Origin of the sequence: Pantoea sp. YU22 (genome assembly GCF_003970755.1) — a bacterium.
Classification (GTDB): Bacteria; Pseudomonadota; Gammaproteobacteria; order Enterobacterales; family Enterobacteriaceae; genus Pantoea; species Pantoea piersonii.
This window is the reverse complement of the sequence record NZ_RYDU01000003.1, coordinates 1-55,701: the sequence shown is the minus strand read 5'-3', so window position 1 is coordinate 55,701 and position 55,701 is coordinate 1. Positions and strand designations below refer to the sequence as shown.

The 55,701-nt window shown below is 59.8% G+C and carries 54 protein-coding genes, 2 tRNA genes and 1 rRNA gene (1 of these 57 only partly in view); 19 read left to right on the top strand and 38 right to left on the bottom strand.

Translation table 11 applies throughout. The annotated features are described in order from the left end of the window. From ptrA to rppH, 10 genes are all read right to left on the bottom strand, one after another. On the bottom strand, positions 1–1,268 hold the beginning of the coding sequence (ptrA, locus tag EKL29_RS06945) for a pitrilysin (RefSeq protein ID WP_126689206.1). 1,624 nt of this gene lie to the left of the window's left edge; only the first 1,268 of its 2,892 coding nucleotides appear in the window; it begins with the start codon at positions 1,266–1,268; its stop codon lies off the left edge, out of view. Between the two features lie 118 nt (positions 1,269–1,386). Next, positions 1,387–4,764, bottom strand: a complete 3,378-nt coding sequence (recC, locus tag EKL29_RS06940; protein WP_126689205.1) for an exodeoxyribonuclease V subunit gamma — start codon at positions 4,762–4,764, stop codon at positions 1,387–1,389. Between the two features lie 102 nt (positions 4,765–4,866). Next, positions 4,867–5,091, bottom strand: coding sequence for a prepilin-type N-terminal cleavage/methylation domain-containing protein (locus EKL29_RS23225; RefSeq protein WP_311778980.1), 225 nt, complete (start codon positions 5,089–5,091; stop codon positions 4,867–4,869). A 58-nt stretch (positions 5,092–5,149) separates the two neighbouring features. After that, complete coding sequence (locus EKL29_RS06930) at positions 5,150–5,548, bottom strand: DUF2509 family protein (RefSeq protein ID WP_126689203.1); 399 nt, start codon at positions 5,546–5,548, stop codon at positions 5,150–5,152. Beyond that, a complete protein-coding gene (locus EKL29_RS06925; protein WP_126689202.1) occupies positions 5,545–6,078 on the bottom strand; it encodes a prepilin peptidase-dependent protein in 534 nt (177 codons plus the stop codon). Before EKL29_RS06925 ends, EKL29_RS06930 begins: the two co-directional genes overlap by 4 nt. After that, positions 6,069–6,539: a prepilin peptidase-dependent protein gene (locus tag EKL29_RS06920; protein WP_126689201.1), complete on the bottom strand. Its 471-nt coding sequence runs from the start codon at positions 6,537–6,539 to the stop codon at positions 6,069–6,071. The genes EKL29_RS06925 and EKL29_RS06920 overlap by 10 nt, the downstream gene beginning before the upstream one ends. A gap of 186 nt (positions 6,540–6,725) precedes the next feature. After that, positions 6,726–7,520: a thymidylate synthase gene (thyA, locus tag EKL29_RS06915; RefSeq protein ID WP_126689200.1), complete on the bottom strand. Its 795-nt coding sequence runs from the start codon at positions 7,518–7,520 to the stop codon at positions 6,726–6,728. After that, positions 7,517–8,398 carry a prolipoprotein diacylglyceryl transferase gene (gene lgt / locus EKL29_RS06910; RefSeq protein ID WP_120452814.1) on the bottom strand — a complete coding sequence of 294 codons (882 nt, stop codon included), beginning with the start codon at positions 8,396–8,398 and terminating at the stop codon, positions 7,517–7,519. The genes thyA and lgt overlap by 4 nt, the downstream gene beginning before the upstream one ends. Before the next feature lie 119 nt (positions 8,399–8,517). After that, the gene (gene ptsP, locus EKL29_RS06905) at positions 8,518–10,764 is read right to left on the bottom strand and encodes a phosphoenolpyruvate--protein phosphotransferase (RefSeq protein WP_126689199.1); all 2,247 of its coding nucleotides are present in this window, start codon (positions 10,762–10,764) and stop codon (positions 8,518–8,520) included. 11 nt (positions 10,765–10,775) lie between these two features. Beyond that, positions 10,776–11,306, bottom strand: a complete 531-nt coding sequence (gene rppH / locus EKL29_RS06900) for an RNA pyrophosphohydrolase (RefSeq protein ID WP_033752842.1) — start codon at positions 11,304–11,306, stop codon at positions 10,776–10,778. Positions 11,307–11,992: 686 nt separating this feature from the next. Between rppH and mutH the strand changes: the two genes are divergently transcribed. The 4 genes from mutH to EKL29_RS06880 all read left to right on the top strand — a co-directional run bounded on the left by mutH (position 11,993) and on the right by EKL29_RS06880 (position 15,011). Then, positions 11,993–12,670 carry a DNA mismatch repair endonuclease MutH gene (gene mutH, locus EKL29_RS06895; protein ID WP_126689198.1) on the top strand — a complete coding sequence of 226 codons (678 nt, stop codon included), beginning with the start codon at positions 11,993–11,995 and terminating at the stop codon, positions 12,668–12,670. 60 nt (positions 12,671–12,730) lie between these two features. Next, positions 12,731–13,441: a TerC family protein gene (locus EKL29_RS06890; protein WP_120451155.1), complete on the top strand. Its 711-nt coding sequence runs from the start codon at positions 12,731–12,733 to the stop codon at positions 13,439–13,441. Positions 13,442–13,612: 171 nt separating this feature from the next. Further along, positions 13,613–13,831: a YgdI/YgdR family lipoprotein gene (locus EKL29_RS06885; RefSeq protein WP_120451154.1), complete on the top strand. Its 219-nt coding sequence runs from the start codon at positions 13,613–13,615 to the stop codon at positions 13,829–13,831. 139 nt (positions 13,832–13,970) lie between these two features. Then, on the top strand, positions 13,971–15,011 hold the full coding sequence (locus tag EKL29_RS06880; protein ID WP_120451153.1) for an NADP(H)-dependent aldo-keto reductase: 1,041 nt from the start codon (positions 13,971–13,973) through the stop codon (positions 15,009–15,011). Positions 15,012–15,177: 166 nt separating this feature from the next. Here EKL29_RS06880 and dinB read toward each other — a convergent pair whose 3' ends face one another. Continuing rightward, positions 15,178–16,230: a DNA polymerase IV gene (dinB, locus tag EKL29_RS06875; protein WP_272867886.1), complete on the bottom strand. Its 1,053-nt coding sequence runs from the start codon at positions 16,228–16,230 to the stop codon at positions 15,178–15,180. A gap of 299 nt (positions 16,231–16,529) precedes the next feature. Here dinB and dpaA point away from each other — a divergent pair, with 299 nt between their 5' ends. Further along, positions 16,530–17,276, top strand: a complete 747-nt coding sequence (gene dpaA / locus EKL29_RS06870; RefSeq protein ID WP_126689197.1) for a peptidoglycan meso-diaminopimelic acid protein amidase — start codon at positions 16,530–16,532, stop codon at positions 17,274–17,276. On the opposite strand, the gene EKL29_RS06865 is transcribed toward dpaA, so the two are convergent. After that, positions 17,247–18,014: a class II glutamine amidotransferase gene (locus EKL29_RS06865; RefSeq protein WP_126689196.1), complete on the bottom strand. Its 768-nt coding sequence runs from the start codon at positions 18,012–18,014 to the stop codon at positions 17,247–17,249. The genes dpaA and EKL29_RS06865 overlap by 30 nt on opposite strands. Positions 18,015–18,068: 54 nt before the next feature. Then, positions 18,069–18,647, bottom strand: a complete 579-nt coding sequence (gene lpcA, locus EKL29_RS06860) for a D-sedoheptulose 7-phosphate isomerase (protein WP_033752849.1) — start codon at positions 18,645–18,647, stop codon at positions 18,069–18,071. Between the two features lie 224 nt (positions 18,648–18,871). Between lpcA and fadE the strand changes: the two genes are divergently transcribed. Further along, positions 18,872–21,319, top strand: a complete 2,448-nt coding sequence (gene fadE / locus EKL29_RS06855; RefSeq protein WP_126689195.1) for an acyl-CoA dehydrogenase FadE — start codon at positions 18,872–18,874, stop codon at positions 21,317–21,319. A 59-nt stretch (positions 21,320–21,378) separates the two neighbouring features. On the opposite strand, the gene mtnK is transcribed toward fadE, so the two are convergent. Next, entirely contained in the window at positions 21,379–22,578 is a 1,200-nt protein-coding gene (gene mtnK, locus EKL29_RS06850; RefSeq protein WP_126689194.1) for an S-methyl-5-thioribose kinase, read from the bottom strand. A gap of 136 nt (positions 22,579–22,714) precedes the next feature. Between mtnK and mtnA the strand changes: the two genes are divergently transcribed. After that, positions 22,715–23,734: an S-methyl-5-thioribose-1-phosphate isomerase gene (mtnA, locus tag EKL29_RS06845; protein WP_126689193.1), complete on the top strand. Its 1,020-nt coding sequence runs from the start codon at positions 22,715–22,717 to the stop codon at positions 23,732–23,734. Between the two features lie 33 nt (positions 23,735–23,767). On the opposite strand, the gene EKL29_RS06840 is transcribed toward mtnA, so the two are convergent. From EKL29_RS06840 to EKL29_RS06830, 3 genes are read right to left on the bottom strand one after another with little or no spacing between them, the layout of a single operon-like run. Further along, positions 23,768–24,310, bottom strand: a complete 543-nt coding sequence (locus EKL29_RS06840; RefSeq protein ID WP_120451147.1) for an acireductone dioxygenase — start codon at positions 24,308–24,310, stop codon at positions 23,768–23,770. Continuing rightward, positions 24,307–24,984, bottom strand: a complete 678-nt coding sequence (gene mtnC / locus EKL29_RS06835) for an acireductone synthase (protein WP_120451146.1) — start codon at positions 24,982–24,984, stop codon at positions 24,307–24,309. Before mtnC ends, EKL29_RS06840 begins: the two co-directional genes overlap by 4 nt. Then, positions 24,981–25,595 (bottom strand): methylthioribulose 1-phosphate dehydratase, encoded by a 615-nt coding sequence (locus tag EKL29_RS06830; protein WP_126689192.1) that lies wholly within the window; start codon positions 25,593–25,595, stop codon positions 24,981–24,983. The genes mtnC and EKL29_RS06830 overlap by 4 nt, the downstream gene beginning before the upstream one ends. 132 nt (positions 25,596–25,727) lie before the next feature. Between EKL29_RS06830 and EKL29_RS06825 the strand changes: the two genes are divergently transcribed. Together EKL29_RS06825 and EKL29_RS06820 are read left to right on the top strand one after the other, a co-directional pair. After that, positions 25,728–26,888, top strand: a complete 1,161-nt coding sequence (locus EKL29_RS06825; protein WP_126689191.1) for a pyridoxal phosphate-dependent aminotransferase — start codon at positions 25,728–25,730, stop codon at positions 26,886–26,888. After that, entirely contained in the window at positions 26,876–27,649 is a 774-nt protein-coding gene (locus tag EKL29_RS06820) for an amidohydrolase (RefSeq protein ID WP_126689190.1), read from the top strand. The genes EKL29_RS06825 and EKL29_RS06820 overlap by 13 nt, the downstream gene beginning before the upstream one ends. Before the next feature lie 160 nt (positions 27,650–27,809). Here EKL29_RS06820 and katG read toward each other — a convergent pair whose 3' ends face one another. From katG to hpxU, 10 genes are all read right to left on the bottom strand, one after another. Further along, a complete protein-coding gene (gene katG / locus EKL29_RS06815) occupies positions 27,810–30,074 on the bottom strand; it encodes a catalase/peroxidase HPI (RefSeq protein ID WP_126689189.1) in 2,265 nt (754 codons plus the stop codon). 103 nt (positions 30,075–30,177) lie between these two features. Further along, a complete protein-coding gene (uraH, locus tag EKL29_RS06810) occupies positions 30,178–30,513 on the bottom strand; it encodes a hydroxyisourate hydrolase (RefSeq protein ID WP_126689188.1) in 336 nt (111 codons plus the stop codon). Further along, a complete protein-coding gene (uraD, locus tag EKL29_RS06805) occupies positions 30,510–31,004 on the bottom strand; it encodes a 2-oxo-4-hydroxy-4-carboxy-5-ureidoimidazoline decarboxylase (protein WP_126689187.1) in 495 nt (164 codons plus the stop codon). The genes uraH and uraD overlap by 4 nt, the downstream gene beginning before the upstream one ends. Continuing rightward, a complete protein-coding gene (gene hpxK, locus EKL29_RS06800) occupies positions 31,004–32,260 on the bottom strand; it encodes an allantoate amidohydrolase (protein ID WP_126689186.1) in 1,257 nt (418 codons plus the stop codon). Before hpxK ends, uraD begins: the two co-directional genes overlap by 1 nt. Then, positions 32,257–33,489, bottom strand: coding sequence for an alanine--glyoxylate aminotransferase family protein (locus EKL29_RS06795; RefSeq protein ID WP_126689185.1), 1,233 nt, complete (start codon positions 33,487–33,489; stop codon positions 32,257–32,259). The genes hpxK and EKL29_RS06795 overlap by 4 nt, the downstream gene beginning before the upstream one ends. 18 nt (positions 33,490–33,507) lie before the next feature. Continuing rightward, positions 33,508–34,239 (bottom strand): amino acid ABC transporter ATP-binding protein, encoded by a 732-nt coding sequence (locus EKL29_RS06790; protein WP_126689184.1) that lies wholly within the window; start codon positions 34,237–34,239, stop codon positions 33,508–33,510. Continuing rightward, complete coding sequence (locus tag EKL29_RS06785; RefSeq protein WP_126689320.1) at positions 34,220–34,876, bottom strand: amino acid ABC transporter permease; 657 nt, start codon at positions 34,874–34,876, stop codon at positions 34,220–34,222. Before EKL29_RS06785 ends, EKL29_RS06790 begins: the two co-directional genes overlap by 20 nt. Next, positions 34,876–35,541, bottom strand: a complete 666-nt coding sequence (locus EKL29_RS06780; protein WP_126689321.1) for an amino acid ABC transporter permease — start codon at positions 35,539–35,541, stop codon at positions 34,876–34,878. The genes EKL29_RS06785 and EKL29_RS06780 overlap by 1 nt, the downstream gene beginning before the upstream one ends. A gap of 9 nt (positions 35,542–35,550) precedes the next feature. Then, positions 35,551–36,336 carry a transporter substrate-binding domain-containing protein gene (locus tag EKL29_RS06775; protein WP_126689183.1) on the bottom strand — a complete coding sequence of 262 codons (786 nt, stop codon included), beginning with the start codon at positions 36,334–36,336 and terminating at the stop codon, positions 35,551–35,553. A gap of 181 nt (positions 36,337–36,517) precedes the next feature. Continuing rightward, positions 36,518–37,357 carry a MurR/RpiR family transcriptional regulator HpxU gene (gene hpxU, locus EKL29_RS06770; protein WP_126689182.1) on the bottom strand — a complete coding sequence of 280 codons (840 nt, stop codon included), beginning with the start codon at positions 37,355–37,357 and terminating at the stop codon, positions 36,518–36,520. A gap of 134 nt (positions 37,358–37,491) precedes the next feature. On the opposite strand from hpxU, the gene EKL29_RS06765 reads away from it, so the two are divergent. From EKL29_RS06765 to hpxZ, 4 genes are read left to right on the top strand one after another with little or no spacing between them, the layout of a single operon-like run. After that, positions 37,492–39,078 carry a gamma-glutamyltransferase family protein gene (locus EKL29_RS06765; protein ID WP_126689181.1) on the top strand — a complete coding sequence of 529 codons (1,587 nt, stop codon included), beginning with the start codon at positions 37,492–37,494 and terminating at the stop codon, positions 39,076–39,078. A gap of 13 nt (positions 39,079–39,091) precedes the next feature. After that, positions 39,092–39,277, top strand: coding sequence for an oxalurate catabolism protein HpxX (gene hpxX / locus EKL29_RS06760; RefSeq protein ID WP_126689180.1), 186 nt, complete (start codon positions 39,092–39,094; stop codon positions 39,275–39,277). Beyond that, positions 39,274–40,671 carry an AtzE family amidohydrolase gene (locus tag EKL29_RS06755; protein ID WP_126689179.1) on the top strand — a complete coding sequence of 466 codons (1,398 nt, stop codon included), beginning with the start codon at positions 39,274–39,276 and terminating at the stop codon, positions 40,669–40,671. The genes hpxX and EKL29_RS06755 overlap by 4 nt, the downstream gene beginning before the upstream one ends. Next, positions 40,661–41,050 (top strand): oxalurate catabolism protein HpxZ, encoded by a 390-nt coding sequence (gene hpxZ / locus EKL29_RS06750; protein ID WP_120451131.1) that lies wholly within the window; start codon positions 40,661–40,663, stop codon positions 41,048–41,050. Before EKL29_RS06755 ends, hpxZ begins: the two co-directional genes overlap by 11 nt. Before the next feature lie 2 nt (positions 41,051–41,052). Here the strand turns inward: hpxZ and EKL29_RS06745 are convergent, their stop codons facing one another. The 5 genes from EKL29_RS06745 to EKL29_RS06725 all read right to left on the bottom strand — a co-directional run bounded on the left by EKL29_RS06745 (position 41,053) and on the right by EKL29_RS06725 (position 45,888). Beyond that, positions 41,053–41,781, bottom strand: coding sequence for an HPP family protein (locus EKL29_RS06745; protein WP_126689319.1), 729 nt, complete (start codon positions 41,779–41,781; stop codon positions 41,053–41,055). A 140-nt stretch (positions 41,782–41,921) separates the two neighbouring features. Then, on the bottom strand, positions 41,922–43,133 hold the full coding sequence (locus EKL29_RS06740) for an oxalate decarboxylase family bicupin (RefSeq protein WP_120451129.1): 1,212 nt from the start codon (positions 43,131–43,133) through the stop codon (positions 41,922–41,924). A gap of 313 nt (positions 43,134–43,446) precedes the next feature. Further along, complete coding sequence (gene puuE, locus EKL29_RS06735) at positions 43,447–44,403, bottom strand: allantoinase PuuE (RefSeq protein ID WP_126689178.1); 957 nt, start codon at positions 44,401–44,403, stop codon at positions 43,447–43,449. A gap of 34 nt (positions 44,404–44,437) precedes the next feature. Beyond that, on the bottom strand, positions 44,438–45,169 hold the full coding sequence (gene hpxA, locus EKL29_RS06730; RefSeq protein WP_126689177.1) for an allantoin racemase: 732 nt from the start codon (positions 45,167–45,169) through the stop codon (positions 44,438–44,440). After that, complete coding sequence (locus tag EKL29_RS06725; protein ID WP_126689176.1) at positions 45,166–45,888, bottom strand: GntR family transcriptional regulator; 723 nt, start codon at positions 45,886–45,888, stop codon at positions 45,166–45,168. The genes hpxA and EKL29_RS06725 overlap by 4 nt, the downstream gene beginning before the upstream one ends. A 144-nt stretch (positions 45,889–46,032) precedes the next feature. On the opposite strand from EKL29_RS06725, the gene EKL29_RS06720 reads away from it, so the two are divergent. Further along, complete coding sequence (locus EKL29_RS06720) at positions 46,033–47,529, top strand: NCS1 family nucleobase:cation symporter-1 (protein ID WP_126689175.1); 1,497 nt, start codon at positions 46,033–46,035, stop codon at positions 47,527–47,529. Positions 47,530–47,590: 61 nt separating this feature from the next. On the opposite strand, the gene EKL29_RS06715 is transcribed toward EKL29_RS06720, so the two are convergent. Together EKL29_RS06715 and dnaQ are read right to left on the bottom strand one after the other, a co-directional pair. After that, positions 47,591–47,667: transfer RNA gene (locus EKL29_RS06715), tRNA-Asp, on the bottom strand. A gap of 133 nt (positions 47,668–47,800) precedes the next feature. Next, a complete protein-coding gene (dnaQ, locus tag EKL29_RS06710) occupies positions 47,801–48,532 on the bottom strand; it encodes a DNA polymerase III subunit epsilon (RefSeq protein ID WP_126689174.1) in 732 nt (243 codons plus the stop codon). 54 nt (positions 48,533–48,586) lie between these two features. Between dnaQ and rnhA the strand changes: the two genes are divergently transcribed. Next, on the top strand, positions 48,587–49,054 hold the full coding sequence (gene rnhA, locus EKL29_RS06705) for a ribonuclease HI (RefSeq protein ID WP_120451123.1): 468 nt from the start codon (positions 48,587–48,589) through the stop codon (positions 49,052–49,054). Here rnhA and EKL29_RS06700 read toward each other — a convergent pair. After that, positions 49,036–49,773, bottom strand: coding sequence for a methyltransferase domain-containing protein (locus tag EKL29_RS06700; RefSeq protein WP_120451122.1), 738 nt, complete (start codon positions 49,771–49,773; stop codon positions 49,036–49,038). The two genes, rnhA and EKL29_RS06700, sit on opposite strands and share 19 nt — an antisense overlap. A 42-nt stretch (positions 49,774–49,815) precedes the next feature. On the opposite strand from EKL29_RS06700, the gene gloB reads away from it, so the two are divergent. The 4 genes from gloB to EKL29_RS06680 all read left to right on the top strand — a co-directional run bounded on the left by gloB (position 49,816) and on the right by EKL29_RS06680 (position 54,333). Next, on the top strand, positions 49,816–50,571 hold the full coding sequence (gloB, locus tag EKL29_RS06695; RefSeq protein WP_126689173.1) for a hydroxyacylglutathione hydrolase: 756 nt from the start codon (positions 49,816–49,818) through the stop codon (positions 50,569–50,571). A gap of 71 nt (positions 50,572–50,642) precedes the next feature. Next, on the top strand, positions 50,643–52,022 hold the full coding sequence (mltD, locus tag EKL29_RS06690) for a murein transglycosylase D (protein ID WP_120451120.1): 1,380 nt from the start codon (positions 50,643–50,645) through the stop codon (positions 52,020–52,022). A gap of 279 nt (positions 52,023–52,301) precedes the next feature. Next, on the top strand, positions 52,302–53,636 hold the full coding sequence (locus EKL29_RS06685) for an MFS transporter (protein WP_126689172.1): 1,335 nt from the start codon (positions 52,302–52,304) through the stop codon (positions 53,634–53,636). A 1-nt stretch (position 53,637) separates the two neighbouring features. Beyond that, positions 53,638–54,333, top strand: coding sequence for a cyclase family protein (locus EKL29_RS06680; RefSeq protein ID WP_126689171.1), 696 nt, complete (start codon positions 53,638–53,640; stop codon positions 54,331–54,333). Positions 54,334–54,335: 2 nt separating this feature from the next. Here the strand turns inward: EKL29_RS06680 and EKL29_RS06675 are convergent, their stop codons facing one another. The 3 genes from EKL29_RS06675 to rrf form a co-directional block, all read right to left on the bottom strand. Continuing rightward, positions 54,336–55,127, bottom strand: coding sequence for an endonuclease/exonuclease/phosphatase family protein (locus EKL29_RS06675; protein ID WP_120452808.1), 792 nt, complete (start codon positions 55,125–55,127; stop codon positions 54,336–54,338). A 167-nt stretch (positions 55,128–55,294) separates the two neighbouring features. After that, positions 55,295–55,371: transfer RNA gene (locus tag EKL29_RS06670), tRNA-Asp, on the bottom strand. A 74-nt stretch (positions 55,372–55,445) separates the two neighbouring features. Continuing rightward, a 5S ribosomal RNA gene (gene rrf / locus EKL29_RS06665) occupies positions 55,446–55,561 on the bottom strand. Positions 55,562–55,701 lie beyond the last annotated feature (140 nt).

The window sequence follows — 55,701 nt, the reverse complement described above, 5'->3', positions numbered from 1 at the left end:
ACGCGCAGCATGGTGTCCGCCAGCCACTCGATGTAATCCATATCGCGCGTCAGCGAGGGATAGCGAAAATCGAGCGCCAGCACGTGGGAGACTTCGTCAAAGTAGCGCTTGTCGATGCCCTGCTCACGCAGCATGGCGATATAGCTGAAGATCGCCGCCACCACTTCATCGCGCTGCGCCAGGCCTTTATCGGTGAGCGAGGCAGTAATGGCGAAGACGCCGCTGCTGCGTTCGCTCATCGGGTCGGCGCCAGCATTGACGCCGTCAGCCAGCCCCTGCTTTTGCAGCCAGTCGACCAGGGTATTTTTGCTGCGGTTGCCGATGAGATAGCCGATCAGCGTATCGGTTTTGCTGCGGAAGCGATCGCTGTTATTCGCAATGCGGAACTCAATTTTGAGCTGTTTGCGCGGCTGCGCCGGGACATAGTGGATCACGATGCCCTGCTGCGCCTCGGTAACCACAGGTGCGTCGATAGCCGGAACCGCCGCATCGTGATTCGCGATGCGGCCAAAGGTGTTGGCGGCGATCTGCGCCATCTCCGGCAAGGGTTTGTTGCTGTAGAGCACCGCTTTCATCAGGTTGGCGGAGTAATGGGTATGGTAGAACGCCGACAGCGCATCCAGCAGCTTGCTGTCCGGCTTATCTTTCAGCGTATCGAGATTGCCGCCCGAAAAGCGCGAGCCGGGATGCGCCGGATTCAGCGTCTCCGCGCCGACCTGCGCCATACGCAAGCCGTCGCGCGAGCGCGCCATCGTCAGCTCGGCGTTGACGGCGTTGCGTTCGCGATCGGCGTTAACCGGATCGAGCAACGGCGCAGCCAGCGCGTCCGCCATGCGGTCCACCGCCGGTTCCAGCGCATCGTTTTCCACCTCCAGGTAGAACGCGGTGCGGTAGGAGGCGGTGCTGGCGTTGTGACTGCCGCCATGCTTTTTCAGGAACTCCGCCAGGTTATCCGGCTGCGGATAGCGCTGCGAACCCATCAGCACCATATGCTCCAGAAAGTGCGCCAGGCCGAGCTGTTGATCCGGGTCGTCCAGCGAGCCGATCGGCAGCGTCAGCGCCGCCAGCGATTTTGGCGCCTGCGCGTCGGAGACCAGCAGTACGGTCAGGCCGTTGTCGAGCCGGATAGCCTGATACTGGCGCGGATCTTTTTCGCTTTTGCGAATGGCTTCATTAACCGGCGTCCAGCCCGTCGCGGCCTGTGCCAGCGAGGCGCAGGTCGCCAGGCTCAACATTAGCGCCGCTATCCAGCGAGCGTATCTACGCATGTAAACCCCTTCTGTTACCCTTGAAACTGCGCTGCCGGGCAGGCGCAGCCGAAAATGGTTCAAACTGACGTGACCTTTTTATCGGGCGTCGACGCGTCAGAGCTCGTCGCGCCACTTGCTATTCATCATCCAGGTGGGCCTGCAATACCGGCAGATACCAGCGTTGCGCGGCCTCGGTGATCTGCGCTATCTGCGCGTCGTTCAGGACGCGGCACAGTCGTTGCAGGTAGGGATCGCCGCCCTCGCCTTCCTGCTGATAACCGCCTATCCAGGCCTGCAGCAGCCGATTGCGCGCCTTGACCTGGGTGGCTTCATCCAGCAGCAGCTGCTGCGTTTTTTTGTCGTAGCTTGCCGTCAGCCAGGCACCACCGCTCTTGTTCAACAGCAGCAGCGGTTGCGACATGCCTTGCTTATAGCCCTGCATATAGCGCGTCAGCATCGCCTCGGCCTCTGGCTGCGCCACCGCCGCAAAGCGCCAGCGGCTGTTCTCTCTGCCCATCATGCGGCTTTCGCCGCTGCCGCCCAGCGCACAGTAGATCAGGTGCTCCAGCCAGAGCAGCAGGCCGTCGTTCATATTAAGCACGCCGGGACGCCAGCGCAGCAGACCGTCGTGCTGTACCTGCGTCAGCCAGCCGGTCAGCGTAACGCCGTCAAGCGGCAGATTCACCTCCCAGCTCTCGCCTTCGCTGCGCTGCTCAATGACCGCCGCCGCCACTTCCTGCATCTCCTCCTGCTGCGCCTGCCAGAAGAGCTCGCCGAACGCGCCGTAAGGCAGATTGCCCGCCGCGCGATGCAGGGCGTACAGCCGCTGCGTATCTTCGCCCTCCACCAGCGCGTTCAGCAGCTCGGCGTTGATCTGGTACCGCTCCAGACTGTCGAGCGCGAAAGGCTCATTGTCTGACAGCTCCGTCTCCTCCAGCCAGAAAGTGACGCCGAGCCGCTGATGAAACCAGGCGCGCACCGGATGACGCCAGAAGCGCAGGAACTGCTCGCAGGAGACGGACTCCATCTCCGACAGCGGCAGCGGCTGGACAAAGTCGGGCTGCGCCTCGCCTTTTCCCTGCGCGGCGGGCAGCCATTCGCGCGCAAAACTGTGGCATCGTGACTGCGGCTGAAAATTTTCCGCGGCGAACGGCATACGGCTGTGCAGATGCTGGATATGCTGCTGGACGCGCTGCGCGCTCTCATCCAGCTCTTTTGCCTCATCGCCGGGCAGACAGAAGCTCTGGCCAATGTAATCCAGCAGCTCTGTGACCAGCACAGAGGGATAGCGTTCCGTATTATCCTGAATTGCGCGACCGATATAGCTGATATAGAGCCGATCCTGCGCCGAAAGCAGCGCTTCAAGGAACAGATAGCGATCGTCGTCGCGCCGGCTGCGATCGCCTTTGCGCGTCTGTTGCTGCATCAGGTCAAAGCCCGGCGCCGGCAGCGTGCGGGGATAGACGCCGTCGTTCATGCCAAGCAGACAGACCACGCGGAAGGGGATCGAGCGCATCGGCATCAGCGTGCAGAAGTTAATCTGTCCGGCGAGGAAGCGCTGGCTGATGCGCTGCTGATCGAGGCGCGCGCGCAGATCGTCGCGCAGCAGCGTCACGGGAATAGCGGCCTGATAGCGCGCGGCCTGCCCATATTCGATCAGCTGCTTCCACTGCTCCTCCACCAGCAGCAGCGCCGCGTCCGCTTCGGCGTCGCCGTGAAAGAAGTCATTGATCATCTCCCGACAGAGCGGCAACCACCCTTCCAGCGGTCGGGATTCGCTGAGGCGCGCGCGCCAGTGGTTCAGGCGCATCAGCAGCTCCGCCAGATGACCGGCCAGCTCGCCGACTAAGCCGCTCGATTCGTCATAGGGCAAAATGCCCTGCCAGTCGCCGTGATGACTCTCCATCGCATAGCCCAGCAGCATACGCTCCAGGCCAAAGCGCCAGGTGTGCTGGCCCGTGACCGGCAGCGCCAGCGCTTCGGCACTGTCATCGTCCAGCCCCCAGCGCACGCCAGATTCATCGACCCAGCGGCGCAGCAGGCGCAGGCCGCTCTCATCCACGGAGAACCGGTTCGCCAGCGCCGGGACCTCCAGCAGCGCCAGCACATCTTCCGCCGCAAAGCGGCTGTCCGGCAGCGCCAGCAGGCTCAGAAAGGCAAAGATAGCCGGATGCGCCTGGCTGGCGCGGCGATCGGAGATAGAGAACGGCAGATAGCGATCGGCGGGCGCGTTGGCGAAGACCGCCTGGATAAAGGGCGCGTAGCTGTCGATATCGGCGACCATCACAATGATATCGCGCGGCTTAAGCGCGGGATCTGCTTCCATCATCGCCAGCAGGTGATCCTGCAGCACCTCCACTTCGCGCTGCGCGCTGTGGCAGATCTGCACGCTAATCGAGCGATCGTCGGGATCGAGCGGACGCTTGTTGCCGCTCCAGGCCAGCTCCTCCGCGTTCAGCCCCAGCACCGCGTTGTCCTGCAGATTCAGCAGATCGTGCTGCATGGCATGCAGCAGATTGTCCTCTTCCACCTCGACAAAGGCGTCGACGTCATCCGCCTCGTCCATCTGGCTGAGCAGGAACAGGTTGTCGCGGCCCAGCTTGCCCCAGGAGGCGAGCAGCGGATTGCTGAGCTGCTGTTCGCCTTCGGCGTTGAAACGCGCCGGCGCCTCAAGCGGATCGCTGAAGAGATCGCGCGACTCTTCGCTGTCGAGGCGACGGCGCTGGCGGCTCTGCAGCTTCGCGAGGAAGGCGTAATCCTGAATATCGCCCCAGTAGTCGCGGCAGGGATTGGTGAACAACAGATGAATATCGATATGGCGGCCCAGCGCCTGCAGCGCCTGTAAATAGACCGGCGGCAAGGCGGAAATGCCGCAGATAAACACGCGCTTTGGCAGGCCAGAGGGGGGCCGCTCCGCCCGTTCCAGCGTCTGGATAAAGCGCGCGTAGAGGTTGGCGCGATGCCATTTCGGCTGTCCCAGCGCCTCGGTGTAGGCCACCAGGTCACGCCAGAGCGCCGACTGCCACAGCTGCGCGTCGCCTAAACCGTCGACCAGCTCGCCCTGTTCCCAGCGGTTCAGCCAGTCGGCGCGGTAGACCAGATACTGGTCAAAGAGATCGGCAACGCGGGAGCAGAGCTGGAAGAGTTTGCGCTTATCGCTGTCGTCGTGCAGATAGTGGCGCAGCGAGACAAACGCCTCCTGCGTCAGCAGTTCAGGCAAGCGATGCATCAGTTTCCAGCTCATGCTGGCTTTGGTAAAAGCGCTCTCGGCAGGAATGTCCGGCAGCACGCGCACGAACATATCCCAGATAAAAGAGGCGGGCAGAGGAAATTCAATATTGGCGGCGATACCGAAGGTTTGCGCCAGTTCCATCTGCAGCCACTGCGCCATGCCGGGACTCTGCACCAGCACGGTTTCGGCGGAAAAAGGATCGCTGAGGGGGTCATGTTCTATCACCGCTGCCGCGAGAATCTTCAGAACATCGAGCTGGTTTGAGTGATAAACGTGAAACATGGAAACTCCTGTGGTGACACTGTCTGGCGCGGCAAAGCGGCAGACTGGTCACTCTACCGCGGATCGCCGGGGTTGCCCATAGCGTGCGGGCTCTTTTGCCTCTCAGCAACGTAAACGCGTCAATATGGCGTGCCCCTGATACGCTCCGCTGACCTCAGCGCGTTCCAGCGTACAGTTCGAAGCGCTGCTGCGCTCAAGCGACGTACGCCAGCCCGGCATCTCATGCCCCATCAGACGCTGCGCGGCGACGCGTACGGCGACGCGTTGCTGCCACTGCTGGCTGAAGCCCTGCGCCAGAGCGAGCTGATAGTGCAGCAGCGCGCTCACGCTCGTCGCCAGCAGCAACAGCGCGAACAGCGCTTCCGGCAGGCTAAAGCCACGCTGCTTACAGACAGCGTTTCGCCGTCGCCAGCGGGCAGTAATCGATCCAGCCGTGCGGCAACGGTCTGAGCCGGTAGCCCTCCTTTGCCACCCAGCGCCACAGCGCCAGTTCGCTTGCCGCCGCGCGGCCTTTAAGCAACGCCCGTTCATCGCTCACCTTCTGTAAACAACTTTCCCAGCCCTGCCGTCGCTCTTGCTGGCAGCCCTGCGCCTGCGGCCAGTTCAGCGTCAGCCCCCACTGCAGCGCCGACTGCGCCGCCCAGAAATCGTGATAGTGCTGCCGCTCGTCGGCGACCAGCGACATGCCCTGCTCCAGCCTTTCCCGGCTGGCGCGCAGCGTCAGGCTACCCATCAGCAAAATCATCAGCACCATGCCCAGCGCGCTGTTGCCTTTTTGATTCACAGGTTTTCTCCCTCGACCCAGCTCTCCAGCGTTTCCTGCTCGCTGCCGGCGCGCCCAGCCAGACGCAGCTTAATCAGCGCGCCCGCTTGCTCTACGCTGAACTGCTCAACCGCGAGAAAAGCGGGATCGGTGAGGCGTTCCCAGCCTGTTCCGCCGCATCCGTCCGCGCCGCGTCGGGTTTCCAGCTGCTTTTGCCGCAACCGAAAGCCGTAATAATCGCTTTCGCCGTACGCGACGCCTTCCCATTTTCCATTGCTGTTGTCGTCCCAGCGCAGCAGCAGGCAGTCGCCGGAGGCGCTAAACCCCGCCGCGCCGCAGTCGCCGTTACAGTAGCCCGCGCGGCGCACCGCTTTTTCCAGCGTCTGCATCACCTGCTGCAGATCTTCGCGCAGCTGAACGCGCTGTTGCAGGCGCAGGTTTTCCCCCATCAGCAGCGGTAAAAACCGGCCTGCGCTCAGCATCAGCACGGCGCTGATGGCCATCGCCACCAGCATCTCCAGCAAACTGAACCCGGCCATCTTCAGTCGCATCCCTGTTCCTCCGGCTGGCAGAGGCGAATGCGGGCGCGGGCGGAAATAATCAACCGCAGCCTGCCGCTTGCGTTGCCAAACTCCAGGCTGCCCGCCTTCGCCATATTGCGGCGGCCGTAAAAGCCCGGCTCGCCGCGCACGCCGGTCAGGCTAACGCCGGGATAAGGCGCGATAAACTGCAGTCGCCTTCCGCGCTCACAGCCAGCCTCGGGTTTCGGCCCGCTACCCAGACACCAGCGTTCGCCCGGTATCAGCCAGAGCGTGCGATCCTGGCTCTGCCAGTTGGCCTGCGCCCGCAGGCGCTGTAAAAAGCCCTGCAGCTGTTGCGCGGTCTCGCGCAGCTGCTGTCGCTGCTGCCAGCGCTGCCAGCCCTGAAGTGCGCCGAGGCTGAGGATGCCGACGATAACCAGTACGAACAGCAGCTCCGGCAGCGTAAAGCCATAGTGGGGTTCTTTTTTCATGGCGAAACTCTGCCGCTTTGCCAACATAGTCGCGAGCGGCGTTGTGCCGGACTGCGCGCCGCGTTCCAGCAAAGATGTCAGGGTTGCATCAGGCAGCAAAAGGGTGCGAGAGGGCGCGCTAAAAAGCAGAAAAAAAGCCCCGGCGAGCAAGGCTGCGCCAGGGCTTTATAACAGCAGGCAGAAGCGTTACACCGCTACCGGCGCCTTGATGGCCGGGTGAGGATCGTAGCCTTCGATCTCAAAATCTTCGAAGCGATAATCGAAGATCGAGTCGGGCTTGCGCTTAATCACCAGCTTCGGCAGCGGGCGCGGCTCGCGCGTCAGCTGCAGGCGCGCCTGCTCCAGATGGTTGCTGTAGAGGTGCGTGTCGCCGCCGGTCCAGACGAAATCACCCACCTGCAGATCGCACTGCTGCGCCACCATATGGACCAGCAGCGCGTAGCTGGCGATATTGAACGGCAGGCCGAGGAAAATATCGCAGGAGCGCTGATAGAGCTGACAGGAGAGCTTGCCGTCCGCCACGTAAAACTGGAAAAAAGCGTGACACGGCGCCAGCGCCATCTCGTCCAGTTCGCCGACGTTCCACGCCGAAACGATAATGCGGCGCGAGTCGGGATCGCGCTTCAGCTGTTCGATAACCTTCGCTATCTGGTCGATCTCTTCGCCGCGCGCGCTGCCCCAGCTGCGCCACTGTTTACCGTAGACCGGGCCGAGGTCGCCCTTTTCATCAGCCCACTCGTCCCAGATAGTGACGTTATTCTCTTTCAGGTAGCCGATATTGGTCTCGCCCTTCAGGAACCACAGCAGCTCGTGAATAATCGAGCGCAAATGCACTTTTTTGGTGGTCACCAGCGGAAAGCCATCTTGCAGGTTGAAACGCATCTGGTGACCGAAAATCGACAGCGTGCCAGTACCAGTACGGTCAGATTTCGGCGTGCCATGGTTCAGCACATGTTGCATCAGGTCCAGATACTGTTTCATTTTACCTCTCGAGTGTGTTGCTGCGGGCGACGACGATACGCCCAGACCATCATAATAACACCTGCCAGGATCATCGGAATGGAGAGGATTTGCCCCATACTGACGCCGCCTTCAAACAGGCCGAGCTGCGCATCCGGCTGGCGGAAGAATTCAACGATAATGCGAAACGCGCCATAGCCGATCAGGAACAGGCCGGAGACGCTGCCCATCGGACGCGGTTTGCGAATAAACAGGTTCAGAATAATAAACAGCACCACGCCTTCCAGCATCAGCTCATACAGCTGTGACGGATGACGCGGCAGCACGCCGTAGGTATTCAGCAGTTCCTGATAGCGCGGATTACTCGCCGCCAGCGCCACATCCTCGCTGCGCGAGCCTGGGAACAGCATGGCAAATTTGAAGTCAGGCGCGACGCGGCCCCACAGCTCGCCGTTGATAAAGTTGCCGAGACGACCGGCGCCAAGGCCGAACGGGATCAGCGGCGCGATAAAGTCAGAGACCTGGAAAAAGGTGCGTCTGGTGCGGCGCGCGAAAATCATCATCACCACGATCACGCCGATCAGGCCACCGTGGAACGACATGCCGCCATCCCATACTTTGAACAGATAGAGCGGATTTTCCAGAAACAGCGGCAGGTTATAGAAGAGCACGTAGCCGATGCGGCCACCAAGGAAAACGCCGAGGAACCCCGCGTAGAGCAGGTTTTCCACTTCCTCTTTTTTCCAGCCGCTGCCGGGTTGGTTAGCGCGGCGAACCGCCAGCCACATGGCAAAAATAAAGCCGACAAGATACATCAGTCCGTACCAGTGCAGCGAAACCGGTCCGATAGAGAAGATCACCGGATCGAACTGCGGAAATGCGATATAGCCGTTATTCATCATTCACCATTCAATTTTCAGCCCTGAAAAAGGGGCGCCAGGCGGATATGTTAAAGGCTGCGCATCATAGCACAGCCTGGTTTTTTACAGAGCAGCGTAAATGTAAACGAGGATAACGCTCAGCGCCCGCCGCGGATCAGACCGCCCAGCCCGCGCCGCTCCATAAAGGCGGCGACCAGGTGGCGAACCTCCGATGCGGTATGCGCGCTGAGGCCTTGCTCGCTTAGCTTCTGCGTCTCTTCTTTATCCAGATGGCGCAGCAGATACTTTACGCGCGGCACATTCTTGCCGTTCATGCTGAGATGGTGATAGCCAAGCCCCACCAGCAGCGCGACGCACATCGGATCGCCCGCCATTTCACCACAAAGACAGAGTTCAAGATTCGCCAGACGGGCTTCGGTGGCGATCGACCGCAGCGCGCGCAGCATGGCGGGATGCAGCGGATCGTAAAGATTGGCGACGCGCGTGTTGTTGCGATCGACCGCCATCAGGTACTGGGTCAGGTCGTTGGTGCCGACCGAGACGAAATCGACGCGCGTCTGCAGCTGCGGGATCATAAACAACATCGACGGTACTTCGATCATCACGCCGACGCGCGGCTTCGGAATCACATAGCCCAGCATCTCTTCCACTTCGCGTCCGGCGCGCTGGATCAGCCGCACCGCGTCATCAATCTCGTCGATATGGCTGATCATTGGCAGCAAAATGCTGAGGTTGCCGGAGGCGGCGTTGGCGCGCAGCATGGCGCGCACTTGCACCAGAAAGATTTCCGGCTGATCCAGCGTCAGACGGATGCCGCGCCAGCCGAGGCAGGGGTTCTCTTCGCTGATCGGCATATAGGGCAGCTGTTTGTCAGCGCCGACGTCCAGCGTGCGCAGCGTGACCGGCTTATTGTGAAACAGCTGCAGCATGCCCTGATACTGCGCAACCTGCTCCTCTTCGGAGGGAAAGCCGTTTTGCAGCATAAAGGGAATTTCAGTGCGGTAGAGGCCGATGCCGTCCACCCAGCTGTCGAGCGTCTGCTCATGCTCCGGGCTGAGGCCAGCGTTAAGCATCACCTGGATGCGCTCGCCGCTTTTTAGTTCGCCCGGCTGATCGACGACCCCTTCCGCCATTTTGCTCAGCGCGTTCTCTTCGCTGATCAGACGCTGATACTCCTGCACCAGTACCGGTTCAGGATCGATCAGCAGCTCGCCGCGATAGCCGTCGACAATCAGCAGGCGTTTATTCAGCTGCGCAGGCAGGATATCCGCGCCCATTACCGTGGGAATGCCCATGGCGCGCGTCAGGATAGCAGCGTGCGAGTTGGAGGCGCCATCGCGCACCACGATGCCCGCCAGCCGCTCGTGCGGCAGCTCCGCCAGGGTAGTAGCGGTAAGCTCGTCGGCGACCAGCACAAAACGCTCTGGCCAGGCGTTGGTGCCGACCAGAGAATCATCGAGATGAAACAGCAGGCGCTGCCCTAACACGCGCAGATCGCCTGCGCGCTCGCGCAGGTAGTTATCGCTCAGGCTGGCGAACTGGGCGGCGAATTTTTCGATCACCTTTTTTACCGCCCATTCGGCGACCGATCCCTGTTCGATCTCGTCGAACAGATCCTTTTTCAGGCGGGCGTCGGTTAACAGGTGGGAGTAGAGATCGAAGATCGCCGCGCTCTCTTTCTGCACGCCGGCGGCGAAACGTTTGCTGAAACGGCGAAACTCGCTGGCGGCTTCGTTCATCGCCACCACCAGCCGTTCGCGTTCGCGCTGAATATCGAGCGTTGAGGCGGCGGAGACCTGATCCAGCAGCGGCTGAGTTTCATCGACCCAGCCTGGCGCGACAGCGACGCCGGGCGCGGCAGCGATAGCGCGTACCCGCGTCTGGCGGAACTGGCCGAAGAGCTGACAGAGCTGCGACTGCGACAGCAGGGTCGCCATCTGCGTCGCCAGCGTAACCAGGAAAGACTCTTCGCTTTCGTCGAACTGTCGGTGTTCGCGCTGCTGTACCACCAGCACGCCCAACAGCTGACGGCGACTGATAATCGGCACGCCGAGGAAAGAGCGATAGCGCTCTTCTTTCACTGCAGGAATATATTTGAAGCTGGGGTGACTTTGCGCATCCGCAAGGTTGATAGGTTCGGCGAGACGTCCCACCAGGCCGACGATCCCTTCGTCGAACGCCAGCGTAACGGTGCGCCCGCGCGGTTTTTTCAGGCCTCGCGTGGCCATCAGGTAGTAGCAATGGTGTTCATGATCTGCGAGATAAACGGAGCACACTTCCGTGTCCATCGCCAGGCAGATCTCATTGACCAGAATGTCGAGCGCGTCGGTAAGACGTGGCGCGCCCGCCACCTTTTCTACTATTTCGCGCAACTGAGTGAGCATAAGGGCGTGGCCTATCCTCTTTTTCGTCGATGGGCTGGCGCGCTGCGCTGCTGCCCCGCACTCTCCTGCATCGACATTACCACGCCAGCGAATTCCTTCATGACGCGGCGATAGACATCGCGTTTAAAGGAGACAACCTGACGCACCGGATACCAGAAGCTCACCCAGCGCCAGCCGTCGAACTCCGGCGTGCTGCTGTGTTGCACATTGATATCCGCGTCACTGCTCATCAACTGCAGAAGAAACCACTTTTGTTTCTGGCCGATACACACCGGCTTTGTGTCCCAACGCACCAAACGTTTTGGCAATTTGTAGCGCAACCAGTTTCGGGTAGATGCAAGTATTCGAACATCTTTACGGTGTAAACCCACTTCTTCGAACAGTTCACGATACATCGCCTGTTCGGCGGTTTCACCGGGATTGATGCCTCCCTGAGGAAACTGCCAGGAGTGCTGTCCAAAGCGCCTGGCCCACAACACTTGTCCTTGCCTGTTACAGATTACGATACCAACATTCGGGCGGTAGCCATCATCATCGATCACTGGACTACCTCAAAGCTAAATTTGAATAGCCTGATTGTTTCACACTCCTTACAGGCGGTAAACCACTGGATTGCCGGGAAGAACGGCGCGTCGAGCCTGGATAACTCACAGCTCAGCCCAGAGTTATAAACAGTTGAGGCGCTAAAGCGCCGATCTTATTCACGTTTTCTGTGGATAGCTTTGTGCAGAACGCGGGAATTAGCTGGATAAACTTTTGCAGGCGTTAAAAAGGGCAAACACAACAATTCTGTTTTTATCAATTAAAAACAGCCATTTAAATAACTCTTATTCAGAATTCATTTTCCTGGCTTTTCAGTGAATAGCGCAGATCGCTTTTAGCTGGTCAAAGATCAAGCGACGCCGTTTTTATCCACAGACAATGGAGTAAACTTGCTCATCACTGGACAGAAAAGCGGCTTTTCCACTGAAGTCAAGGCTGTAAATGGAACCAGTAATGGTGATGTAGCGGGGTTATCCCACCGATCTGTGGATAACTTAGCTTAAGATCCTGTTCATTAATGCCATTAGTCCGGGATAACCTTGCCTTGCCGCAGAGAGTTAAAAAATAACGCCGTTAAAAAAGCATGACGAATCATGCTATTATCGACGTCCTTTCTCCTGATGCCGCTGTGGGAAAAGAGCCCAGAGAAAAAATTGTTCATTTTTTAACCATACAGGTTTTCGCCATGTTCCAGCTTCCTGCTCCGCCCGAAAATGAAGCCGTTCTGTTAACGCGCGCGCACGCGCTGGCGGGACAGACGCTGGAAACCCTCGCACAGCAGGCTGGCCTGACGATGCCGGCCGATCTGAAACGGGATAAAGGTTGGGTCGGCATGCTGCTTGAGCGCTATCTCGGCGCCAGCGCAGGCAGCAAGGCGGAGCAGGATTTCGCCCATCTCGGTATTGAGCTCAAAACCATTCCCATTGACGCGCAAGGCAAGCCGCTGGAGACCACCTTTGTCTGCGTGGCACCGCTGACCGGCAACAGCGGCGTGACCTGGGAGACCAGCCATGTGCGCCATAAGCTGGCGCGCGTACTCTGGATCCCGGTAGAGGGCGATCGCGCTATTTCGCTTGCTCAGCGCCGCGTCGGCGCGCCGCTGCTGTGGAGCCCGAGCGAGGAGGAAGATCGAATGCTGCGCCAGGACTGGGAGGAACTGATGGATATGATCGTACTGGGCCAGGTTGAGCGCATCACCGCCCGCCACGGCGCCTGGTTGCAAATCCGTCCGAAAGCGGCCAACAGCCGGGCGCTCACTGAAGGCATCGGCGAACACGGCGAGCCGATTATGACCCTGCCGCGCGGTTTTTATCTGAAAAAGAGCTTCACCGCCCCGCTGCTGGCGCGACATTTTTTACTGTGAGTTCATGAAAGCGGATGCGTATAATCGCCGTTTACTTTTCGTTTAAGATTGAGTGTGCGCATGTTTGAGTGGATAACCGATCCCAACGCCTGGCTGGCGCTGGGCACGCTGACCATCCTCGAAGTGGTTCTGGGTATTGATAATATTATTTTCCTGTCGCTGGTCGTCGCAAAACTTCCCAAACAACAGCAGGCCAGCGCCCGCCGTCTCGGGCTGATGGGCGCGATGCTGATGCGTCTCGCCCTGCTGGCCTCTATCGCCTGGGTCGCGCGTCTGACCCATCCGCTCTTTACCCTGTTCGATCACCCCTTCTCCTGGCGCGATCTGATCCTGCTCGGCGGCGGTTTGTTTCTGCTGTGGAAGTCGAGTATGGAGATCCATGAAACCATTGAAGGCGGCGAAGAGGAGCATAAAACCAATGTTCATTCTTTCCTCGGCGCCATTGTGCAGATTATGCTGCTGGACATTATCTTCAGCCTGGATTCGGTGATCACCGCCGTCGGCCTCTCCGACCACCTCTTCATTATGATGGCGGCCGTCGTGATCGCCGTTCTGATGATGATGTTCGCCGCGCGCGCCATCGGCGAGTTTGTTGACCGTCATCCCTCAATAAAAATGCTGGCCCTCTCCTTTTTGATTCTAGTGGGTTTTACCCTGATCCTGGAGAGTTTCGCGGTGCATGTACCAAAAGGTTACATCTATTTCGCGATGTTCTTCTCCATAGCCGTCGAATGCCTGAACCTGATGCGCAGCAAGAAAAAGGCGGCGTAAGGGGTAAAAAAGTCAAGGGCGGCCGCTGGCCGCCCTGTTATTTTCAGATTCATGCGATAACGCAAAGCGTCAAAACGATTTATTACTACACTTTTTGCTGTTGATGCTGCGCGGTCCTGTCACCAGGACGACGCAGCCCACTGGCTGACGGGAGTGAGAGGAATAAGCGTGATGAAAGAGTTGGCAGGCGTAGCAGTATTGATTTTTGCCGCCGTTACACTGAGCGGATGCAGTTCAGATTATGTAATGGCCACAAAAAATGGACAGATGATCATGACGGAAGGCAAGCCGACCATAGATAAAGAGACGGGGCTGGTTAAATATATCGATCAGTCCGGCCATGAAGTGCAGATCAATGGCGACGAAGTGTCGACCATCATTGAGCGTTAAGTGCCATTTCAACTCACCTGTCCCGCAATTTGTCCGGACAGGTGATTTCCCCGATTTTCCCCACTTCCTTCCCTGTTGATTCACGCGTTATAGTCCCAACGGACACATCATTACATTCCAAAAAATAAGGAAGACGGCTATGCACTATCACCGCATCCCCCATAGCACGCTGGAGATAAGCCAGCTGGGGTTGGGAACCATGACGTTTGGTGAACAGAACAGCGAAGCCGACGCCCACGAGCAGCTCGATTTCGCTATCGCCAGCGGCATTAACTTTATTGATACCGCTGAAATGTATCCGGTGCCGCCGCGCCCGGAAACCCAGGGTTTAACCGAACAGTACATCGGCAGCTGGCTGAAGAAGCGCGGCAGCCGCGATAAAGTTATCCTCGCCAGCAAAGTGGCTGGTCCGGTGCGCGGCGCTGACGCCTCGATTCGGCCGCATCAGGCGCTGGATCGTAAAAATATCCGCGAAGCGCTGGACGCCAGCCTGAAGCGTCTGAACACCGATTACCTCGATCTTTACCAGCTGCACTGGCCGCAGCGCCAGACCAACTTCTTCGGCAAACTGGGCTATCAGTACAGCGAGAACACCATTCCTGTCACGCTGCTGGAGACGCTGGAGGCGCTGGCTGAGCAGGTGCGCGCCGGAAAAATTCGCTATATCGGCGTGTCGAACGAAACGGCCTGGGGCGTGATGCGCTACCTGCAGCTGGCGGAAAAGCACGAGCTGCCGCGCATCGTGACCATTCAGAATCCCTACAGCCTGCTGAACCGCAGCTTTGAAGTGGGCCTGGCGGAAATCAGCCAGCATGAAGGGGTTGAACTGCTGGCTTACTCCAGCCTCGCTTTCGGCACGCTGAGCGGCAAGTACCTTAACGGCGCTAAACCGGCCGGCGCGCGCAATACGCTGTTCAGCCGCTTTACGCGCTACAGCGGCGAGCAATCGCAGCAGGCGGTCGCGGAATATGTGGCGCTGGCGCAGAAACATCGGCTGGATCCGTCGCAGATGGCGCTGGCCTACGTACGTCAGCAGCCGTTTGTCGCCAGCACCCTGCTGGGCGCGACCACCCTTGAGCAGTTGAAGATCAATATCGACAGCTTTAATCTGACGCTGAACGAAGAGGTGCTTGAGGAGCTGGAAGCGATTCACCGCCGCTATACCTATCCGGCACCTTAACGGCTAGCTTGCTTAGCAAGCGGGTAGCCTCGCCCGAAGAGCAAAACGGCCCGCGCCACGAACTGGGCGGGTCAAGGACTCAGGGATGACGAACGGCAACGTTGCGGTTGGTCGATGCTACCTGCGCTGGCACCGTTCACAATGCCGCTGGTCTTGCCCTTTGTCATTACAGCCCCAGCAGCAGCTGTCGCTCAAGCTGCGGGTCCAGCAGCGTCACATGCAGCCCCACCAGCCGCACGCCGCGCCCGGCGCGTCGCTCATCCCAGGTCTTACGCGCCACCGCAATCAGATCCTCTTTATTCAGCTCCGGCCAGATATGCTCCTGGGTCGTCAGCTGGAAATCATTGAACTTGAGTTTAACGCCCTGCCGCGCAATCTGTTTGTCGGGCCGCACCTGAGTCAGGCGGCGCTCCAGCTCCGCATAAAGAAAATCGATAATCTCCAGGCAGGCTTCCCAGCTGTGAATATCTTCCGCCAGCGTCCGCTCGACGCCGACGGACTTTCGCTCGCGCTCCACCACCACGCCACGCTCGTCAATACCGTGGCTGCGCTCCCACAGCACGCGGCCAAACTTGCCGAAACGCTTGAGCAGCTGCGCCACGTCCGCTTTCTGCACATCGGCGCAGGTATGCAGCCCCATCTCTTCCAGCTTCTTTGTCGCCACCTTGCCGACGCCCGGAATTTTCGCCAGCGGCAGCGACAGCAGAAAGCCGGGCATCTCCTGCGGCGTAATCACGTACTGCCCGTCGGGCTTGTTGAGATCGGAGGCGATCTTGGCGAGAAACTTAATCGGCGCGATGCCGGCCGAGGCGGTCAGCCCCGTCTCGCGCTGAATAGTGGCGCGGATCTCACGGGCGATCAGCGTGGCGGAGCCGTGACAGAGCGGGCTGTCGGTCACGTCCAGATAGGCCTCATCCAGCGACAGCGGTTCGATTAAAGGGGTGTAGCGCAGGAAAATATCGCGGATCTGCTGCGAGGCCTCTTTATAAGCGTCAAAGCGACCCGGCAGAAGTTTCAAATGTGGGCAGAGCTTCAGCGCCATCGCGGTGGGCATCGCGCTGCGTACGCCGAATTTGCGCGCCGGATAGTTCGCCGTGCTGATCACACCGCGTCGTTCCCGGCTGCCGCCAATGGCGATAGGGATATTGCGCAACGCCGGATTGTCGCGCATCTCCACCGCTGCATAGAAGCAGTCCATATCGACATGTATGATTTTCACGCTTGCCCGCCATCAGGTTTTCGCCACACCTTATGATACTGTATAGATGTACAGATGCAAAAGTGCCGCCGCACCTCCACTGCTTCGGGCGCGTAAGAAAGCGGGCCTTAACGCAAGTTGCCATTAAAGTTTACAAATTTCTGGCCGTCATACCTTGAGGAAAACGCGAATTTACCCAGCGGCGTCTTGATAAAAAAACAGACAATGCTAATGTTGCGCTGCGGTAGCGGAGTTTTCCGATAATGCAAGTCTGGACGCGTTTCGCGTCACCGTTCTTCCTCACTCAAGGTATACACAGCATGGGCAAAATCGCACTTCTGTTTGCGATGATTTTGATGCCAGCCCTCAGCATGGCAATGACTCCCGAGCCGACGCAGCAGATGTCGACGCCGGTGAGTAAAGAATTAAAGAAACAGCTACTTGGCACGCCGGTTTATATTCAGATCTTCAAGGAAGAACGCACGCTGGAGCTCTATGGCAAAATCGGCAACGAATTTCGCCTGCTCGATACCTACCGCATCTGTAACTTTTCCGGCGGCCTCGGACCGAAGCGCCGTGAAGGGGATTTTAAGAGTCCGGAAGGATTTTACAGCGTCAGGCTAAACCAGCTTAAGCCGGACAGCCGCTTTTATCGCGCTATCAACGTCGGTTTTCCTAACCAGTACGATCGCGAACACGCCTATACCGGCAACTATCTGATGATCCATGGCGACTGCAAATCGATCGGCTGCTACGCCATGACCAACGCCTATATGGATGAGATCTTCACTTACGTGAACGCGGCACTGCGTAACGGCCAGGCGCAGGTTAATATCAGCATCTTCCCGTTCCGCATGACCGACACAAATATGCAGCGTCATCGCTACTCTACCTACGCCAGCTTCTGGCGCGAGCTGCAGCCGGGCTACGCCTATTTTGAGAAGTATCATCAGCCGCCGACGGTCAACGTCGCCAGCGGCAGCTATGTGATGAACAACAGCAGCCCGGTGATTGTTAATCCCGAAGCCGCGTCTAAATCATTCCTGGCGCTCTCCAAGGCAGAATAACGCCCACTCGCCTGGCACGATGCGGTGCCAGGTTTCATTTCCCGTCAGCGGCTGCGTTGCAATCACCGTCACCACATCGTTGGCGGTGGTGTGCTGCTGGAAATCGATCTCGACGTCCTGATCGAGCAGCTGCGCTTTGCCGAAGGGCGCGCGACGCGTGATCCAGTAAAGATTGGTTGAGCAGAACGCCATCAGATAGCGCCCGTCCGACAGCAGCATATTAAACACCCCTTTCTGCCGCAGCTCGCCCGCCAGTTCCGCCACATAGCGAAACACGGCTGGCCAGTTGGCGGGCGTGCGCGGATAGCGCGTCGCCAGCTTATGCAGGAGCCAGCAGAACGCCTTCTCGCTGTCGGTTTCACCGACCGGGCGATAATGGCCGGTTTCCAGCTGACGATAGCCTTTTAGCTGGCCGTTATGTGCATAGGTCCAGTTGCGTCCCCACAGCTCCCGGGTAAAGGGATGGGTATTTTCCAGCGAAACCGGCCCGCGATTCGCCTGGCGAATATGCGCCACCACTGAATGGGACTTGATCGGGTACTCCTGCACCAGCCGCGCGATGGGCGAGTTATAACTCGGCAGCGGATCTTTAAAGGTGCGACAGCCTCTGTCTTCATAAAAGGTGATGCCCCAGCCGTCTTTATGCGGCCCGGTTCCCCCGCCGCGCTGCACCAGGCCGGTAAAACTGAAACAGATATCGGTTGGAACGTTGGCGCTCATCCCGAGCAATTCGCACATAGCTACCGCCTTAGTCAGAAAGGCCGCCAGCGCAGACGCTGGCAGCCAGCAACCTTACTTCACCATCTCTTTTTCGATCAGCAGCATCAGGATATGGATCACCTTGATGTGGATCTCCTGAATGCGGTCAGCATAGCCGAAGTGCGGCACGCGGATTTCGATATCCGCCGAGCCCGCCATCTTGCCGCCATCTTTGCCGGTCAGGGTAATCACCTTCATGCCCTGCGCGCGCGCCGCTTCGATCGCCTTAATGATATTGGCGGAGTTGCCGGAGGTAGAGAGCCCCAGCAAAACGTCGCCCGGACGCCCCACCGCTTCGATGTAGCGAGAGAAAACGTAGTCGTAGCCGAAATCGTTGCTGACGCAGGAAAGATGGCTGACGTCGGAGATGGCGATCGCCGGATAGCCCGGACGGTTTTCGCGATAGCGGCCGGTCAGCTCTTCGGCGAAGTGCATGGCGTCGCAGTGGGAGCCGCCGTTGCCGCAGGAGAGCACTTTACCGCCCGCTTTAAAGCTGTCGGCCAGCAGCACCGCCGCGCGCTGAATCGCGTGAATGTTCGCTTCGTCGCTGAGAAACGTATTCAGCGTATCCGCTGCTTCATTCAGCTCAGAGCGAATGATGTCCTGATACATAGGGATGTCCTTGTTAGTAAAAGAGTGACTTTTCAAGTTTAACGGAATGGCGGGTTGCCGCAAAGCGTGCGCCGCGCGAAAGCCTGCGCGCCCTGCACGGCTGATTTTCCGATTTTGTGAGTAAGGTTGTAATTGCGATGTAAACGGATTGCTAATTAATCGCCAGTGTCATACACCTCTACAGATAACAGGTCAGACCTCTTACTACTTACGGAGCCGTGATTATGATGGTTGTGTCGATCCTCGCGACGCTGGTGTTAATCAGCGTCCTGTTTTATCACCGCGTATCCCTGGCGGCGAGCAGCGTGATTTTACTGTTGTGGACCGCCGGCTGGGCCGCGGCGCACCTCTGGACCCCCTGGCTGCTGTTGCCGCTGGCTATTGTGCTGCTGCCGTTTAACCTTCCTTCGATGCGCCGCGCAATGTTTTCGAAGCCGATGCTGCAGCGCTTTCAGCAGGTAATGCCGCCGATGTCGCGTACTGAAAAAGAGGCGATCGACGCCGGGACCACCTGGTGGGAAGGCGATCTGTTTCAGGGCAAGCCGGACTGGCAGAAGCTGCACAACTACCCGCAGCCGCGCCTGACGCCAGCAGAGCAGGCGTTTCTCGACGGGCCGGTGGAAGAAGCCTGCCGCATGGCGAACGATTTTGCCATTACCCATGAGATGGCGGATCTGCCGCCGGAGCTGTGGGCTTATCTGAAAGAGCAGCGCTTCTTCGCCATGATTATCAAGAAAGAGTATGGCGGCCTGGAATTCTCCGCCTATGCGCAGGCGCGCGTGCTGCAAAAGCTGGCGGGCGTCTCCGGCATTCTGGCGATAACCGTCGGCGTGCCCAACTCGCTTGGCCCTGGCGAACTGCTGCAGCATTATGGCACTGACGAGCAGAAAGATCATTATCTGCCGCGTCTGGCGCGCGGCGACGAGATCCCCTGCTTTGCGCTGACCAGCCCGGAGGCGGGTTCCGACGCCGGGGCTATTCCCGATACCGGCGTCGTCTGTATGGGCGAGTGGCAAGGCAAGCAGGTGCTGGGCATGCGCCTCACCTGGAATAAACGCTACATTACGCTGGCGCCGGTGGCGACCGTGTTAGGCCTGGCCTTTAAGCTTTCCGACCCCGATGGTTTGCTGGGCGATACCGAGTCGCTGGGCATTACCTGCGCGTTAATTCCTACCAGCACGCCGGGCGTCGAAATCGGCAAGCGTCACTTCCCGCTGAACGTGCCGTTCCAGAACGGCCCGACGCGCGGCAAGGATATTTTCGTGCCGATCGATTTTATTATCGGCGGTCCGCAGATGGCCGGTCAGGGCTGGCGGATGCTGGTTGAGTGTCTGTCGGTAGGACGCGGCATTACCCTGCCGTCTAACTCGACCGGCAGCCTGAAAAGCGTGGCGCTGGCGACCGGCGCCTATGCCCATATCCGTCGTCAGTTCAAAGTCTCTATCGGTAAGATGGAGGGCATTGAGGAGCCGCTGGCGCGCATTGCCGGTAATGCCTATGTCATGGATGCCGCGGCGACGCTGATTACCACCGGCATTATGCAGGGTGAGAAGCCGGCGGTGCTGTCGGCGATTGTGAAGTATCACTGCACCCATCGCGGTCAGCGCGCTATCGTGGACGCCATGGATATCGCGGGCGGCAAAGGCATTATGCTTGGCAACAATAACTTCCTTGCCCGCGCCTATCAGGGCGCGCCTATCGCCATCACGGTGGAAGGCGCGAATATTCTGACGCGCAGCATGATTATCTTTGGTCAGGGGGCGATCCGCTGTCATCCGTTCGTGCTGAAAGAGATGGCGGCGGCGGCGAGTCAGGATCTCAACGCCTTCGACGCCGCCCTGTTCAGCCATATCGGCTACGTAGGCAGCAACGCCGTACGCAGCCTGTGGCTCGGCCTGACGGCGGGACGCAGCAGCGCCTCGCCGACGCGCGACGCCACGCGCCGCTACTACCAACACCTCAACCGCCTGAGCGCCAACCTGGCACTGCTGGCTGACGTTTCGATTGCGGTACTCGGCGGCAGTCTGAAACGACGCGAGCGTATTTCAGCGCGTCTGGGGGATGTGCTGAGCCAGCTTTATCTCGCCTCTGCCACGCTGAAACGCTATGACGATGAGGGCCGTCACGAGGCCGATTTGCCGCTGGTTCACTGGGGCGTGCAGGATGCGCTGCATCAGGCCGAGCAGGCGATAGAAGATCTGCTGCGCAACTTCCCGAGCCCACTGGCGGCTGGCGCGCTGCGCATGATGATTTTTGCCGGCGGCAAACACTGCCCGGCGCCGAGCGACCGTCTGGATCATAAGCTGGCGAAGCTGCTGCAGCTGCCGTCCGCCACCCGGACGCGTCTGGGACGCGGCCAGTATCTGACGCCGAGCGAGCATAACCCGGCGGGCCAGCTTGAGCAGGCCTTGCAGGAGGTGATGGCGGCGGAAGCGATCCACGATCGTCTGTGCAAACAGCAGAAAGAGCACTTCTCTTTCACCCGGCTCGACGCGCTGGCACAGCGGGCGCTTAAAGCGGGATGGATTGATGCCGCTGAGGCGGATGTGCTGACGCGCGCCGAAGCGAGTCGCCTGCGCGCCATTAACGTCGACGAGTTTGAAGCGGATGCGCTGGCGGTGCCGGTAAAGCAGCCGACGGTTAAGGCCGCGCGAGAAAGCGAGGCAGCGTAAACGAAAGGGTCGCGCACAAGGAGCGTGCGCGGCCTGTAAAAGGAGACTTTTGCTCGCCCTTAGCCCGCCTGCCGAATACGCGCAATCAGCGCTTCTACATCTTCCACATGATCCGCCGCCAGAATCAGCGTGCGTCCCAGCGTAATGGCGCTGCGGATACACTCGGTGCGCATCGCCTCATCCTTAATCAGCTTCATATCCGCGACGTGCGACATGCCAACGGTGCGGCGAATCAGCTCGGTGCCGCAATAGCCGATAGTATCGGCCCACACCTTGCGTAAAAACGCCTGCGCATAGCCTGGGTATGCCAGCGCTACGTCGCGTGTCTTCTCTTGCGCCAGCGCCAGGAAACGTGCAGCAAACCTGTTCCATACCTCGCGCACGTCATTCAGCCGCAGCTCGCGCCCTTCCGCCGCTTCACGCGGGGCCAGCAGCCCCGGCAGACCGCAGTAGTTAAGCAGCAGGTTGCCCAGCGCCGTGCCGACATCAAAGCCAATCGGGCCGAAATAACCGAACTCCGCGTCGATCGCCTTCAGGCTGTTATCGGCGACGAAGATCGAGCCGCTGTGGATATCGCCGTGCAGCAGCGCTTCCGCGTGGGCAAAAAAGCGGTGTTTCAGACCGGCGACGGCGATCCTCAGCGCATCGTCACTGCGCAGGCTGGCGACCAGCGGCTCCAGCGCCTGCGGATAGCTGTTGCGTTCGTGATCGGTATAGGGATCGTTAAAGAAAAGATCCTCGGTGATCTCGCACATTTCCGGATTAATAAAGCGCGCCACTTCCGCCTTTTTCTTGTGGGGATGCAGCATAAAATCGGATGTGTGAAACAGCGTCTGCGCCAGATATTCGCCCAGCTGCGTCGCCGCCTGCGGATAGTAAGCGCCCTTCACCAGCTCGCTGCGCCAGATGCGGTGGCTCGAGAGATCTTCCATCACCATTACCGCCAGCGTCTCGTCGTAGTGCGTCACCTTCACCGTGTGCTGGGGAGAATATTTATAGTGCTCGACCAGGGTTTGCGCCTCCAGCCGCGCGCGATCCAGCGTCAGCGGCCAGGACTCGCCGACGCAGCGCACATAAGGCAGAGCCTGTTTTACGATGACCCGGCTGTTGCCCTGGCGGTCGAAAATTTTAAATACCAGGTTGAGGTTGCCATCACCAATCTCTTCCGCCGCAACCAGCGAAGCGGGGTCCTCTACGCCACCAAATTCTCTGGCATAGGCTACGGCGTCAGCCGCGGTGAAGGTACGGTATTGCGACATTGCCATTCCTCTCAAACAAAAGTCTCTGCAACGAAAACCCCGCCAGGGCGCTATAATAAGCCGTTCAGACGTCTATACATCCGTTCCGCATGTTGGCACAATACGTGATAACAACGCAACAGGGTTTTCACAGACAATGCAAACACTCCGTACCACCAGCTTACAGGTTCGTGACAATCAGCTCTGGATCCTTGACCAGCAGGCGCTGCCGCAGCAAAAAAACTGGCTTCCGGCGCATGATGTGCCGCAGCTGATTGACCATATTCACGCCCTGCGCGTGCGCGGCGCGCCGCTAATCGGCCTCTCCGCCTCGCTGCTGCTGGCGCTGCTGGCCGAAGCGGGGGCCAGTCGCGACGCGCTGGCGCAGGCGCTGGCTGTATTGCGCGCCGCGCGTCCGACGGCGGTTAACCTGATGAATAATCTGGACCGGATGAAACAGGCGCTGGCGCAGGAGGATTTCGTCGTCGCGCTGAGTCATGAAGCGCTGCGTCTGGTGGAGGAAGATCGTCAGCTGTGCGACAGCATCGCCGAGGCGGGCAGCGCGCTGGTTAAACCGGGCAGCCGCCTGTTAACCCACTGCAACACCGGCGGGCTGGCGACGGCGGGCGTCGGCACCGCGCTGGGCGTTATCGCTCGCGCGCATCAGCAGGGCAAGGTGGCGAGCGTCTGGGTCGATGAGACGCGCCCGCTGCTGCAGGGCGGGCGGCTTACCGCCTGGGAGCTGGGCGAGCTGGCGATCCCCTATCGGCTCATCACCGACTCGATGGCAGCCAGCCTGATGGCGAGCGGCCAGGTCGACGCGATCTGGGTCGGCGCGGACCGCATTGCGGCCAACGGCGACGTGGCGAATAAAATCGGCACCTATAGCCTCGCAGTGCTGGCGCACTATCACCAGATCCCGTTCTATGTCGCCGCGCCCTATACCACGCTGGATCGCCAGTGTGCCAGCGGCCGCGACATTCCTGTCGAACAGCGCGCCGCCAGCGAAGTGACTGGCGTGGCGGGCAGTTTTGGCAGCGTACAGTGGGCGCCGGAAGCGGCGGCCGTCTATAACCCGGCGTTCGATGTGACGCCTGCGGCGCTGATCAGCGGCTGGGTGCTGGATACCGGCGCGATGTCGCCGGACGAGGTAAAGGCGGGAATTTTTCAGCCCTGAATAAAAGGGCGCGCTCAGCGCGCCCCTCAGGCATTAAGGCAGGCGCGGATAGGCGTCGGCGATGGCATCGCCGGTAAAGTGCGCCACCCAGCCTTCCTGATTATCGAAAATGCGAATAGCGGTGAAGTGCGGCGATGAACCCATATCGAACCAGTGCGGCGTACCCGCTGGCACTGAGATGAGATCGTTTTTCTCACACAGGATCTGATAGACCTGGCCGTCGAGGTGGAGGCAGAAAAGGCCCGCGCCCTCGACAAAGAAGCGCACCTCATCTTCGCCATGCGTATGCTCGGCGAGAAACTTCTCGCGCAGCGCCTCTTTTTGCGGGTGGTCGGCGCGCATGCTGATCACATCCCAGCTCTGATAGCCCTTCTCCGCCACCAGCAGATCGATGGCGTGCTGATAGGCTTCAATCACGCGGGCTGGCTCTGGATTTTCGCCTAAATCGCGATCCGCCGCCCAGCGCTCGAAGCGCACATTTTTTGCGTTCAGCCGCTCGCGGATCATCTCCGCATCGGTACTGTGCCACACCGGCAGCGTGGCCTCGGTATCGGTAAAAATGGTCAATGCACTCATGCTAAAACGACTCCCGAAAAGGTGTTCACCTGATGATGGCGGCTTTCGCTGTCTGCGGGGCCGCGAATTAACTGCACGGTATTCCATCCGGCTTCCGCTGCCGCATCCAGCTCCTGACGAATGTCGGAGAGGAACAGCAGCTGCTCAGCGGGCAGGCCGGTTTGTTCAGCAATATTGCGGTAGGAGGCGACCTCGCGCTTGGCGCCGACGCGGGTATCAAAATACCCGCTAAACAGGCCAGTAATATCACCTTCATCACTGTAGCCAAATAACAGTTTTTGCGCTGCAACCGAACCGGAAGAATAAACGTAAAGCTGAACGCCCTGCTCCCGCCAGGCGCGCAGCGCCGGCAGGACGTCGGGATAGAGATGGCCGGTAAAGCTGCCGTTCATATAGCCGTCGCGCCAGATCATCCCCTGCAGCGCTTTCAGTCCGGTGGATTTGCGATCTTCGTCCATAAAGCGCAACAGGATCTGCGTTACCGCCGACAGATCGGCCTCCGGCTGCCCTGCTTCGGCGCGCACCGCGTCGAGCGCGGCGCTGACGTCGGGCTGCTGATGCTGCGCGCGAATAAACGCGGCGAGGTGCTGACGCGCGTACGGGAACAGTACCTCATGTACGAAGCGGATATCGCTGGTGGTACCTTCAATATCGGTGACAATAGCGCGGATCATTGAGCCTCCAGCAGGCGACGTTGACGTTCGCATTCAAATAAAAATTCCAGACCTTCCAGATGACGACGCGCTTCGTTAACGTCCCGGCCCCAGCAGGTTAAGCCGTGGCCGCGCAGCAGAAAGCCGTAGCGAAACGGATTGTTCCGGGCGTATGCCTCAATGCGCTGCGCCAGCGCGTCGATATCCTGGTCGTTATCAAACAGCGGGATCGCCACGCACGCAAGATGGGTATGCTGCCCCGCCAGGGTTTTCTGCATTTCATAGCCTTCCAGCCGCAGCGCACTGCCCTTTTCGACCCGCGACAGCACCGTTGCATTGACCGTATGGGTATGCAGCACTGCGCCCGCGTCGGGAAACAGTCGGTAGATCAGGGTATGGAGCCCTGTTTCCGCCGAGGGCCTGCGTCCGGACGGCGCGCTGCTGGTGGCGATCTCCACCTGAATAAAGTCGTCGCGCGTCAGGCTGCCTTTATCCTTGCCTGACTCGCTGAGCAGGCAGAAGCGGTCATTTTCACGAACCGACATATTGCCGCCGGTGGCGGGCGCCCAGCCTTTTTCACCAATCCAGCGGCAGGCCACCACCAGTTGGTCGAGCGGAGAGAGTTCAGACATAGCGTATCAGGCATCCTGTAACGTGGGTTTTAGACGTCTAAGCGTCTCGATTGCCAAATATTAACATCCTGTTTATAGTGGCTTCAACACAGGGTTACTCCGCAACGACATTCGCGCTTAAGGCAATTAACCATGACGCAGCCCAATCTGACGCCGGAGAGTAAACTTCCCGCTCTCGGCACCACCATTTTTACCCAAATGAGTGCGCTGGCGCAGCAGCATAACGCCATTAACCTCTCTCAGGGTTTTCCCGATTTCGATGGCCCGCGCTATCTGCAGGAGCGCCTGGCGCATCACGTCAGCCAGGGCGCGAATCAGTATGCGCCGATGACCGGCGCCCTGGCGCTGCGCGAAGCGATCGCCGGGAAAACCGCTGAGCTTTATGGCTACCGGCCCAACGTCGAAAGCGATATCACCGTGACCGCTGGCGCGACCGAAGCGCTCTACGCGGCGATCACGGCGCTGGTGCGCCAGGGCGATGAGGTGATCTGCTTCGACCCAAGCTACGACAGCTATGCGCCTGCCGTCGAGCTGTCAGGAGGCGTGCTGAAGCGCATCGCGCTGCAGCCGCCGGGCTTTCGCGTCGACTGGGCAGCGTTCGCCCGTTTGCTCTCCAGCAAAACGCGTCTGGTTATCCTTAATACGCCGCACAACCCTTCCGCCACCGTCTGGCGTAAAGCAGATTTCGCCGCGCTCTGGCAGGCGATTGCCGATCGGGAAATTTACGTGCTGAGCGACGAGGTCTACGAGCATATCTGCTTCGATGAGGCGGGCCACGCCAGCGTACTGGCGCATCCGCAGCTGCGCGAGCGCGCCATCGCCGTCTCCTCATTCGGCAAAACCTTTCATATGACCGGCTGGAAAGTGGGCTACAGCGTCGCGCCCGCCGCCATCAGCGCGGAGATCCGCAAGGTGCATCAGTATCTGACCTTTGCGGTCAATACGCCCGCGCAGCTGGCGATTGCCGATATGCTGCGCGACGCGCCGGAACACTACCGCGAGCTGCCGTCGTTTTACCGCGCGCGCCGCGACCGTCTGGCGCAGGCGCTGGAGAAGAGCCGCTTTAAGGTGCTGCCGTGCGAAGGCACCTACTTTCTGCTGGCGGACTACAGCGCCATCTCCGATCTCGATGACGTAAGCTTCTGTCAGTGGCTGACGAAAGAGGTGGGCGTGGCGGCGATCCCGCTATCGGTGTTCTGCGCCGGCCCCTTCCCGCACAGGCTGATCCGCCTTTGCTTCGCCAAACAGGAGGCGACGCTGGACGCCGCCGCGGAGCGCTTATGTCAGATTTAAAGATTACCGTTTTGCAGGAAACCCTGCACTGGATGGATGGCGAAGCGAACCTGCGCCATTTCGACGCTGTACTTAAGGGCGTGACGGGCCGCGATCTGATCCTGCTGCCGGAGATGTTCACGACCGGATTCGCCATGGAAGCGGCGCAGCGTTCGCTGCCGCAGGCGCAGGTGGTGGCGTGGCTGCACCGGCACGCCGAGGCGAGCGACGCGCTGGTAGGCGGCAGCGCGGCGATCCAGACAGAGAAAGGCGCGGTGAACCGCTTTCTGCTGGTAGAGCCGAACGGCACGCTGCACCAGTATGACAAGCGGCACCTGTTCCGCATGGCGGACGAGCATCATCACTATCAGCCAGGGACGACGCGTGAAGTGCTGCAGTGGCGCGGCTGGCGCATCCTGCCGCAGATCTGCTACGACCTGCGCTTCCCGGTGTTCGCGCGCAACCGCAACGACTACGATCTGGCGCTTTTTGTGGCGAACTGGCCCGCGCCGCGCGCGCTGCACTGGCAGGCGCTGCTGCTGGCGCGCGCTATTGAGAATCAGGCTTATGTGGCGGGCTGCAACCGCGTCGGCAGCGACGGCAACCAGCATCACTACAGCGGCGACAGCCGGATTATTTCGCCGCAGGGCGAGATCCTCAGCGAGGCGGCGCCCTTTACGCAGGCGCGGCTCGACGCAACGCTGTCGCTGGAGGCCCTTAACGCTTATCGCGAGCGCTTTCCGGCCTGGCGCGACGCCGACGATTTTACGTGGACGCAATAAAGCACCGATCCCCCTCGCCCGCGGAGGAGGCACTGACCATTCGCGTCAGGTAAGGCGCAGGCCAGCGCAGGAGCCGTGCTTCGGCCATCGCGCTGGCACCGGCAATAAAAAAGCCGCAGCGGTTCAGGCTGCGGCTTTTTACTGACTGCTAATGCGTCAATCAGATATCGAAGCGATCCAGATTCATCACTTTGGTCCAGGCGGCCACGAAGTCAGTAACAAACTTCTGGTGCGCATCGCTGCTGGCGTACACTTCCGCCAGCGCGCGCAGAATGGCGTTAGAACCAAATACCAGATCGGCGCGGGTCGCGTGGTACTTCACTTCCCCGCTCTGACGATCGCGCCCTTCAAACAGCTCGGCGCTCTCATCGGTGGCGCGCCAGGCGGTGCGCATATCCAGCAGGTTCACGAAGAAATCTGTGCTCAACACGCCGGGACGCTCGGTAAAGACGCCGCGGTCGCTGCCGTCGAAGTTGGTTCCCAGCACGCGCAGACCGCCCAGCAGCACCGTCAGCTCCGGGGCGCTCAGGGTCAGCTGCTGCGCTTTGTCCAGCAGCAGCGTTTCGGTCGATGAACCGCCCTGCACGCGGCGATAGTTACGGAAACCATCCGCCAGCGGCTGCAGTAAAGCGAAGGATTCAATGTCGGTCTGATCCTGACGCGCATCGACGCGGCCCGGCGTAAAGGGCACCTGTACCGCCACACCAGCCGCCGCGGCTGCCATTTCGATCCCGACGTTGCCCGCCAGGACGATGACATCCGCCAGCGAGGCTTTGCCTGAGGTCTGCTGAATATCCTGCAGCACCGGCAGCACGTCGCGGATAACGCTGGCGTTAACCGCCCACTCTTTCTGCGGCGCCAGCGCCAGACGCGCGCCGTTCGCGCCGCCGCGCTTGTCGCCGCCGCGGAAGGTAGAAGCGGACGCCCAGGCTGCGGAAACCAGCTGGCTGACGCTCAGTCCCGACGCAGCGATTTTTGCTTTCAGCTCGCTGATGTCGCTGTCGCTCGGCTGATGGATCGCCGCCGGCAGCGGATCCTGCCACAGCAGATCTTCTTTCGGCACTTCCGGGCCGAGGTAGCGCGCTTTTGGCCCCATATCGCGGTGGGTCAGCTTGAACCATGCGCGGGCAAAGGCTTCGTTAAACGCCTGCGGATCGTTAAGGAAGCGACGAGAGATCTTTTCAAATTCCGGGTCGAAGCGCAGCGTCAGATCGGTAACCAGCATGGTCGGCTTACGCTTTTTCTCCGGATCAAAGGGATCGGGGATAATCGCGTCGGCGTTGCTGGCTTCAAACTGGATCGCGCCTGCCGGGCTGTGCGTCTGCACCCACTCATATTTGAACAGGTTTTCGAAGAAGTAGTTGCTCCACTGGGTCGGCGTTTGCGTCCAGACCACTTCCAGACCGGAAGTAATGGCGTCCGCGCCTGCGCCGCTGCCGTAGCTGCTGCTCCAGCCCAGACCCTGCGCTTCAATCGGAGAGGCTTCCGGATCGACATCAAGATGGCTGGCGGCGCCCGCGCCGTGAGTTTTGCCCAGCGTATGACCGCCAGCGATCAGGGCGACGATCTCTTCATCATTCATACCCATATTGCCGAAGGTGGCGCGGATCGCCGGCGCGGCTGATGCCGGGTTGCCGCTCGCTTCCGGCCCTTCCGGGTTGACGTAGATCAGGCCCATTTCCGTCGCGCCGAGCGGCGCATTGGCGAGGCTTTCCGGATGGCGGTGCGCCAGCCATTCGGTTTCGTTACCCCAGTCGACATCCATATCCGGCTCCCACACGTCTTCGCGTCCGGCGCCGAAGCCAAAGGTACGGAAGCCAGCGTTTTCCAGCGAGACGTTACCCGCAAGGATATAGAGATCGGCCCAGGAAATTTTCTGACCATACTTCTGTTTCACCGGCCACAGCAGACGACGCGCTTTATCCAGGCTGACGTTGTCCGGCCAGGAGTTGAGCGGCGCAAAACGCTGCTGACCGCGGCCAGAGCCGCCGCGACCGTCGACGGTGCGGTAGGTGCCCGCGCTGTGCCACGCCATACGGATAAACAGGCCGATATAGCTGCCCCAGTCGGCTGGCCACCAGGATTGCGAGTCGGTCAGCAGCGCGCGGATGTCCGCTTTCAGCGCTGAATAGTCGAGCTTGCTGAACTCTTCGCGGTAGTTGAAATCGTCGCTGAGCGGGTTGGAACGGCTGGAGTGCTGGTTTAACAGATCGACACGCAGCATGTTAGGCCACCAGTCGCGGTTGCTGGTACCGCTACCGGCACCGCGCGCCAGAACGCTTTTCTCTTCGGAAGCGCCATGGTGGAAAGGACATTTACCTGCTTCGGCTCCACTCGCGCTCGGGCTTTTTTCTTCCGTGGCGCCATGGGAAAAGGGGCATTTACCTGCGGCGGCTGCATTATCGTTATTTTCTGGCGTGCTCATTATCGGCTCCGTTGGCTTTTGATTACCCGGCTACGATAACGTTACGCTTGTATAAACACTATTTGGCTGAACCGACGATATTGATAGCCGCAGGCTTTCAAATTTAGCTACCGCGATAGGTCGACCACGACCAGGGCGAAATCAAAAAAGGCAGATGAAAATGGCTGCCCGCTTCGGCAATCACAAAGTCGATTTGCGCAGAGACATAGAGCGCATCGCGTCCGTCCATAGCAAAGTAGTCGCCAATCTCTGCGGTCAGGCGATAGTGGCCGGGGGCGAGCGGCTCCGGTGTTAACTCACTAACGCGCCCGTCGCTGTCCGTGGTGCCTTCGCAGACAGGCAGCCAGCCCTCCGGGCTATTCTGCTCAAGCGAGACGGCGACGCCGACCGCCGGTTTGCCCAGCGCGGTGTCCAGAATATGGGTAGTGATAGTGCTCATGTCAGGCTCTCCTTCAGACGCAACAGGGTAATTTCGCGTAATTGCTGCAGCGCTTCGCGCGTTTCGGTCTCTTCATCATGGCTCAGGCGACGCTGAAGTTGCGCCAGCATCTCTTCGCCGCTGCGCCCACGGGCGCGAATTAAGAAAACGCGGCCAAAGCGCGCTTCATAGGCCTGATTGCCCGCCAGCATCGCCTGCTTCAGCGCCGCGTCGGCGTCGCCCATCGCTGACTGCTCCTGACGCGACAGCGCCGCCTCTTTGTCCGCGCCGCTGGCGCGCTCGCCGATGCGCGGATGCGCCGTCAGCGCCTGTTCAAGATCCTCGCTGTCCCACGCCTGCGCCAGCCTTTCCGCCGCCTCCAGCAAGGCCGATACGGAGGCAAAGGGACGCGCGGCCGTCAGCGCCTGCTGCCAGCGCGGGATCGCCACGCAGTGGGCGATTGCGGCCTGCGCCGCGTCATAAGGCAGCGCGTTAAAAGTTGCAAGGTTCATCACGCGCTCCGCTGCGCCAGCTGGCACACGGCGTGCAGATAAGCGCGCACCGCCAGCGCCACGTCGTCGGTCATCACCGCCTCCGCCGGATGGTGGCTGATGCCCCGTTCGTTGCGCACAAACAGCATGCCGACCGGCCAGCGCTCGGCGATGGCGATGGCGTCATGGCCCGCGCCGCTCGGCAGCGCCAGCGTACGGCCCTGCACCGTCTCTACGGCGCTGCTCAGCGCCTGACGCAGCTGACCGTCGCAGGCGGTGGCGCTGATGCGGTAATACTCCTCCGCCTCGAAGCGCAGGCCGCGTCGCAGCGCGATCGCTTCGCCCTGGGTCAGCAGGCTCGACAGCAGCCGTTCCAGCGGCAGATCTTCCGGGCCGCGTACATCCAGCGACAGAACGACCTCGCCGGGAATAACGTTAACCGCGCCGGGCGCGCAGCTCAGCGTGCCGACCGTCGCCACCAGCTGCGGATCCTGCTCGCGCGTCGTCGCCTCGATAAACACCATCCACTCCGCCGCCGCCGCCAGCGCGTCTTTGCGGTGCGTCATCGGCACCGTACCCGCATGGCCCGCCTCGCCGGTGAAGCGGCAGCTAAGACGACGCGCGCCGTTGATGGCGGTGACGACGCCCAGCGCCAGCCCGGCCTGCTCCAGACAGGGCCCCTGTTCGATATGCAATTCAAGATAGGCGACGATGGCGTTAAGGTCACGGGCGGCGCGCGGAATAGTGTCGGCATCCAGCCCTACGTCCCTCATCGCCTGCGCGACGGTAATGCCGTTGCCGTCCGGGTGCGTCGGCCAGCTTTCCGGCCAGCTGCCGGCGATGCCGCGACTGCCGAGCAGCGTAATGCCAAAGCGCGTTCCCTCTTCATCGCCGAACCCGACCACCTCCACCGCCAGCGGCAGGCGCAGCTGTTTCTCATGGAGCCACTGTACGGTTTCAATCGCGGTCAGCACTCCCAGCATCCCGTCGTAGCGTCCGGCGTTGCGCACCGTGTCGAGATGCGAGCCGAGCAGCAGCGCGGGTGCCCCGCTGCTCGCGCCTTCGTAGCGGCCGCAGATATTGCCGACTTCATCCTGCCAGACGCGCATGCCGGCCTGCGCCATCCACTCGCCTACCTGGGCGTTGGCGCGCAGATGCTCCGGCGAAAGATAGACGCGCGTCAGGTGATCGGGCGATTCGCTGATCGCCGCCAGCGCGTCGCAGCGCGCCATTACGCGTTCAGCGGCCAGTTGCGCCTCAGCGGCGTTCATCATCATGCGCCGCTCCCGTAGTGATCCCAGGCCGCCTGCATCGCTGCGCCCTGCGTCGCGCGGAAGCCGACGTGCGTCAGCACTGCTTCCAGCGCCGCCAGCGTGGTCATGACGCAATCTTTCCGCGCGTTATAGCCCATGGTGCCGATGCGCCATACCTTGCCGTGCAGCGGGCCAAACGAGGTGCCGATCTCAATGCCGAAATCTTCCAGCATCAGCTTGCGCACCTGGTCGCCGTTGACGCCCTGCGGGATCACCACGCCGAGCACGTTGTTCATCTTGTGCTTCAGGTCGCCGAACGTTTCCAGTCCCATGCTCTGAATGCCCTTCAGCAGCGCGTCGCCGTGCAGCTTGTGGCGCGCAATGCCTGCGTCCAGTCCTTCCTGCAGAATAAGACGGGCGCACTCCCGCGCGCCAAACAGCGCGGTGGTCGCCTCGGTATGGTGGTTAAGCCGCTCCGGCCCCCAGTAATCCATGATCATGCCGAGATCGAAATAGTTCGAGTAGATCATCTCCTCATCGCCATCCTGGTGCTCGGCGGTACGGATCCCCTCTTCAACGCATTTACGCCTGCGGATAGCCTCTTCCATCTGCGGGCTTAAGGTGATGGGCGAGGTGCCGGACGGACCGCCGAGGCACTTCTGCATGCCTGCCGATACCGCATCCAGCCCCCAGGCGTCGGTCTCCAGCGCGTTGCCGCCGAGCGATGCGGTGGCATCGGTATAGAAGAGTACGCCATACTTTTTGCAGATCGCGCCCAGCTCCGCCAGCGGTTGCAGCATGGTGGTCGAGGTATCGCCCTGTACCGTCAGCAGCAGGCGTGGCTTAACGCGCTTAATAGCATCTTCGATCCGATCCGGCGTAAAGACTTCCCCCCAGGGCACCTCAATGGTGTGCACCTCGGCGCGGCAGCGGCGGGCGATCTCGCACAGCAGATGGCCGAAGCGGCCAAATACCGGCACCAGCACCCGATCGCCAGGCCGGATCGCCGACAGCAGGATCGCCTCGATCCCGGCGCGTGAGGTGCCGTCAATCAGCAGCGTCCAGCGGTTTTCCGTACGGAAGACGCCGCGATAGAGCGCCATCACCTCGTTCATATAGTGCGTCATCGCCGGATCGTACTGGCCGATCAGCTGAGTCGACATGGCGCGCAGCACGCGCGGATCGGCGTTGATCGGTCCCGGCCCCATCAGCAGACGCTGCGGCGGATTAATTTGCGGGTAGCGGTTTTCCATATTGGTTTCCTTCTGAAATTAGAGTCGCACCGAGGAGATAAACTGCTTCAGCTCCGGCGTCTGCGGCGCGGCGAACAGGGTTTTGCTGCTGCCCTGCTCCCAGACGCGCCCCTGATGCATAAAGACCACGCGATCGCCGACGTCGCGCGCGAAATTCATCTCATGGGTGACCAGGATTAGCGTCATTCCTTCGGCGGCGAGCTGCTCCAGCACTTTCAGCACCTCGCCCACCAGCTCAGGATCGAGCGCCGAGGTGATCTCGTCGCACAGCAGCACCTTCGGACTCATCGCCAGCGCGCGGGCAATGGCGACGCGCTGCTGCTGGCCGCCAGAGAGGTTCGCCGGGTAGTAATCGAGGCGCTCGCCGAGGCCGACTTTCTCCAGCATCTGCGTCGCCAGCGCGCGGCACGCCGCCTCGCCTTTCTTCAGCACCCGGCGCGGCGCCAGCATCACGTTTTCCAGCGCGGTCATATGGGGAAAGAGATTGAAGTTCTGAAACACCATGCCGACCGAACGGCTGATGTCGCGCGCCTGGCTATCGCGATCGGTAATCGTCATGCCGCCCAGCTTGATGCTGCCCTCCTGATAGCCCTCCAGACCGTTCATACAGCGCAGCAGCGTGCTTTTGCCTGAGCCGCTGCGCCCGATGATGGAGATCACTTCACCCATTTCGATATCGAGATCGACGCCTTTCAGCACGTGATTATCGCCGTAGTACTTCTGCACCTGATTAATGGTGATGAGCGGCATGGAATTTTTTCTCCAGATACTGGCTGTAGCGGGACAGCGGGTAGCACATCAAAAAGTAGCCCAGCGCGACTAGCCCAAACACCTTGAACGGCTGCAGGGTCACGTTGTTCAGAATGGTTCCGGCTTTCGTCAGTTCGATAAAGCCGATAATGGAGGCGAGCGCGGTGCCCTTGATCACCTGTACGGCGAAGCCCACCGTCGGCGCGATGGCGATGCGCAGCGCCTGCGGCGCGATAACCCGCCACAGAGTCTGGCCGAAGCTGAGGCCGAGGCAGCGCGACGCTTCCCACTGCCCTTTCGGCAGCGCGCGGATGCTGCCGAACCAGATATCGAGCAGAAAAGCGCTGGTATAAAAGGTCAGAGCGAGCGAGGCCGCGGTCCAGGGCGCGACGTCGATGCCAAACAGCCCGACGCCGAAAAAGGCAAGAAAGAGCTGCATCAGCAGCGGCGTGCCCTGGAACAGCTCGGTATAGGCGCGGATCAGCCGCGTCAGCCATTTCCGCTGCAGCAGGCGCAGCAGGAGCAGCGGCAGCGTCACCAGCGTGCCGCCGACAAAGGCGGTCAGTGACAGCAGCAGCGTCCAGCGCGCCGCCAGCAGCAGATTGCGCAGAATGTCCCAGTCGGTAAAGGTCGTCATCATCGCTGCGCTCCAAACCATTTACGCCCCAGCGCCAGCAGCGCCTGCCGCATGGCGATCGATAACAGCAGATAGATCAGCGTGGTCACCAGATAGACCTCGAAACTTAAAAAGGTGCGCGACTGGATCAGGTTGGCGGCGAAGGTCAGCTCTTCATAAGAGACCTGCGACACCACCGACGAACCGAGCATCACGATAATGCACTGGCTTACCAGCGCCGGATAGATGCGCTGCAGCGACGGCGGCAGCACCACGCGCAAAAAGGTCTGCGCGCGCGTCAGGCCCAGCACGCGTCCCGCTTCCCACTGCCCTTTCGGCGTCACCTGAATCCCGGCACGGATAATCTCGGTGCTGTAGGCGCCGAGGTTAATCAGCATCGCCAGCAGCGCCGCCTCGCCCGCCGTCAGCTTCAGTCCCAGATTAGGCAGACCGAAAACAATAAAGAAGAGCTGCACCACGAACGGGGTGTTGCGGATGATCTCCACATAGAGGCCCCAGAGACGGCTGGCCCAGCTCGCTTTACCGCTGCGCAGCGCCGCGCCAAGGATCCCCAGCCCGACGCCGCCCACGGTGGCCAGCACCGTCAGCTGAAGGGTGACCCACAGCCCGGCAAGCAACTCTGGCCAGTAGGGCCAGAGCGCAGGGAAGTTAAGTTGCCCAAGCATCATGCGCCCTTATGCGCCGAGGCTGGCAGGCAGCGGCGCTTTTAGCCACTCTTCCGACAGCTTGTTGAGCGTACCGTCTTTGATGCCCTGCTCAATGAGCGCGTCGACCTTCGCCTTCAGCGCCGGCTCCCCCTTCTTCAGGCCGATAAAGCAGGGCGAATCTTTCAGCATAAACTGCGCTACCGGCGCTTTTTGCGGATTCTGCCGCGCGATCGCCGCGATCACCAGGTTGCCGGTCGCGACGTACTGCACCTGTCCAGAGAGGTAAGCCGACAGCGTGGTGTTGTTGTCCTCGTAGCGCTTCACCTGCGCCTCTTTCGGCGCGAGACTGCTCAGCACCATATCCTCTACCGCGCCGCGCGTGACCCCAATACTCTTGCCGCTGAGCGCCGCCGCGTCTTTCAACGCCTCGCCTTTTGGCCCAAAGACGCCAAGGAAAAAGGGCGCATAGGCGCGGCTGAAGTCGATCACCTTCTCCCGCTCAGGGTTTTTACCCATGCTGGAGATCACCAGATCGACCTTGTCGGTTTGCAGATAGGGCACGCGGTTGGCGCTGGTGACCGGTACCAGCTGCAACTTAAGTTTCATCTGTTTCGCCAGATAGCGCGCGGTGTCGATATCATAGCCTTGCGGCTGCAGATCGGTGCCCACCGATCCGAACGGCGGGAAATCCTGCGGCACCGCCACGCGCAGCACGCCGCGCTTCTCGATATCCTGTAACTGATCCGCCAGCGCGCTGCCGGTCTGGATCATGAGTAACGCTGCCGCCGCTACCGCCATTAATACTTTTTTCATTATGCACCCCGGTAAGTTGACCTGAAACAAATGATTCTTGTAATTGTGATTTGCAACTAATGTGCCAATGCAGTACGAGGCGAGGCAAACGGCAAGAAGGCTTAATTACGGCAGTTAAGGCGGATTTGCACCGCCCGACGCAGTAGGATCAAAATGAGGCAAAGCACCAAAAAGGTGCTCGTTAACGGTGCTCCAGCTCATCCAGCTGCAGGTAGAGATCGGCGATCTGGTGGATACGCTGGCGACCTTGCGACAGCATTTCATGCAATAGCGCATTGGTCAGTAAATTGATCAGGCTCATCGCCGAAGCGTAGCTGTCGAAGGCGGATACGCTGTCGAGCGGCGCGCAGAGCTGCCAGCGCGCCAGGCCCGCCATCGACTGCGCCTGCGGCTCGCACAGCACCAGCAGCGGAATATCACGCTGCTGCAGCTGCTGTATCAGCGGGCGGATCAGGCGCGGACGACGGCGAAACGCCATAACGATCACCATATCGTCGGCGGTAATATCCACCACCTCTTCCGCCAGCGTCTGGCCCGGCTGCGGCAGTACGGCGACGCTGGAACGGGCCTGCAGCAGCTGCTGGCGCAGGTGCAGCGCCAGCGGCCAGGAGTTACGCATCCCGATAACGAAAATACGTTTCGCCTGCGTCATCTGCTGCACCGCCTCGCCAAACTGCTGCGCGTCAAGCGCGTTCACCCACTGCGTCAGGTTCGCCATCTCCTGCTTATAGTGGCGCGCCAGCAGCGTATTGCCCTGCACCGCGTCGCGGTTGTCGGTCAAGGGCATACCGCTCTGCCGCAGAATACGCAGTTCGTCGCGCATATCTTTATATTTGTCATAGCCCAGCCGTCGGAACAGGCGGCTGACGGTGGCTTTCGACACGCCGCTGAGCCGCGCCAGCTCGGCACTGTTGTAGCTGATCAAATCGTCGAAATGGTCAAAGACGAAATCCGCAATACGCTGCTCCTGAGGAGAAAGCTGCGGATAGTGGCTTCTGAGTCGTTCATCGAGCTGTTTCATGCGTCGTCCTGTAACTTTCGTTTCAGCAGAAGCTAGCATAAATCGATCCAGGTTACCGCTGTCGTGCGCGACCGCAAAAACTGGAACGGCTCTTGCTTGGATCCTCGCTCTGTCACCCGATAAGAAGCGTAAATATGATTCAGAGCAATATGGCTCCGCTGGGCATGGCGGTCGCGCCGCATCACCTGGCGAGCGAGAGCGCGCTGGCGGTACTACGCGACGGCGGCAACGCCCTTGAGGCGATGGTCGCCGCGGCTGCCACCATCGCAGTGGTTTATCCCCATATGAACGGCCTCGGCGGCGACGGCTTCTGGCTGGTGCTGCCGCCCAACGGCGAGCCGGTGGCTATCGACGCCAGCGGCGCGGCGGGTTCGCTGGCGCATCCCCACTTCTATCATGGCGAAGGCACGATCCCGCATCGCGGTCCGAAAGCAGCCTTAACGGTAGCCGGGACGGTAAGCGGCTGGCAGGAGGCGCTGGCGCTCTCTCGCGAGCTGGGCGGCGCCTCGCTGCCCCTGCCGCGCCTGCTGCGCGACGCCATCCGCTATGCCGCCGACGGCATTCCAGTTACCGCGTCGCAGGCGGCCGCCACCGCCGCCAAACGGCACGAACTTGCACATCAGCCGGGGTTTGCCGCCACCTTTATGCCGGACGGCGAGCCGCCGCGCCAGGGCAGCCGCTTTACCCAGCCGGCACTGGCGCAGACGCTCAGCCTGCTGAGCGACCAAGGCCTCGACAGCTTCTATCGCGGCGAGCTGGCGCGCCACCTGGCGCGAGAGATGTCGGCGCTCGGCATGCCGGTGACGCTGACGGATTTGCAGCAGCAGCGCGCACGTCGCTGCGTTCCGCTGCACGTGGCGCACAGCGAAGGCGATCTGTGGAATATGGTGCCGCCGACTCAGGGCCTGGTCTCGCTGGCGATCCTCGGCATTACCGATCATCTTGCGATGGCGCAGGCTGATGAAGCGCAGACGGTGCACCGCATTGTGGAAGCGACGAAAAAAGCGTTTGCCCTGCGCGATCGCCATATTACCGACCCGCGCCATATGAGGTGCGAAGCGCAGTCGCTGTTAACGCTGGATCATTTCGCCACTCTGGCGAGCCAGATTGACGAGGCGCAGGCCGCCCCCTGGGGAACCGGACGCGGTCCCGGCGACACGGTATGGATGGGCGTGATGGACAGCAGCGGCCTCGCCGTCTCCTTTATTCAGAGCATCTATCACGAGTTCGGCAGCGGCGTGGTGATCCCCGGCATTGGCATCACCTGGCAGAACCGCGGCGCCGCCTTTAGCCTCGATCCGGATCATCTGCTGGCGCTGGCGCCGGGCAAGCAGCCGTTTCACACCCTTAATCCCGCCGCCGCGCGCCTGAAAGATGGCCGCACGCTGGTCTACGGCTCAATGGGCGGCGACGGACAGCCGCAAACCCAGGCGGCGATCTTTACCCGACATGTGATTCAGGGCATGCCGCTGCAGCAGGCGGTAAGCGCGCCGCGCTGGCTGCTGGGACGCACCTGGGGCAACGCATCTGACTCGCTCAAGCTGGAAGGCCGCTTCGCGCCGGAGACGGTCGCCAGACTGCGCCAGCTGGGGCATGAGGTAGAGCTGCTGCCCGATTTCAGCGAGGCGGTCGGCCACGCAGGCGCTATCGTGCGCCATAACAACGGCATGCTGGAAGGCGCATGCGATCCGCGCAGCAACGGCAGCGCAAGCGGATTCTGACAGGAGAAATAAGATGAATCAGACCACAGACTGGGCGCGCTATCTGGCGCAGATGGAGCAGTTGCTGACGCTGGAGCTGGACGACGCGCGCCGCGCCGAGCTGGTCATTCAGCTGGAACGCATCGCCGCGCTGGCAGCGCCGCTGATGGCGTTTCCTCTCGATGAGAGGCTGGAAGTGGCGGGAGTATTTCATCCATGAACCTCAGCGAATTTTCTCTCCAGGCGCTGCAGCAGGCGATCCAGCGCGGCGATCTCAGCGCGCGCGAGGTGGCGCAGCAGACGCTGCAAGGCATTGAGCGCCACCGGGCGATTAACGCCTGGACCGACGTTACGGCCGAACGCATGCTGCGCGAGGCTGACGCGATCGATGCGCAGCGGCGGCGCGGCGAGAACCTGCCGCCGCTGGCGGGCATTCCTTATGCGGTGAAGAATCTGTTCGACGTGGCGGGACATACCACGCTGGCGGGCGCCGCCTTGTTTCAGGATCGTCCTGCGGCGACGCAGGACGCCTGGGCGATCAGGCGTCTCAGCCGCGCCGGGGCGCTGCTCTCCGGCATGCTGAATATGGATGCCTACGCCTATGGGTTTACCACTGAGAACACCCACTTCGGCGCGACGCGCAATCCCCATGACCTGACGCGCGTGGCGGGCGGATCGTCGGGCGGCTCCGCTGCGGCGGTGGCGGCCGGGCTGGCGCACTTCTCCCTCGGCACCGACACCAACGGGTCAATTCGCGTGCCTGCGTCACTGTGCGGCATCTTCGGCCTGAAGCCGACCTTTGGCCGCCTGTCGCGCAGCGGCAGTCATCCGTTTGTCGGCAGCCTCGACCATATTGGCCCCTTCGCGCGCCGCGTTGAAGATCTGGCGCTGGTGTATGACATATTGCAGGGCCGCGACGCCGATGACGCCTTCCAGGCGGACCGGCCTGCCGATCCGACGCTGGTCGGACTGGAAGTGCGCGGTCAGCGCTGCGCGCTGCTGAGCGGCTTTTTCTCTGCCTGGTGCGACGACGACGCGCGCGACGCGCTGGCGCGGGCTGCTCAGGCGCTGGATATCAGCGATGAGGTGACGCTGCCGGAAGCGGAGCTGGCGCGTTCCGCGGCCTTTATCCTGACCGCCTGCGAAGGCGGCAATCTCTATCTGCCCGCGCTGCGCGCCTCGCCAGAGCGTTTCGAACCCGCTTCGCACGAGCGGCTGCTGGCGGGCGCGATGTTGCCCGCCGCCTGGTATGTGCAGGCGCAGCGCTTCCGCCGCCATTTCCAGCAGCAGGTTCTGCCGCTGTTCGAGCGCTTCGATGTGCTGATCGCGCCCGCCACGCCCTGCGTCGCGCCGCCGATCGGTCAGGAAAGCATTCGCATTAACGGCGTCGATCTGCCCTCGCGCGCCAGCATGGGCATGCTGACGCAGCCAATCTCCTTCCTGGGGTTGCCGGTGTGCAGCGTGCCGCTGGCGACGAAAAGCGGCCTGCCGATCGGACTACAGCTGATTGCGGCACCCTTTAACGAAACCGCCGCGCTGCGCGTCGCCTTTGCGCTTGAGCAGCAGGGCATTACCCTGGCGCCAGCCTGTCTGGATAAACGAAATGAGAACTGAAGAGATTAATTTGCCGCACGTCGTGGCGGAGGTAACGGCCGCTTTTCACCGCTACGAGCAGGCGCTGGTGAGCAATGATATCGATACGCTGGACGCCCTCTTCTGGCACGATGAGCGTACCGTGCGGCTCGGCGCGGGCGAGAACCTCTACGGCATCGAGCAGATCCGCGCCTTTCGCGCCCAGCGTCCCGCCGCCGGACTGGCGCGCACCCTGCGTAACAGCGTCATTACCACCTTCGGTGAAGAGTATGCGGTTTGCAGCACCGAGTTCACGCGCGAAGGCACAACTAAAACTGGCCGCCAGCAGCAGAGCTGGGTCCGGCTGCCGGACGGCTGGCGTATCGTCGCCGCGCAGGTCAGTTTGATGAGCGAAAGCTGAGATTAGCGGGCGCGCTGCGCCTGCCGCTGAACCGCAATCGCCTCGGCGCGCTGCAGGAGCTGCTGGAGATCGTCTTCATCAATATCCAGCAGCTGGCCGCTTTCCAGCGCCTGGTGCAGATCGTCACGCGTAATCGGTACATCGATTGCGACCGGTTCGGGCTTCGCCTCGGTTGAGGCCAGCGGATGCGGATAGCGACGGCCCGCCAGGTTGTTGAAGATAATCGCCAGCAGCGCCAGACAGAGGGAGTTAAGCAGCACGGGCGTCAGAATATAGTGGTAGCCCAGCTGATGTACGTTGCCGCCGCCGAGAATGGCGGTCAGCGCCACCGCACCGCTGGGCGGATGCAGGCAGCGCAGCTGAAACATCACCGCAATGGCCAGGCAGGCGGCGACGCCGCAGGCCAGCGGAGCATAAGGAATAGTTATGGCGGCGGTCACGCCAATCGCACCCGCCACCATATTGCCGCCGACAATGGACCAGGGCTGCGCCAGCGGGCTGTTGGGGATGCCGAACAGCAGCACGGCGGAAGCCCCCATCGGCGCGACAAACCATAAATTGACCTGTCCCAGTAGCCAGTGGCTGATCAGACTGGTGATGGTCAGGCCAAGGCCGGCGCCGATACTGGCGATAACAATTTGTTTTTTTGCCACCGGCAGCGGATGCGGCCAGAAGCGGGCAAGAAAAGTGCGCAACGTGCCTCTCCACTTCGCCTGACGCGGTTCAGTCATGTTCACGACACTCACTCATCAGAAAAAATTATGGAAACGGCCATTGTCGCTGATTGCTTTAACCGTAACAACCACGGGTTTTGCAGGTACTTCAGGATTCAGACAACTACGCAGGGCTGGCGTAGCACCAGCCCTGGCGGTTATTTGATTACCGGATTCTTTTGCAGCGAGAGCGCTGATAAAAACGCGTCATCAAGCTGCAGGTGCTGCGCCACCAGCTCGCGCGGCGTGCTGGCGAGCCACTGGTTAAGCGAAATATCGGCATAGTAGTCGCTCTTGAACAGCTCCAGAAACCGCAGCGGCCCTTTGCCGGTATTCTCAATATAGTGGCCCATGGCGAAAGGCACGTAACCGACGTCGCCCGCCCGGTAGTCGAAGGTTCTCGCCTGACCGGATGAGGCGAAAACGCCCATGCGCCCCTCTCCCTCCAGATAGTATTGCCACTCATCGTTATTGGGATGCCAGTGCAGTTCGCGCATACCGCCCGGCGCAATCTCCACCAGCGCGGCCGCAATGGTTTTTGATACCGGAAAGTTAGAGGAGTCGGTAATTCTCACCGTGCCGCCCGGGGCGGTTATCGGCTTCTGCGCCAGCATATGATGCGTGAAGACTTTTTTGGATTTCGGCGCGCCCTGAATCGCGTCCGAGGCCAGGCTGCCCGGCACCTTGCCAGCAAAGATATATTCGTCATCCGGCGAAGGTAGCTTTGCAAAGGTTGAGACCGGCACGCTGAAGTTTTTCGCCAGGATATCGGGCGGAATATGTTTGAACCAGTCCGATAACAGAAAGGTGCTGTCCTCATCAAAGCTGCCGTCGTCAAAAGCCAGCAGAAATTCGCAGCCGTCTGGTCCCAGTCCCTGAATCGAATGGGGTATGCCCGGCGGAAAATACCAGAGATCGCCGACGCCGATATCATCGACAAACCAGCCGCCTTCAGTATCAAAAGCGGTAACCCGCGCCTGGCCGAAGGTCATATAAGCCCACTCGCCCTCTTTATGCCAGTGCAGTTCGCGGATGCCGCCTGCGTTAAGCCGCATATCGACGCCCGCGATGGTGGTGGAGATACCCAGCTCGCGCTGCGTCACCTGTCGCGTCCATCCGCCGCTGCCTTTGCGAACGTGCGCGTCGCTAAAAGAGAAGCGCAGGTTGGGCAGCGTACCGCTGTCGGTGGCGGGCGGGTCGACGATATCGGGATTTTGCGCTTCTCTCGCTGGATCGTGCGGGCCGGGATCGCGCGGCGTGCCGGCGGGCCAGGAGGCGATGCTATCGTGGGCGTGCACCTGTCCTGCCGCCAGCGCCACCGTTCCGCCTGCGGCGAACGCCATAAAGTTCCTTCTGGAAAGTTTGCTCATCAAAACAATTCCTTATTCCGTTATGAAAAATCTCAGCGGAATATCTATAAACGCAAAGCGAAAACCAGGCGGCAGGCAATATGTAACATTCCGCTGAGCGGCGCGGAACCTAACCGTTGTTAATTAATTTTGTTGCGCAAATATTTTTATTTCATTTAGGAAACGTTAATAAAACGCGGAATAAGGCGCTTTATGAGGCGCACAAAAGGCTAACGGTTGAGGGGAAGCATTAAATTTCCTGCTAAATAGCCAGTTACAGTTTTTTAACGGCAGCAGGCAGGCGCGGCTGTCTGAGCAGCCGCGCCCTGTTTTTTCAGGGCTGCGGCGCCGGATGGGTCGCGGCCCAGTGATCGGCGATCTGCTGGCGCGTACAGATCCAGACGTCGCTGTACTGCTGGATATGGTCGAGGAAGTTTTGCAGCGCTTTGAATTTCCCTGGCCGCCCCAGCAGACGACAGTGCATGCCGACCGACATCATCTTCGGCTGGGTTTCGCCCTCTTCATACAAAACGTCAAAGGTGTCGCGCAGGTAGGTAAAGAACTGCTCGGCGGTATTGAAGCCCTGCGGCGTGGCGAAGCGCATATCGTTGCACTCCAGCGTGTAGGGGATAATCAGATGCGGCTTCACAGTGCCGTCCTGACAGGTGACCTGCGTCCAGAACGGCAGATCGTCGCCGTAATAGTCGCTGTCGTAGCTAAAGCCGCCCTGCTCGACCACCAGCCGCCGCGTGTTGGGGCTGTCACGCCCGGTGTACCAGCCGGTCGGCGCTTTACCGAACAGGTCAGTAAGCACGTCTACCGCCTGCTGCATATGCTGACGCTCGGTTTTGGCGTCCATCGCCTGGTAGTGGATCCAGCGCCAGCCGTGGCTTACCACGTCATAGTCGGCCTGTTTGATCGCGTCGACGATCTCTGGATGACGCGCCAGCGCCATCGCAACGCCGAACACCGTCAGCGGTAAACCGCGCTTCTGGAATTCGCGGTGGATACGCCAGAAGCCGGCGCGCGAACCATATTCGTAGAGTGAATCCATCGACATATGGCGGTCGGGATAGCTGGCCGCGCCAATAATGTCGGAGAGAAACTGCTCGGATCCGGCATCGCCGTGCAGCACGTTGTTCTCTGCGCCCTCTTCATAGTTGAGCACGAACTGTACCGCCACGCGCGCCTTGTTCGGCCAGGCGGCATGCGGCGGCGTGGCACCGTAGCCGATCAGATCGCGCGGATAGTTTTTGTTAAAGCTGTACTCTTTTTTGGGTGAACTATCCATTCATCAGTTCCTGTGTAATTGCGGCAAGGTCACGTTAGTTTAGATGCTGAAACGCGCCAGAGAGAGGTTTAGCTATCGGCCAGTCAAGATCGCCGTGCTTGCTGGTGCCAAAGCCAAGCGCCACCAGCGCCTCAACCATTTTCACCGCCGCGCTGATGCCGTCGATAACCGGCATACCCAGCTCCTGCGTCAGGTCGCGCGCCAGCGTCGCCATCCCGCCGCAGCCCAGAACAATCGCGCCGCAGCCATCCTGCTGCTTCGCCTGAAGGCAGCGCTGGCGCACCTTTTCCTGCGCAACGCCCGAACCATCTTCCAGCGCCAGCACCGGCAGATCGATCGCGTGCAGCGCGGCGCAGTGATGGGTGAAGCCGTACTGCTGCAGCAAATGGCGCGCAATCGTCAGCGTACGCGGCAGCGTGGTGACAATGGAAAAGCGCGTCGCCACCAGCGTCGCGGTGTGCATTGCCGCCTCGGCAATGCCGATTACCGGCCCGCTGGCCAGCTCGCGTGCCGCCAGCAGGCCGGGATCGCCAAAGCAGGCGATAACATGGCCGCTGACGCCCTGCGCTTTGCCGCGCTTTACCTGCTCCAGCACGCCGATCGCCGCGATAGCTTCGTCGAAATGGCCTTCAATCGAGGGCACGCCCTGCGACGGCGAGACCGCGATAATTTCAGTGCCTGGCGCTGCCACCGCGCGCGCCGCCGCGCCGATCGTTTCCGTCATCGCGAGGCTGGTATTAGGATTGATCACCTGGATCAAGCTCATGATGTCACCTCTTTATGACCGGCAAATAACCGTGAGAAATCGGGCAGCGTCTCGCCGCTGCGCTCAAAATGCAGGCTGGAGACGATATGATCGAAGTGCTGCTGCAGCGCCTCGGTCAGCGCGGCAAGATTGCCAGCGCGCAAATGGGCGACCAGGCGATCGTGATCGTCACAACGGCAGCCCTGTTGCCAGGGCGCGCCCCAGGCGGCAATCACCAGCGAAGAGCGCTGCGTCAGGCGCGTCACCAGTTCGGTCAGCACCTGATTGCCCGCAATAGCCTGCAGTTCGATATGAAAGGCGGCCGAGAGGCGGATAGCCGCCGCGCCGTCGCGAGCCTCATGCGCCTGCTGCTCCTGCGCGATGCGCTGCGTCAGTCCCGCCAGATGCGGCGGCTGCAGATGCGCCAGCACGGTGGGCAGATTGCCGCATTCGATCAGCGCGCGAGTGCGGAAGATATCGCGCGCTTCGTCAACGCCGGGCGTGGCCACCTGTGCACCGCGCCTGGGCAATAGCGTCACCATCTGCACTGCGGCGAGGCGCTGCAGCACCTTACGAATGCCGGTGCGGCTGACGCCGAATACCTCTGCCAGCGCCTCCTCCGGCAGTTTGCTGCCTGGCGGCAGCTGATGCTCCACAATGGCGTTCATCAACGCCTGAAAGATAGATTCGTCTTTATCCCCGCGATCGACGGCCAGCGTCTGGCCTCTTTCACTTTTCATATCCGGCTCCCTTGAAAGGCTGCGTGCGCTTATCGTATACGCGAAGAGATTTTTTTGTATACAAGATTTCAATTGTGGCCTGGATCCTGCAACAGCCTTTTACGTTGCTATGACCAATAAACGTCGTTAAAAGGAGCAGGTTTCATGCCAAACTCTCGAAAAAATTCTTCTGCGTCGGCTGCTGATGCCCACGCGCGCTACAGTCCACGCCTCACCAACGAGGATCTGGCGCCGACGCGCCATCAGAGCTGGACGTGGTACAACATCTTCTCTTTCTGGATGTCGGATGTGCACAGCATGGGCGGCTATGTTGTCGCCGCCAGCTTTTTTACGCTTGGTCTGGCGAGCTGGCAGGTGCTGATTTGCCTGCTGGCGGGGATCTGCATCGTGCAGCTGTGCGCGAATCTGGTGGCGAAGCCGAGCCAGATGGCGGGCGTGCCCTATGCGGTTATCTGTCGTCAGGCGTTTGGCGTTTTCGGCGCGAATATACCGGCGGTGATCCGCGGACTGATCGCTTTCGCCTGGTACGGTATTCAGACCTGGCTGGCGGCCAATGCGCTGATGCTGGTGCTGCTGAAATTCTTTCCTACGCTGGCGTCCATGACCCACGCCAGTTGGCTGGGCCTGTCGCTGCTCGGCTGGTGCTGCTTCAGCGTGATGTGGCTTTTACAGGCGATGGTGTTCTGGCACGGCATGAACGCTATTAAGCGCTTTATTGATGTGGCAGGCCCTGCCGTCTATGTGGTGATGGTGGCGCTGGCGGGCTGGATTGTATACAAGATCGGCTTTGACGGTATCTCTTTCACGCTGTCGAGCAAGTCGCTGAGCGCAGGCGAACAGGGCTGGCAGATGATTACCGCTACCGCGCTGGTCGTCTCCTACTTTTCCGGGCCGCTGCTTAATTTTGGCGACTTCGCGCGCTACGGCAAAAACATGGGCGAAATTCGCCGCGGCAACCGCTGGGGCCTGCCCTTTAACTTTTTACTCTTCTCCGTGGTGACGGTGGTTATCGTCTCTGGCACCCAGTCACTGTTCGGCAAAATGATCACCGATCCGATTGAGACCGTCAGCATGGTTGGCAACGATGTGGCGGTGGCTATCGGCCTGCTGACCATGATCGCCGCGACTATCGGCATCAATATCGTAGCGAACTTCGTGTCGCCCGCATTCGATTTCTCTAACTGCTCGCCGCAGAAAATCAGTTTCCGCACCGGCGGCATGATCGCCGCGGTCGGCTCCGTGCTGCTGACGCCGTGGAACCTGTTCCAGTCGCCGGAGCTGATCCACTATACCCTCGACGTTCTGGGCGCCTTTATCGGGCCGCTGTTTGGCATTCTGCTGGCAGATTTCTATCTGATTAAACGCAGCCGCGTCTCTGTCGACGACCTCTTCGATGCGACGCCGCAGGGCCGCTACTGGTATCGCGGCGGCTTTAACCCGAAAGCGATCGCTGCGCTGTTGCCGTCGGTCGGCATCGGCCTCATCATTAGCTTTGTGCCAGCGTTGCATGAGGCCGCCAGCTTTAGCTGGTTTATCGGCGCGGCGCTGGGCGGCGGATGCTATCGCTATCTGGCGCGCAACGAGCGTGAAGCGGGCGCGGTGAAGCCTTTCGCCGGCGGTATCGCAATGCAGAAAGAGTAAGGATTGAAACGTCAGAAAAGCAAAAGGCCGATTCATTGCTGAATCGGCCTTTCTGAAGAGTTGGCGGTGCGGACGGGACTCGAACCCGCGACCCCCGGCGTGACAGGCCGGTATTCTAACCGACTGAACTACCGCACCGCGCTGTGTTCCCCGTCGGGAACGAGGCGCATATTAATGGCCCCTCGTAACCCCGTCAACGCTTTTTATCGCCGCGCGACGCGTTTGCTGTTTTTTTACGCTTAACGCTGATTTAACCGGCGAAACGCCCTTGTTAACCGCGCCACAGGCAGCTTCCGCCTTTTTTCATCACCAGATCGAGCCGCGACTCATGCGCTATCACCTCTTCATCCGACGCCGCCACTACGCGCAGCGCCGAAGCGGGACGCACGATGCGCTGAATGGTTTCGCTCTCGTTCTGTTGCGCGCCATCCCCTTCCTGCGAGAACGCCAGCAAGGTCTGGCCGCCCGTCATCGCCAGGAAGACTTCCGCCAGGATTTCGGAGTCGAGCAATGCGCCGTGCAGCGTACGCTTGCTGTTGTCGATCTCATAGCGCGAGCAGAGCGCATCCAGGCTGTTGCGCTTGCCCGGGAACATCTTGCGCGCCATCGCCAGGCTATCGGTGATCCGGCAGAAGGTTTCTGTTTTCCCAATGCCGCGGTTCAGCATGGAAAACTCATAGTCCATAAAGCCGATATCAAACGACGCGTTATGGATCACCAGCTCGGCGCCGCGAATATAGTCGAGGAATTCGTCCGCTACCTCAGCAAAGGTCGGCTTATCGGCGAGAAACTCATCCGCAATGCCGTGCACGCCGAACGCTTCCGGGTCCACCAGCCGATCGGGGCGCAGATAGATATGGAAGTTATTGCCGGTCAGGCGACGGTTAACCACCTCTACCGCACCAATTTCAATGATGCGGTGACCTTCGTAATGGACACCGATCATGTTCATGCCGGTGGTTTCAGTATCGAGAACGATCTGGCGGTTATTTGCAGTGCTCATAGGATTCGTTTTATGTCAGACTTGGCGTTTTTATCAGAAGGAAGTCTACCAGAGATGCGCAAGAAGGTAGAAATATTCACCGACGGATCCTGCCTTGGCAATCCAGGCCCCGGCGGCTACGGCGCGATTTTGCGCTACGGTCAGCACGAAAAACTGTTCAGCGCCGGTTACCGGCTCACCACCAATAATCGTATGGAGCTGATGGCGGCGATTGTGGCGCTGGAAGCGCTGAAAGAGCCCTGTCACGTGGTCTTGAGCACCGACAGCCAGTATGTGCGCCAGGGCATCACCAGCTGGATCCATAACTGGAAAAAGCGCGGCTGGAAAACCGCAGAGAAAAAACCGGTGAAAAACGTCGATCTCTGGCAGCGCCTCGACAGCGCGCTGGCCGGGCATGAGATCGAGTGGGAGTGGGTCAAAGGCCATGCCGGCCATCCGGAGAACGAACGCTGCGACGAGCTGGCGCGCAGCGCGGCGTCGCGTCCGCAGTCAGAGGATATCGGCTATAAGGTCGAATCCTGATCCTTCGCCGCGCGGAACTGCCGCGTGGCGTTAACCGCCGGGCGTAGCTGCGCATTAGAGAGCGCCTTTTTCGCTTTCGTCGGCGTCAGCGGGAAGGTGCGCTTGCGCGCCACGACGATATTGAGGCAGCCCAGCGCAGGCAGATGCGCGCTGATCACCTTGCCGCCCTGCCGATGCCAGGGCACCACCTGAAAGCGGGTGCGGAATACCACTTCATAATTAAGCAGGCTCAGCCAGTCAAGCAGCCGCATCTGACTGAACATACGTCCGCTCCACGGCGCTTTGCGCTGGATGCCAGGCAGCACTTTACTGACGCCCAGCAGCGAGAAGGGATTAAAGCCGCTAATAATCATCCAGCCGTCGTCAATCAGCACGCGATCCACTTCGCGTAGCACCCGATGCGGGTCCTGACTCCACGCCAGCGTATGCGCCAGCAGACAAGCATCAATAGATTTAGACTCAAAGGGTAGCTGAGTCGGCTGCGCCAGCACCTGCAGCAGTTCGCCTTCGCTGCCGACATTGACCTGATGTGAAATAGCGCAGTGCTCGGTGTTGATTTCTGCACTAAGGTTGCCAATCTTAAGCATATGAAAGCCATAAAGCTTTCCAAGGTAAGGCTGTAGTTGCTGAGTCAGCGCGTCGCGAAAATAGTCTCCCCATGGCATATCACGCCATGAGTGCGGCGCAGTCAGAATCTGGCGTGTTTTAGCGCGCTTCATGCTTTACCATCTTCCTTTTCTAACGGCCTGCGAGAGGTGATTATGAATCTTACCAGTATTCCTGCGCTGCAGGATAACTACATCTGGACGCTGAATGACGAAGCGGGCAACTGCCTGATTGTCGATCCTGGCGAAGCGCAACCTGTGCTGGAGAAAGTGTACGCGAACCGCTGGAAACCCGTCGCGATTTTATTGACTCACCATCATCACGATCATGTCGGCGGCGTACAGGCGCTGCTGGAAAAATTCCCCGGCCTTGAGGTTTTCGGTCCACAGGAAACAGAAGATAAAGGCGCGACCAGGATAGTGAGCGAAGGCGATACGGTTGAGCTGCTGGGGTTGACGTTCACCGTCATCCATACCCCTGGTCATACTTTAGGACATATCTCATATTACAGTTCGCCTTATCTTTTTTGTGGAGACACAATGTTTTCCGGCGGATGTGGCCGTCTTTTTGAAGGCACGGCTGAGCAAATGTATGAGTCTTTTCAAAAGCTTGATCAGCTTCCCGGCGACACCCTTGTTTGCTGCGCACATGAGTACACTTTATCTAATTTGAAGTTTGCTGCGGCTATTCTGCCTCATGACCCGCAAATTATGGCCGAATATCAGAAAATTAAGGACTTACGCGCCAAAAACGGCATTACTTTGCCCACAAAACTGGCGCACGAACGGCAAATAAATTTATTTCTTCGAACGCAAGATCCTGATTTACAAAGAGCATTAAACATAAATTTAACACCCGGGCACATATGGGACACATTCGCCCTTTTACGTGAGAAGAAAGACAAGTTTTGATTTTTCGGGTTGTGTTGTGACAGGGCGTCACGTATAGTTGCTCGTCTTTTAAGCGAACTATTGACACACACATGAAGGCTAAAGCGATATTACTCGCCTCGGTCTTGCTGGTGGGATGTCAGGCATCAAGGAATGACGCCAATATCCCCGAACAGCATGCCCAGAGTCTGTCTTCAGCTGGTCAAGGTGAAAATGGAAAGTACGGTGATCGAATGTTGTCGCCGCGATGGCAGGAAGATGGAACTGGCCTCGCAGAAGATAGCGATCTCTGGAGTTTCATTAGTGACGAGTTGAAGATGGGGATTCCGGAAAACAGCCGGATCCGCGAACAAAAACAAAAGTACTTAAAAAATAAGAGCTATCTCCACGATGTAACATTACGGGCAGAGCCGTACATGTACTGGATAGTCGAGCAGATACATAAACGTAAGATGCCGATGGAACTGGTACTGCTACCCATAGTGGAGAGCGCTTTTGACCCCCATGCAACCTCATCCGCCAATGCCGCCGGCATCTGGCAGATCGTTGCAACAACGGGCAAAAACTATGGTTTGAAACAAAACCAGTGGTACGACGGGCGCCGCGATGTCGTGGCCTCGACCAAGGTTGCGCTGGATATGATGCAACGTCTGAACAAGATGTTCGACGGCGACTGGTTACTGACCGTCGCGGCTTATAACAGCGGTGAAGGACGTGTGCTGAAGGCGATAAAACAGAATAAGGCGCGTGGAAAGCCCACCGATTTCTGGAGTTTATCCCTGCCGCGCGAAACCACGGTCTACGTACCTAAAATGCTGGCCTTAAGCGATCTGCTTAAGAACAACAAGCGCTACGGCATTAAACTGCCGACGCCTGACGAAAGCCGCGCGCTGGCGCGCGTCGAAGTCGGTCAGCAGATGCAGTTGACCCAGGCTGCCGAAATGGCGGGTATGTCGCTCAGTAAGCTCAAGAGCTTCAATACCGGCTATAAAAAAGGGGCGACCGCGCCAAACGGACCGCAGTACATTTTAGTGCCTAAGTCCCATGTCGCGCAGCTACGTAATTCGCTCGCTTCTGGCGACATCGCAGCGGTGCAGCCGACCCAGCTGGCGAAAAACAGCGCGTCGGGCAGCAGCTATAAAGTGCGCAGCGGCGATACCCTTTCTGGTATCGCAAGCAAACTGGGCGTCAGCGTAGCTACGCTGAAGCAACAGAACAATTTGCAGGGCGGCAACATTCGTCCCGGTCAGACGCTGACCGTCGGCGACAGCGGCACTAGCCTGGCTGATAATAGCAACAGCATCACCTATCGCGTGCGTAAAGGTGATTCTCTTGCCAGTATTGCAAGGCGCCACGGCGTCGATATCAAAGATGTGATGCGCTGGAATACGGTCCTGAGCAGCACGAAAGATATCCAGCCCGGCGACAGGCTAACGCTCTTCGTAAATAATAGCGCATCGCCCGATACCTGATGCGTCGAAAAGGCCAACATTTGTTGGCCTTTTTTCATTTCTGTCCCCTCTCCTTCTCTATTCCTGCGCCTTACCTTTTGAAGGCTAACCACTTAAAACGCGTGACGGCGATCAATTATTAACCACAAAATACTTGTATGGCAGTAGATGTCGGGCCATGTTAACAACCCTGTTTTCGTGTAGCCAGATTGTTACCTCTGGCGTGGTTGCGCGAGATATAACCGATGCCGCACTGCGGCAGTCACTTTCGCCCCAGGGCCAACACTACAGGGTAAGGTTATGAGCGATAGCCTGGATCAGGAGTTAAAAGCCTCACAAACGCAGTCCGGCGAGGAGAATCACGCCGGGAACGTGCCGGTCAAACGCGGTTGGCTGCCACGCGCCCATCCGCTTTCGTGGTGGATGCTGGTGATCACCACGCTGGCGATACTGATGAACTCGATTGACCGTATTATTTTGCCTACGCTGCTGCCCGCCATAATGAAAGACTTCAATATCAGCGAGGTGCAGGCCGGCTGGATCAACTCACTCAGCTTTATCGGCACGCTGACCGGCGCGGTGCTGTTCGGGCTGCTGTCCGATTATATCGGTACGGGCTATCGCCGCTGCTATAGCTGGTGTCTGGCGGTGCTGGTAGAGATCGTTTCCGGAGTCGCGACCGCCTTTTGTAAGACGCTGGGTGCCTTTCAGCTGCTGCGCGTATTCATGGGAATGGGCACCGGCGGCTCTGAGCCCATCAACGTCGCGCTGCTCGGCGAATGGTGGCAGAAAGAGAACCGCGGATTCGCCATTGGCGTTCACCATACCGGCTTTCCGCTGGGGCAGTTTATCGGACCTGTTCTGATCGCCGCTATTCTGACTTTCGGCGACTGGCGTCACGCTTTTCTGTTTATCCCGCTCATTGGACTGGGCATCGTGGTTATGCAGCTGCTGCTCGGCACCAAAAAGAATCATGGCAAGGTGTTCCGCTGGATCGATGAAAACCGTCTTACGCGGCCCATTGAACCGCGTCCTCAGTCATCCGGTCTAGCGTCCTCTTTCAGCTGCCTGAAAAACCGTAACTGCCAGATGGCGATAGCGCTGGTATTCGGTTTTACCTGGGCGGAGATGGGTATCGCTAACTTTCTTACGCTGCAACTGACGCGTGAGGTGGGGCTCGATCTCTCCACGGCGGCGATTATTTCCGGCGCATCGGGGCTTACCGGCTGGGCAGGCCAGATCCTCTGGGGCAGCTTTTCTGACATACGTGGACGCAAATCGTCGCTGGGTTTCATTATTGCCGGCTGGATTGTCGCCTGCGCGCTCTGCACTTTTATTCATTCAGCCGCGCTCGCCTGGGCGATCCTGATTTTCTGGGGGCTGTTTCGCAACTCGCCCTACCCGGTTGCCTATGCGCTGCTGATTGACTCTGCGCCCCATGCCGCCGCTTCCAGCATGGGCCTGATGATCGGCCTCGCCGTAGGTATCGCTGGTATCCTGGTGGCGCCGGTAAGCGGCTGGATCATCCATAGCTGGGGCTTTGGCGTCCACTACGCAGTCATTGTCGCGGTGCTGCTGCTCTCCTGCCTGCCGCTGCTGCTTATCAAAGAAACGGTAAAAATTAAGCGAGGATAAGATGACTCCACTCTGGACAGCGTTACGTAACAGTAAGGTGATTGAGCTAAACCATCTCTATCAACCGTTGATGCCGGTATGGCCGACGCATCCTAAATTTATGCTCGGTGAAAATGAAAGCTACGCAGGTGGAGATGGCAACTATAACTGTCAACTGCTGATGGGCGATCACTGCGGCACGCACGTTGACTCCCCTTCTCATTTTATTCCGCAAGGAAAGACTATCGAGCAGGTAGATGTGCGTCAGCTGATGGGCCGCGGCGTGCTGATTAACGTACGAAACGTCGCGGCCGGTTCTACTTTTGGTACAGAGGAGATTACCCGCTGGGAGCGAGAGAATGGCGCTATTGTCCAGGACGATATCGTTATTTTTCATACGGGCTGGGATGAAAAATGGGCGCGGCGTCCCGAACAGGCAGACTTTTTAACCGGCTGGCCGGGGCTCTCTGCCGCCGGTGCGGAGATGTTGCTCGCCAGAGGCGTCAGCGTGTTTGGTACGGATGCGCTGTCGATCGATGCTTTCGGCAGCGAAGAGAATCCGGTTCATCAGCGGGTGTTAGGCAGCGATAAGGTGATTATTGAAAATCTGGCGAATCTTTCCTGCTTACCGCCCACTTTTACTTTTATCGCGCTGCCGCTGCGCATTGAGCGAGGTTCCGCTTCACCGGTTCGCGCTATCGCTCTGCTGGAGCATTAACCTCAGCGTGCCGCGTTAAACTCTACCAGTAACGGATTATGATCCGATGCGCGCGTCACCAGCACCGATGCCTTACTAACGTTCATTTCGCGATAGAAAACGAAGTCCAGGGGGCGGCCAAACGCCTTACGTCGATGATCGTCAGTGAACCTCACCTCTTTTAGCGCCATTTCGCGTGCAAACCGGTAAAGCGCATGGATGCGCTGACGGCTCCAGGCATTAAAATCGCCCGCCATGATAACCGGCCCTTTATGGTGCAGGATCTGCTCGCCTATCGGCCCCAGCTGTTTGCTGTAGACATCGATCCCCAGGCTGAAATTGACCGCATGAATATTGACGACCATCAGCATGTCGCCGGTCGGCAATGGATAGGCGGTGACCAGCGCCGATTTAGCCAGACGCAGTAGCGGCTCGCGTTCACGCAGCGGACAGCAGTAGACCGGGTGAGCGGACGCCAGCGTCATCACGCCAGAGGGGTGCTGCGGCAGCACGAAGGCGGGAACCTGATCGGCGGCAAGGTAGTTGCTGGTCGCGAACTGCACCAGCTCCGGCGTAGTTTGCGCCTCCTGCAGCAGCACAAGGTGAGCGTCTTTGCCGAATCCCTGTAATACAGACATCCAGTCAGCGCGTTGCTGTTTGAAAATATTCCAGACCAGTACTTTCAGATGGGCATCAGGCGACAGCGGCGCACCTGGAGGCAGCGCCTGGCCGAGATGTAGCATGGCACCCGGCGGAAAGATCTGCTCGACCGGCTGACCCGCGACATATCGCATTGCATAAGTTTTTTTTCGCACGTTATCGCCCAATTCCTTCCGTACCCGTTGCACCTGTCTGTTATAGGGATTTTAGTCCGGCGTTTCAATCGGTGTGCGTAATTGTCGGAATCATCGCGTGCGAATGAAGGTTTTTTTAAGGCAAAAGAAAAAGCCCTGACTTTTCAGTCAGGGCTTATCTGTATAGGTGGCGGTGCGGACGGGACTCGAACCCGCGACCCCCGGCGTGACAGGCCGGTATTCTAACCGACTGAACTACCGCACCACCGAATACTGCTGCTACCAGCGGGGTCTCGCTGATAACCGGTGTCACCCTTTCGGGCAGATACCAATATGGATGCCTGGGAGTTCCCTACTCTCGCATGGGGAGACCCCACACTACCATCGGCGCTACGGCGTTTCACTTCTGAGTTCGGCATGGGGTCAGGTGGGACCGCCGCGCTAAGGCCGCCAGGCAAATTCTGTCTCCGCGCCGCCTCGCCGGGCCGCGCAGAATTATCCGTCACAAGCTGAAAATCTCGCGTCTCACAAAACGCCTCTGGCGTTGTAAGGTTAAGCCTCACGGGTCATTAGTACCGGTTAGCTCAACGCATCG

What these genes read in the sequence shown, in the direction of transcription:
- EKL29_RS06865 (WP_126689196.1), bottom strand. Translation starts at nt 18,014, where the DNA reads ATGTGCGAATTGCTCGGGATGAGCGCCAACGTTCCAACCGATATCTGT.
- EKL29_RS06925 (WP_126689202.1), bottom strand. Translation starts at nt 6,078, where the DNA reads ATGCGACTGAAGATGGCCGGGTTCAGTTTGCTGGAGATGCTGGTGGCG.
- mtnA (WP_126689193.1), top strand. Translation starts at nt 22,715, where the DNA reads ATGCAAACACTCCGTACCACCAGCTTACAGGTTCGTGACAATCAGCTC.
- hpxA (WP_126689177.1), bottom strand. Translation starts at nt 45,169, where the DNA reads ATGAGCTTGATCCAGGTGATCAATCCTAATACCAGCCTCGCGATGACG.
- EKL29_RS06780 (WP_126689321.1), bottom strand. Translation starts at nt 35,541, where the DNA reads ATGCTTGGGCAACTTAACTTCCCTGCGCTCTGGCCCTACTGGCCAGAG.
- dnaQ (WP_126689174.1), bottom strand. Translation starts at nt 48,532, where the DNA reads ATGAGCACTGCAAATAACCGCCAGATCGTTCTCGATACTGAAACCACC.
- EKL29_RS06765 (WP_126689181.1), top strand. Translation starts at nt 37,492, where the DNA reads ATGATTCAGAGCAATATGGCTCCGCTGGGCATGGCGGTCGCGCCGCAT.
- EKL29_RS06820 (WP_126689190.1), top strand. Translation starts at nt 26,876, where the DNA reads ATGTCAGATTTAAAGATTACCGTTTTGCAGGAAACCCTGCACTGGATG.
- ptsP (WP_126689199.1), bottom strand. Translation starts at nt 10,764, where the DNA reads ATGCTCACTCAGTTGCGCGAAATAGTAGAAAAGGTGGCGGGCGCGCCA.
- gloB (WP_126689173.1), top strand. Translation starts at nt 49,816, where the DNA reads ATGAATCTTACCAGTATTCCTGCGCTGCAGGATAACTACATCTGGACG.
- EKL29_RS06755 (WP_126689179.1), top strand. Translation starts at nt 39,274, where the DNA reads ATGAACCTCAGCGAATTTTCTCTCCAGGCGCTGCAGCAGGCGATCCAG.
- EKL29_RS06840 (WP_120451147.1), bottom strand. Translation starts at nt 24,310, where the DNA reads ATGAGTGCATTGACCATTTTTACCGATACCGAGGCCACGCTGCCGGTG.
- EKL29_RS06680 (WP_126689171.1), top strand. Translation starts at nt 53,638, where the DNA reads ATGACTCCACTCTGGACAGCGTTACGTAACAGTAAGGTGATTGAGCTA.
- EKL29_RS06785 (WP_126689320.1), bottom strand. Translation starts at nt 34,876, where the DNA reads ATGACGACCTTTACCGACTGGGACATTCTGCGCAATCTGCTGCTGGCG.
- mtnC (WP_120451146.1), bottom strand. Translation starts at nt 24,984, where the DNA reads ATGATCCGCGCTATTGTCACCGATATTGAAGGTACCACCAGCGATATC.
- dpaA (WP_126689197.1), top strand. Translation starts at nt 16,530, where the DNA reads ATGGGCAAAATCGCACTTCTGTTTGCGATGATTTTGATGCCAGCCCTC.
- EKL29_RS06745 (WP_126689319.1), bottom strand. Translation starts at nt 41,781, where the DNA reads ATGACTGAACCGCGTCAGGCGAAGTGGAGAGGCACGTTGCGCACTTTT.
- thyA (WP_126689200.1), bottom strand. Translation starts at nt 7,520, where the DNA reads ATGAAACAGTATCTGGACCTGATGCAACATGTGCTGAACCATGGCACG.
- EKL29_RS06880 (WP_120451153.1), top strand. Translation starts at nt 13,971, where the DNA reads ATGCACTATCACCGCATCCCCCATAGCACGCTGGAGATAAGCCAGCTG.
- hpxK (WP_126689186.1), bottom strand. Translation starts at nt 32,260, where the DNA reads ATGATGATGAACGCCGCTGAGGCGCAACTGGCCGCTGAACGCGTAATG.
- EKL29_RS06700 (WP_120451122.1), bottom strand. Translation starts at nt 49,773, where the DNA reads ATGAAGCGCGCTAAAACACGCCAGATTCTGACTGCGCCGCACTCATGG.
- EKL29_RS06790 (WP_126689184.1), bottom strand. Translation starts at nt 34,239, where the DNA reads ATGCCGCTCATCACCATTAATCAGGTGCAGAAGTACTACGGCGATAAT.
- EKL29_RS06920 (WP_126689201.1), bottom strand. Translation starts at nt 6,539, where the DNA reads ATGAAAAAAGAACCCCACTATGGCTTTACGCTGCCGGAGCTGCTGTTC.
- lgt (WP_120452814.1), bottom strand. Translation starts at nt 8,398, where the DNA reads ATGAATAACGGCTATATCGCATTTCCGCAGTTCGATCCGGTGATCTTC.
- hpxZ (WP_120451131.1), top strand. Translation starts at nt 40,661, where the DNA reads ATGAGAACTGAAGAGATTAATTTGCCGCACGTCGTGGCGGAGGTAACG.
- uraH (WP_126689188.1), bottom strand. Translation starts at nt 30,513, where the DNA reads ATGAGCACTATCACTACCCATATTCTGGACACCGCGCTGGGCAAACCG.
- lpcA (WP_033752849.1), bottom strand. Translation starts at nt 18,647, where the DNA reads ATGTATCAGGACATCATTCGCTCTGAGCTGAATGAAGCAGCGGATACG.
- fadE (WP_126689195.1), top strand. Translation starts at nt 18,872, where the DNA reads ATGATGGTTGTGTCGATCCTCGCGACGCTGGTGTTAATCAGCGTCCTG.
- EKL29_RS06720 (WP_126689175.1), top strand. Translation starts at nt 46,033, where the DNA reads ATGCCAAACTCTCGAAAAAATTCTTCTGCGTCGGCTGCTGATGCCCAC.
- EKL29_RS06885 (WP_120451154.1), top strand. Translation starts at nt 13,613, where the DNA reads ATGAAAGAGTTGGCAGGCGTAGCAGTATTGATTTTTGCCGCCGTTACA.
- EKL29_RS06825 (WP_126689191.1), top strand. Translation starts at nt 25,728, where the DNA reads ATGACGCAGCCCAATCTGACGCCGGAGAGTAAACTTCCCGCTCTCGGC.
- EKL29_RS06685 (WP_126689172.1), top strand. Translation starts at nt 52,302, where the DNA reads ATGAGCGATAGCCTGGATCAGGAGTTAAAAGCCTCACAAACGCAGTCC.
- EKL29_RS06725 (WP_126689176.1), bottom strand. Translation starts at nt 45,888, where the DNA reads ATGAAAAGTGAAAGAGGCCAGACGCTGGCCGTCGATCGCGGGGATAAA.
- EKL29_RS06775 (WP_126689183.1), bottom strand. Translation starts at nt 36,336, where the DNA reads ATGAAAAAAGTATTAATGGCGGTAGCGGCGGCAGCGTTACTCATGATC.
- EKL29_RS06890 (WP_120451155.1), top strand. Translation starts at nt 12,731, where the DNA reads ATGTTTGAGTGGATAACCGATCCCAACGCCTGGCTGGCGCTGGGCACG.
- EKL29_RS06830 (WP_126689192.1), bottom strand. Translation starts at nt 25,595, where the DNA reads ATGTCTGAACTCTCTCCGCTCGACCAACTGGTGGTGGCCTGCCGCTGG.
- EKL29_RS06795 (WP_126689185.1), bottom strand. Translation starts at nt 33,489, where the DNA reads ATGGAAAACCGCTACCCGCAAATTAATCCGCCGCAGCGTCTGCTGATG.
- mtnK (WP_126689194.1), bottom strand. Translation starts at nt 22,578, where the DNA reads ATGTCGCAATACCGTACCTTCACCGCGGCTGACGCCGTAGCCTATGCC.
- mutH (WP_126689198.1), top strand. Translation starts at nt 11,993, where the DNA reads ATGTTCCAGCTTCCTGCTCCGCCCGAAAATGAAGCCGTTCTGTTAACG.
- EKL29_RS06740 (WP_120451129.1), bottom strand. Translation starts at nt 43,133, where the DNA reads ATGAGCAAACTTTCCAGAAGGAACTTTATGGCGTTCGCCGCAGGCGGA.
- hpxX (WP_126689180.1), top strand. Translation starts at nt 39,092, where the DNA reads ATGAATCAGACCACAGACTGGGCGCGCTATCTGGCGCAGATGGAGCAG.
- rnhA (WP_120451123.1), top strand. Translation starts at nt 48,587, where the DNA reads ATGCGCAAGAAGGTAGAAATATTCACCGACGGATCCTGCCTTGGCAAT.
- uraD (WP_126689187.1), bottom strand. Translation starts at nt 31,004, where the DNA reads ATGAACCTTGCAACTTTTAACGCGCTGCCTTATGACGCGGCGCAGGCC.
- katG (WP_126689189.1), bottom strand. Translation starts at nt 30,074, where the DNA reads ATGAGCACGCCAGAAAATAACGATAATGCAGCCGCCGCAGGTAAATGC.
- puuE (WP_126689178.1), bottom strand. Translation starts at nt 44,403, where the DNA reads ATGGATAGTTCACCCAAAAAAGAGTACAGCTTTAACAAAAACTATCCG.
- recC (WP_126689205.1), bottom strand. Translation starts at nt 4,764, where the DNA reads ATGTTTCACGTTTATCACTCAAACCAGCTCGATGTTCTGAAGATTCTC.
- mltD (WP_120451120.1), top strand. Translation starts at nt 50,643, where the DNA reads ATGAAGGCTAAAGCGATATTACTCGCCTCGGTCTTGCTGGTGGGATGT.
- hpxU (WP_126689182.1), bottom strand. Translation starts at nt 37,357, where the DNA reads ATGAAACAGCTCGATGAACGACTCAGAAGCCACTATCCGCAGCTTTCT.